Raw genomic sequence first — 57671 nt, forward strand, 5'->3', positions numbered from 1 at the left:
ATGTTCGACCCTGCGCTGGAGGGCTACTGGGGCAGCGCGGACCTCGACACCGCCACGGACACCTTCCTGAAGGTCATCTCGGAGCACCCGGACAAGGTCGACGGCATCAAGATCTCGCTCCTGGACGCCGAGCGCGAGATCGACGTACGGCGCCGGCTTCCCAGCGGGGTGCGCTGTTACACCGGCGACGACTTCAACTACCCGGAGCTGATCGCGGGCGACGACCGGGGCTTCAGTCACGCCCTGCTCGGCATCTTCGACCCGCTGGGGCCGCTCGCCGCCCACGCGGTGCGGGTCCTGGACACCGGGGACGTGCAGGGTTTCCGTGACCTGCTCGACCCCACGGTCGAGCTGTCGCGTCACCTCTTCAAGGCCCCCACACGCTTCTACAAGACGGGCGTGGTGTTCCTCGCCTGGCTGGCGGGCCACCAGGAGCACTTCACGATGGTCGGCGGCCTGCAGTCCGCCCGATCGCTCCCGCACCTGGCCAAGGCGTACGAACTGGCCGACCGACTGGGCCTGTTCCCGGACCCCGAGCTGGCCGAGGCCCGTATGCGCGCCCTGCTGACCGTCCACGGAGGAAGCCGATGACCGGCGAACTGTCCCGCCTCTCCATCAACCAGGAGACGGTCAGGCAGCTGTCCCTGCCGGAGCTCGTCGAGGGCTGCGCCAAGGCCGGCATCGGCAGCGTCGGGTTGTGGCGTGCCCCGGTGCAGGAGTACGGCGTCGAGCGTGCCGGGCAGCTGATGAGGGAGGCGGGCCTCGCCGTCACCAGTCTCTGCCGCGGCGGTTTCCTCACGGCGGCCGACCCGGCAGGGCGCGCCCGCGCCCTGGACGACAACCGGGCCGCGGTCGACGAGGCGGCCGGCGTGAACACCGACACCCTCGTCCTGGTCTCCGGCGGTCTGCCCGAGGGCGACAAGGACCTGTACGGCGCGCGCGAGCGCATCGCGGACGCGCTGGCCGAGCTGGCCCCGTACGCCGCCGAGCGGGGCATCCGCCTGGCGATCGAGCCGCTGCACCCGATGTTCGCCTCGGACCGCTGCGTGGTCTCCACCCTGTCCCAGGCCCTGGACCTCGCGGAGCGCTTCCCGGCCGAACAGGTCGGCGTGGTCGTCGACGCTTACCACATCTGGTGGGACGACCAGGCGCCCGCGCAGATCGCCCGGGCGGGCGCGGGCGGGCGGATCCACTCCTTCCAGCTGGCCGACTGGATCACCCCGCTCCCGGCGGGAGTTCTGGTGGGACGGGGGCAACTGGGTGACGGCTGCGTGGACTTCCGTGCGATGCGCGCGCAGGTCGAGGCGACAGGCTTCGGCGGGCCGATCGAGGTCGAGATCTTCAACGAGGAACTCTGGGCCCGCGACGGGGCCGAAGTGATCGGTGAAGTCGCCGCCCGTTACCTGGAACATGCCTGCTGAGAGCCGTTCGACGGCGCAAGGGTAAAGAGATCGTCAAGGCGTGCAACCTTTGGGCACCTTGCCCGGTCGTACTTTGCGTCGGGACTTCCGGGGAGGCCGGGGGGACGGGAAGCCCGACGGAGGGGGAAAGCGAGGGGGGTCCGGCCTGTGGGCCGGGCCCCATTCCGCGTTCCGGGGCCGCGTCCGATTCGCGCTCCGGCGCCAGGTCCCCCTCCCGGCGGGCCCGACGTACCGGCGTCCCGCACGCACCCGGTCGAGAGGCTGGCGCCACACCCCCCACCACGGAACGCCCGGCCGTCGTCCGGCAGGATGTCCAGGATGCCGACCGAATCCTCGACGACCTACAGGCGCATCGGTGCGCTCCTCCACGAGACCGGCATGGTGTCGGAGGAGAAGATGCGCAGTGTTCTCCATCGCGCCGCCACCTACGCGGACGACGAACTGGACCAGTACGCGGCGGCCCAGGCGCTGGAGAGCTTCGGCGTGGCGGTCTCGGTCCACGCCGACGACATCGACTCCATCCACGACGGTTACGCGAGCCTTCTGGCGGACGCCGCCGAGGCCGCCGGCGGCAGAGTCACCATTTCCGGCGTCCGGGTCGTCGAGGGCGAAGGCGGTTTCGAGGGCGGCCGCTTCGACGCCCTCGAGTTCGAGAGGGACGGCGAGCCGGTGTCCATCTCGGCCGAGCACTTCGCAGTGGACTACTACGACCACGAGGCGGCCTGCCGGGCCATCGCCGAAACCGCACACGGCGATGACCCGCGCTCATGGCGGAACGTCGGCTTCGCGCGCGAGCCGGGCGCCGGCTACGACAGCATCATGGTCCTCGCCACACCCGGGCAGAGGGAAGCGCTCCACCGGCATCTCGGTCTGACGTTTCCCTGAGCGGCGGGTGACCGGGTCCCGGGGCGGGCAGCTCTCGGAACCTTCGTGCGCCCGTCCGTGACCTCAGTCGCCGTCGAAGCCGCTCCTGGCCGCCTCGATGTGGCCGATGTGCCGGTGGGTCCACTCGCACATCACGTCGACCGTCCTCCGCAGCCCCTGCCCCGGTCCGGTCAGGGTGTACTCGACCTTCGGCGGGACCGTGGGATACACGGTGCGCTCGACCAGACCGTTGCGCTCCAGCATGCGCAGGTTCTGGGTGAGCATCTTGTGGCTGATCCCCTCCACCGCGCTCCGCAGCTCGCTGAAGCGCAGGGTGCCGTCACCCAGGGCCTCGATGATCAGGAGCGCCCACTTGTTGGCGACGTCCGAGAAGATCTCCCGCGCCAGCGAATCCGCGCGCCTGAGGTCGGCCTGTTCCTCGGGCGAGCCGCTGAGCTGCTTGGTCACCATGAGGTTCCCCTGTCACTTAAAAGTGCGTTCTTCCATGTCAGAGGCCACTCTCCTACGGTTCCCGAGTAACCACAAGAGAGCACGCGTGGCCCCTCAGGGCTCCGCGGCAAGGAGGAGAACAGCATGGCCGTCACCATGACCAACCCCACGGGACTCCCGGAGATCGATGTCTACCGGCAGGTCTCGGTCTCGACCGGTTCGAAGCTGGTCTTCGTCGCCGGACAGGTCGCCTGGGACGCCGACGGCGTCACGGTCGGCGAAGGCGACCTCGCGGCCCAGGTCGAGCAGTGCTACGTGAACGTCGGCACCGCGCTGAAGAGTGTCGGCGCCTCCTTCGACGACGTGGCGAAGCTGAACGTCCACGTCGTCGACTGGACCCCCGACAAGATGCCCCTGCTCCTGGAGGGAATCTCCCGGGGGGCCGCACGGCTCGGGACCACCTCGGCACCGCCGGCCACGATGCTGGGCGTCGCCGCCCTGGACATCCCGGAGCACCTGGTCGAGATCGAGGTCACGGCCGTGCTCGCGTAGGCGTAGGCCTGCTCCTACGGCAGGTGGGGCGCGGCCCGGCGCGCCAGGAGCCTCAGCTCGCCGGTTCCGCCGACGGCCACGGGGTCCAGGCGAGCGCGTCCCGCCAGCCCGGACGTCCGAAGGCCCAGTCGTTGACCACCGCCGCGATGGGCTCCACACAGAACGGACTGTGATCGGACGGCACATGGGCCTGGAAGTGCCTGTCCGGGCCGCCTTCACGATGTTCGACCTGGTAGCTCAGGTCGTCGTTGAGATGGACCTGCATGTAGTGCTGACCGGCGGGTTCGGCGTCCAGCCGTTCGACGATGACGAATCGCCAGGTCAGATTCATGTCGGCCAGCAGATCGTGCAGCTTTTCCTCGGACGGGTCGTCCCACTGCGTCCCGTCCCATTCGATCGCCCGCAGCGCCGGAGTTCCCATGAGGAGGACCTTACCGGCCGGACCTGCGAGGACTGCTCCCGCAGGGAGCGCGTACGTGAGGAGCCGACCGGCGCGGCGCTGCAACGCGCATACGCGGATGTCGTTCGCCACCGGCCGGGGGAGTCACACGGGCGACGGCCGCCCTCGCGTGACCTCGACGGCCAGATGCGGCCAGGCAGCGGACAGCAGGTCGAGGTCGCCGGGCGAGGGGTCCGCCGGGAGCAGGCGTGCGGCGGGGCGGAAGTGGACGGTCGTCCCGGTCGTACCGTCGTCCGCCAGGCGCTCCAAGTCCGATACCGGTGAGCCGTGTTCGTAGAGCTGGGTCCAGGATCCGTTGGCGCGGCGGTTGGTGTGCGCCAGCCGTTCGCTGAGCGCGGCGACGACGGACATGCCCCTGCGCGGGTGGCCGTCGGGCAGGGTCTGCGCCCCGGGGACGTCGAAGAACCGCAGGTCCTTCGTCGCCATCACCGGCTTCCTGACCACCTGGCCGTGCTCGTCGAAGCGGGTGTCGGTGCCCCGCCCGTCATCCGTCACCGAGACGGAACCATCAGGGTGGAGCGCGACGACGCAGTGTCCTCCACCGCCGCACTCCGCCTCGTCGGCCGCGTACGCGACGACCTCCAGGACGAGGTGCCAGGTGCCACCGGGGGCGAACGCGGCTGGATCCCGCCTGATGCCCGCCAGGTGATCGAGGTCCACGGTGCCGGCCCAGTCGTGGGTCGTGTTGCGCCAGGAAGTTCTTGATGTGTCCACTGGAGAATCTCCGCCCAGGCAGGGGTTCGCCGCACCGGCGGCCCGTGGAGAACGGGGCCCTGCGATCGCCGTCGAAAGAGGCACCGCCCGTCCGGGCGTCCTCACCAGGTCAGAATGTAGTCCTGTGGGCCACGCGAGCCCCAGGCCCGGGAGGACGCACGTACGCGGGGACAGGGGGCCCAGGAGGGCAGGCGGCGGTTCCGCAACTTCCACATGCGCTTCGACATCGGCCGGCGCGGCTGACCGTGGCCTGCCTCTCCTGGTGCCGGACGCCGGATCCCTGAGCTGGTCGAGCCGGTCACCTGCTGACGTCCCCGTGATCGGGTGCCTGGACGGCAGCCCTGCGCCGCTCGACCCGGACACGATCGAGACCGGGGGACAGTGCGCACCGGGAGAACACGCTGCCCGTCGGTGAGGTGGTCTCCGCGGTTCGCGGCCTGGAGCAGGCGTGGTGACGGGGCGGCGTCCGTTCGAGGGCCCGGCTCCCTCTGTCGGAGCCGCCCGGTACCGTCGGCACCATGTCCAACACGGCCGTGCTCGAAGGCGTCCTGGAGCGCATCACCTACGCCAACGAGGAGAACGGGTACACCGTCGCCCGCGTCGACACCGGACGAGGGGCGGGGGACCTGCTCACCGTCGTCGGTTCGCTGCTCGGCGCTCAGCCCGGTGAGTCCCTGCGGATGGAGGGGCGTTGGGCCTCGCACCCGCAGTTCGGCAAGCAGTTCCAGGTCGACAACTACACGACGGTCCTCCCCGCCACGATCCAGGGCATCCGCAGATACCTCGGCTCCGGCCTGATCAAGGGCATCGGGCCCGTCATGGCCGACCGCATCACCACCCACTTCGGCGTCGACACCCTGGACATCATCGAGCAGCACCCGAAGCGTCTGGTCGAGGTCCCTGGGCTCGGTCCGAAGCGGACGAAGATGATCGCCGCGGCCTGGGAGGAGCAGAAGGCGATCAAGGAGGTCATGGTCTTCCTCCAGACCGTCGGCGTCTCCACCTCCATCGCCGTCCGCATCTACAAGAAGTACGGGGACGCGTCGATCTCGGTCGTGAAGAACCAGCCCTACCGGCTGGCAGCCGACGTCTGGGGCATCGGCTTCCTCACCGCCGACCGCATCGCCCAAGCCGTCGGCATCCCGCACGACAGCCCGGAGCGGGTCAAGGCGGGACTCCAGTACGCCCTGTCGCAGTCCACGGATCAGGGGCACTGCTTCCTCCCCGAGGAGCGGCTGATCGCCGACGGGGTGAAGCTGCTCCAGGTCGACACCGGGCTGGTCATCGACTGCCTGGCGGAGCTTGCGGAGGACCCGGAGGGCGTCGTACGGGAGAAGGTCCCCGGGCCCGAGGACGGTCAGCCGGTCACCGCCGTGTACCTGGTCCCCTTCCACCGCGCCGAGATCTCCCTCGCTGCCCAGGTGCAGCGCCTGCTGCGTACGCCGGAGGACCGGATGCCGGCCTTCCAGGACGTCGAGTGGGACAAGGCGCTGGCCTGGCTCGCGCGGCGTACGGGGGCGAAGCTGGCCCCCGAGCAGGAGGCGGCCGTCCGGCTCGCCCTCACCCGCAAGGTGGCAGTGCTGACGGGCGGCCCGGGGTGCGGGAAGTCGTTCACCGTCCGGTCCGTGGTCGAGCTGGCCCGTGCGCGTGGCGCCGAGGTGGTGCTGGCCGCTCCCACCGGCCGGGCCGCCAAGCGGCTCTCGGAGCTGACGGGCGCCGAGGCGTCCACCGTGCACCGGCTGCTGGAGCTGAAGCCCGGCGGGGACGCCGCGTACGACCGGGACCGGCCGCTGGACGCCGATCTGGTCGTCGTCGACGAGGCGTCGATGCTCGATCTGCTGCTCGCCAACAAGCTGATCAAGGCGGTGGCACCCGGTGCCCATCTCCTGCTGGTCGGCGATGTGGACCAGCTGCCCTCGGTCGGCGCGGGGGAGGTGCTGCGGGATCTGCTCGCCGAGCGCGGTCCGGTCCCGGCGGTCCGGCTGACCACCATCTTCCGCCAGGCCCAGAAGTCCGGCGTCGTCACCAACGCCCACCGCATCAACTCCGGGGTGCCCCCGCTGACCCAGGGGCTGGACGACTTCTTCCTGTTCGTGGAGGACGAGACCGAGGACGCCGGGGTGCTCGCCGTGGACGTGGCGGCCCGGCGCATCCCCGCCAAGTTCGGCCTGAACCCCCGCCGTGACGTGCAGGTCCTCGCGCCGATGCACCGAGGCCCCGCGGGCGCCGGCCATCTCAACGGCCTGCTCCAGCAGGCCATCACGCCGGGCCGCCCAGGGCTGCCCGAGAAGCGCTTCGGCGGGCGGGTCTTCCGGGTCGGCGACAAGGTCACCCAGATCCGCAACAACTACGAGAAGGGTGAGAACGGGGTCTTCAACGGCACGGTCGGAGTCGTCACGGCCCTCGACGCGGACGAGCAGAAGCTGACGGTCCTCACTGACGAGGACGAGGAGATCGTCTACGACTTCGACGAGCTGGACGAGCTGGCCCACGCCTACGCGATGACCATCCACCGCTCCCAGGGCAGCGAGTACCCGGCGGTCGTCATCCCCGTCACGACCAGCGCCTGGATGATGCTCCAGCGGAACCTGCTGTACACCGCTGTGACCAGGGCCAAGAAGCTGGTCGTGCTGGTCGGTTCACGCAAGGCCATCGGCCAGGCCGTCCGCACTGTTTCCGCAGGCAGACGCTGTACGGCGCTGGATTTCCGGCTGCGGGGCGGAACGGTCGAAGACTCCTCCGAAAAAATGATCGATCAAAACGGTGGGAAACATCACTGAGCCCTTCCGGAACCGGATCCCAGGGGGCAGGATGAGAAAGTTGACGGCACTCAGTGCCGCCAGTAGGTCCAATGGACGACCCCGAGTGCACTCTCCTGAGCCAAATGGGGGAGGGTGGAGACAGTCAGGGCACCTCGAAGAAGAGGCACTACGTCGGTGAGGGATGACGTGAGCGAGAGCGACAACTCTGTAGTACTGCGGTACGGCGATGACGAGTACACCTACCCGGTGATCGACAGCACCGTCGGCGACAAGGGCTTCGATATCGGGAAGCTCCGGGCCAATACGGGCCTGGTCACGCTGGACAGCGGATACGGCAACACGGCCGCGTACAAATCCGCCATCACCTACCTCGACGGCGAGCAGGGCATCCTGCGGTACCGCGGCTACCCGATCGAGCAGCTCGCCGAGAGCTCGACGTTCCTCGAGGTCGCCTACACGCTGATCAACGGTGACCTTCCGAAGGTCGACGAGCTGTCGGCCTTCAAGAACGAGATCACCCAGCACACGCTGCTGCACGAGGACGTCAAGCGCTTCTTCGACGGCTTCCCGCGCGACGCCCATCCGATGGCCATGCTCTCCTCGGTCGTCAGCGCGCTGTCCACCTTCTACCAGGACAGCCACAACCCGTTCGACGAGGAGCAGCGTCACCTCTCGACGATCCGGCTGCTGGCCAAGCTTCCGACGATCGCGGCGTACGCGTACAAGAAGTCGATCGGTCACCCGTTCGTCTACCCGCGCAACGACCTCGGCTACGTCGAGAACTTCCTGCGCATGACCTTCTCCGTCCCGGCCCAGGAGTACGTGCCGGACCCGGTCGTCGTCTCGGCGCTGGAGAAGCTGCTCATCCTGCACGCGGACCACGAGCAGAACTGTTCCACCTCGACCGTGCGCCTGGTCGGCTCCTCGCAGGCGAACATGTTCGCCTCGATCTCCGCCGGCATCTCCGCCCTGTGGGGCCCGCTGCACGGCGGCGCCAACCAGTCGGTGCTGGAGATGCTCGAAGGCATCCAGGCCAACGGCGGCGACGTCGACTCCTTCATCCAGAAGGTGAAGAACAAGGAGGACGGCGTCCGCCTGATGGGCTTCGGCCACCGGGTGTACAAGTCCTTCGACCCGCGCGCCAAGATCATCAAGGCCGCCGCCCACGACGTGCTGTCGTCGCTCGGCAAGTCCGACGAGCTGCTCGACATCGCGCTCCAGCTGGAGGAGCACGCGCTCTCCGACGAGTACTTCGTCTCGCGCAACCTCTACCCCAACGTGGACTTCTACACCGGCCTGATCTACCGGGCCATGGGCTTCCCGACCGAGATGTTCACCGTGCTCTTCGCGCTCGGCCGGCTCCCGGGCTGGATCGCCCAGTGGCACGAGATGATCAAGGAGCCGGGATCGCGCATCGGCCGCCCGCGCCAGATCTATACCGGCGAGGTCCTGCGCGACTTCGTCCCGGCCGAGGGCCGCTGAAGCCTCCAGGGCCGCTGCCCACTGCTCCACCCCGGCCGCTCGCTGCCGGCATCCTTCGCCCCGCGTACCGCGCTCGCACAGTTCAGAGCGCGGTGTCCGGGGCGATTCGGCGTTCCGGGGCCTCGGGATCTCCCGGGCCCGCGAGACGGTTACGCCCGTACGGCCGCCCGGACGTCCGCTGTACAAGCGAGAAACGCCCCGCCGTCGATCCCCCCACGGGTCGACGGACGGGGCGCTTCCCATATCCCGGAGCGGATTCCCCCCACGGGATCCGGCCGGGCGTCTGAAGGGAGCCTGAACTCCCGTTGTTTTTCGGTGGTGCCTATTCAGTTCGGTCCTGCTGTGCGACTGCCGGGGTACGTACGCACGGGAGGGCCGCTCAAAGCTCCCCGGTGCACGTGCCCCGGCCACGCTTGCCAGGAGCGTCCCCCAAGACACTCCGTCGGACGTCCCCCAAGACATCCTTGGCATCGCACTCTTAGACTCACCAACCCATCAGATGGTTACCCTCAAATCGGTGTGATCTAAGTCTCTTTGTAGAAATTATGTGAAGGAGCGCAACCTCAGGCTGTTGCTCACCACGAAGACCGACGAGAACGCCATTGCCGCACCCGCGATCATGGGGCTGAGCAGCCCGAACGCAGCCAAAGGCAGTGCGGCCACGTTGTAGCCGAAGGCCCAGAAGAGGTTGCTTCTGATGGTCGACAGCGTACGCCTAGACAGGCGGATGGCGTCAGCGGCCACCTTGAGATCTCCACGAACGAGCGTGAGATCGCCCGCCTCGATCGCCGCGTCCGTCCCCGTCCCCATCGACAGGCCGAGATCGGCCACCGCGAGAGCGGCCGCGTCGTTGACGCCGTCACCTGCCATGGCGACGGACCTGCCCTCGGCCTGGAGGCGCCGGACCACCTGCACCTTCTCCTCCGGCAACACCTCCGCGTGGACCTCGTCGATCCCGACGGCGCGGGCCACGGCATCCGCCACGGCCTGGTTGTCGCCGGTCAGCAGAATGGGCCTGAGGCCCAGCGCGCGCAGCTCCGCGACGGCCTCCGCGCTGCTCTCCTTCACCGCGTCGGCCACTTCGATCACCCCCCTGGCGGCGTCGTCCCAGGCGACGGCGACCGCCGTACGGCCCTGAGCCGCCGCATCCGCCAGGGCGGAGGCCAGGGGGCCCGGCAGGGTGATCCCGGCATCGGCGAGGAGCTGCGGCCTGCCCACCAGCGCGCGGTGCCCTTCCACGGTGCCGCGCACCCCCAGCCCGGGGACGTCCGTGAAGTCCGCCGGGGCGGGCAGCGTGGCTCCGGCGCGGACAGCCGCCCCGGCGGCCACCGCACGCGCCACGGGGTGGTTCGAGGCGCTCTCGAGGGCGCCGGCGAGCCGGAGTACATCGTCCTCGGACGTACCGGGCGCCGTGTGCACCTGGCCGAGACTCATGCGCCCCGTGGTGACCGTGCCCGTCTTGTCGAGGACGATCGTGTCGATCCTGCGTGCGGTCTCCAGGACCTCGGGGCCCTTGATGAGAATGCCCAGCTGGGCGCCTCTGCCTGTGCCCGCCATGAGGGCGGTGGGCGTCGCGAGACCCAGGGCGCACGGACAGGCGATGATCAGGACGGCCACGGCGGCCGTGAACGAGCCCGTGATGTCGTCGGTGGCGAGCAGGTGCGCGACGAGGGTCCCGAGGGCGATCAGGAGGACCACGGGGACGAAGACCGCGGAGATCCGGTCCGCGAGGCGCTGGGCGGCGGCCTTGCCGTTCTGGGCGTCCTCGACGAGCCGGGACATCCGGGCGAACTGGGTGTCGGCGCCGACGCGGGTCGCCTCGACGACCAGGCGCCCGGACATGTTCAGGGTGGCGCCGGTGACGGTGTCACCCGGGACGGTGTCCTCCGGCAGCGACTCGCCGGTGAGCATCGAGGTGTCGACGGCGGATGAACCTTCGACGACGGTGCCGTCGGTGGCGATCTTCTCGCCGGGGCGGACGACGAAGCGGTCGCCGACGGAGAGCCGCCCGACGGGGACACGTACCTCCATGGTTCCGTCCTCCGGCCGTGCGGCGGGGCGGAGGACGGCGACGTCCTTCGCGCCGAGACGCAGCAGCGCGCGCAGGGCGGCGCCGGCCTTCCGCTTGGACCGCGCCTCCAGGTGGCGGCCCAGCAGGATGAAAACGGTTACTCCTGCCGCGACCTCCAGGTAGATGGTGGAGGAGGGGTCGGAGCGGGAGGCGGAGACGTCGAAGCCGTGTCGCATCTCCGGCATGCCCGCGTCCCCGAGGAACAGCGCCCCCACCGACCAGCAGAAGGCCGCCAGGGTGCCGATGGACACCAGGGTGTCCATCGTCGCCGCGCCGTGCCGCAGGTTGGTCCAGGCGGCACGGTGGAAAGGCAGGCCGCCCCAGACGACGACGGGGGCGGCGAGGGTGAGGGAGAGCCACTGCCAGTTGTCGAACTGGAGGGCGGGGACCATGGCCATCAGGACCACGGGGGCGGCGAGGGCCGCCGTGACCAGGAGGCGCTGCCGGAGCGCGGCGAGGCCGGCATCCCCGTCGGCGTCGCGGGCGGGGTCCGTGTCCGCGTCCGCGAGTGCGCCTGTGGGGGCGTCCGTGGTGGTGCTGCGGCCCGTGTCGGTGCGGCGGGCCGTGCCGGTGCCGGGGTCGGCTTCCGCGGTGGTGCGGCTCTCGGCCTCCGCGGTGGTGCGGCTCTCGGCCTCCGCTGGGGCGGCGCCTGCGTCGGCCTGGGCTGTTGTCGTTGGCAGCGGCGGCGAGGCAGGTGCGGGCGGGGCCGGGGGATGCGGTGCGGCGGCGGCGCGTACGACCGGCCGTGCCGTGTATCCCGTCTTCTCGACCGTGGCGACGAGGTCGTCCAGCGCGGTCCCGGGCCCGAAGCGGACGCGGGCCTTCTCCGTCGCGTAGTTGACGGTTGCGACGACCCCGTCCATCCGGTTGAGCTTCTTCTCGACGCGGGCCGCGCACGAGGCGCAGGTCATTCCGCCGATGAAGAGCTCGGCCTCGGAAGTCTGCGCAGCCGGGACCTCGGCTGCCGTGGTGCTGGCCATGTGTGCGGGCTCCTGGGTCGAGCAGTCGGGCCGTTTCCCCACCAGTATCTGCTTCCTCCGGTGGCGATCCGGCCCGGCGGAGGTGCGGGGTGGCACGCAAGCAGCCGGTGGACCGTGCGCCGCCGGGAGGTGTGGGCGGTGCGGGCCGTCGATGATGCGAGCCCACCGGAGTGCGTCGGCCCAGTGGGAGTGCCTCGGCCCGCGCGGCCGGGTGTGCGCACTCCGGTGGGCCGGAGCGCGGCCCGGACGGGGCGGGCGGGCGGGCCGGTTTCAGGCGCGGCCCACGAGCTCGTAGCCCGCCTCGTCGACGGCCTCGCGTACGGCGTCCTCGGCCAGCGGTGCGGAGGAGGTGACCGTCACCCTGCCGGTGGCGGCCTCCGCCTTCACGGAGGTGACGCCCGCGAGCGCGGAGATCTCCTCGGACACGGCCCCTTCGCAGTGGCCGCAGGTCATGCCCTTCACCTCGTACACCTCGGTGACGCTGCCCACCTGCACGTCGGCCGAGCCGCCGTTGTGGCCACCGCCGGACGAGCAGCAGGATCCGGTGGTTCGGGGAGTATCGGTTTCGGCCGTCATGTCGTTCTCCTCTACGCAGGCACACATGGATGTGGCGGGTGTGGCACGGAGGGCGCCAGGAAGCCCGGTGCGCCCACCCGTGTTCCACTATACCCCTAGGGGGTATCTGTGGGCTCCGATGCCTCCCTGTCGGGTGTGTCACATGTCAGAGGTTCGAGGTAGCGGTACATCACGGACTTCAGCTCGGTGATGTACGCGTCACGTTCCGCCCCCTCGTGGGACATGATCAGGTCGAGTCCGGCCTTGAAGAGGACGAAGGACATGGCGGCGATGCGGGCGGTCCGGCCGGCCGGGAGCTCCGGCAGATAGGTGCTCAGGAGCTGCTCGGTCCTGCTCAGCATCGTGGCGTGCAGGATGTCGTGCTCCCGGCTGATCACGCCCGGGATCTCGGAGCCGTGGGTGAGGACGGCGAAGGCCGGGTTCTCGCAGTTGAAGGCGATCAGCGGGTCGAGGACGGCGTCCAGCATCCGGTCGAGCGGCAGTTCCAGGTGGCTGACGACGAACGCGGCCCCGTAGGTCTCCCGCCAGCGGTGCATGAGCTGGTCGCCGAGCTCGACGGCGATGGCTTCCTTGTTGGGGAAGAACTGGTAGAGCGTGCCCGGGGAGACGCCCGCCTCGCGGGCGATGGCGTTGGTGCTGGCGCCGTTGTAGCCGTTGGCGCTGAAGACGCCGGCGGCCGCTTCGAGCAGCTGGGCGATACGGGCTTCCCCGCGTGCCTGACGGCGGCGCGGCCGGTCGGCGCCCGTACCCGAGGCCTCCCCGGCGCCCCGGCCGCCGGGGGCGTCCGGGCTGCGCCTGCCCGTACGCCCTGTCGCTCCCTGCCGCTCCCTCGGGTTCTTCTGCTCCCCGTGTGCGGGCTCGGCGGCTTCTCCGGCTCTGGCCTCCGGCACGGTTCATCCCCAGCTCTCAAGACGCGGTTGACAAATGCGAGAGGTTGCTCGCATTCTGAAAAAACACGAGCGAGGACTCGTGTTTGCCAGTGTACGTGGCAATGACCGACCCATGCTGCCCTGTGCTGCCCGGGTCCCGGTGAAGGGGACACCGCACCATGCCCGAAGTCGACAGCCCGGAGCGCGTCGGGCGCTGGACCCGCCTCGTCACCGCACGGCCACGGCTCGCCCTGCTGGCTGCTCTGGTGATCACGGCACTGGCCGTGTTCGCGGGCGGCGGGGTGGCCGACCGTATGAGCAGCGGCGGCTGGGAGGCACCCGACGCCGAGTCGACCTACACCACCCAGGTGCTGGAAAGGGAGTTCCCGGCCTCCCAGCCCAATCTGCTCCTGCTGATCGGCAGCGGCGGGGCCTCCGTCGACGATCCGGCGGTGGCCGCCGAAGCCGCCCGGATCACCGAGCGTCTGTCGGCCGAGCCGGGCGTCGGGGGTGTCGGTTCGTACTGGCAGACGAAGTCCCCCGCCCTGCGCTCCGAGGACGGGCGAGAAGCGATAGTCGCTGCCCGGATAGCGGGTGACGAGAAGGCCGCAGGAGAGATCCTCGACCGCATAGCTCCTGCCTACCGGGGCACACACGGTCCGGTGGAGGTCTCCGTCGGCGGACCCCTCGCCGTGCGGCACGAGATGCAGACCACCATCCAGGAGGATCTCCTGCGGGCCGAGCTCATCGCGCTGCCGGTGACGCTGGTGCTGCTGGTCGTGGTCTTCGGCAGTGCGATCGCCGCCCTGCTGCCCCTCGGCGTCGGCATCGTCGCGATCCTCGGCACCAACGCGGTGCTGCGCGGCATCACCGAGCTCACCGACGTCTCGGTCTTCGCCCAGAACCTCACCACGGCGCTGGGGCTCGGACTCGCCATCGACTACGCCCTGTTCATCGTCCGCCGCTTCCGCGAAGAGCTGGCCGCGGGGGCGGACACGCGTACGGCGATCGGCATCACCCTGCGCACGGCGGGACGCACGGTGCTCTTCTCCGCTCTGACGGTGGCGGTGTCGCTGGCCGCGATGATGGTCTTCCCGCAGTACTTCCTGCGTTCCTTCGCCTACGCCGGCATCGCCGTGGTGCTCCTGGCCGCCGCCGCTGCCCTGATCCTGCTGCCTGCGGCACTGATGCTGCTCGGGCCGCGGGTCAACTCCCTGGACCTGCGCCGGCTGCTGCGTCGCGGGAGGACTCCGGGCGTGGCCGAGGACTCGGGCAGGGGGTGGGCCCGCTTCTCGGTGCTCGTGATGCGCAGGGCACCGGTCTTCGCCCTCCTCACCACGGTCACGCTGGTGCTCCTGGGACTCCCCTTCCTCGGGGTGAAGTTCGGCACGGCGGACGACCGCCAGCTGCCCGCCACGGCCGAGTCCCGTGTGGTCCAGGACCACATACGGGACGGCTTCCCGGGGAGTCCGGGCGGTGGCCTCGACGTGCTCGCCGAGGGCCCGGCGAGCCCCGGCCAGTACGCCGACTTCCGGGACAGGCTCCGCGCGCTCCCCGGGGTGCAGCGGGTCGACGGACCCGTCACGGGCGACGGCTTCGCCTACTACGAGGTGCTGCCGGCCGGTGAGCCCGTCGGCCAGAGGGCCCAGGACCTGGTGCAGGACCTCCGGGCCGAGCCCGCGCCGTTCGACACCTCGGTGACCGGTGCCGCAGCCGTTCTGGTCGACTCCAAGGCCGCCATAGCGGACCGGCTGCCCTGGGCGGTGGGCATCATCGTCGTCGTGACGCTGCTGCTGGTCTTCCTGCTGACCGGCAGCGTCCTGATACCGCTCCAGGCGGTCGTGCTCAACGCCCTCAGTCTGACAGCCATGTTCGGGGCGGTGGTGTGGGTCTTCCAGGACGGGAACCTGTCCGGCCTCCTCGCCTTCACCAGCACCGGTGACATCGAGACGACTCTGCCCGTCCTGATGTTCTGCGTCGCCTTCGGCCTCTCCATGGACTACGGCGTGTTCCTGATCTCCCGGATCAAGGAGGAGTACGACCGCTCAGGCGACCACGAGCACTCCGTGACGTACGGCCTGCGCCACACCGGGGGGCTGATCACCGCCGCCGCCGTCATCCTCGCCGTGGTGATGGTCGCCATCGGTACCTCGCGAGTCACCAACACCAAGATGCTCGGGCTCGGGATCGCGCTGGCCGTGCTGATGGACGCCATGGTGGTACGCAGTCTGCTCGTGCCGGCCGTCATGAAGCTGATGGGCCGGGTCACCTGGTGGGCGCCCGCACCGCTGCGCGCGTTCCACCAGCGGTTCGGACTGAGCGAGGGGGAGGCCGTTCCGGCCGGGGGCCGGGACGCCGAGAAGACACCCGGAGCCGGCGGCCGGGACAGGGACCGGGACAAGATCGCGGCAGGAGCGTAGATTCGCCGGATCCAGGAGCCGGTATCAGCGCCAGGAGGCGTGAACGCCGGTATCAGAGCCGGGCGGCGTGAGCCGGGACACGGGAGGCGGGGACCCATGCGGGCAGTGGTGTTCGAGGAGTTCGGGCAGGAGGCCCGCGTACGGGACGTGCCGGACCCGACAGCCCCGGCCGGGGGAGTGGTGGTGCGGGTCGCAGCCACAGGGCTCTGCCGCAGCGACTGGCACGGCTGGGCGGGGCATGACCCGGACATCGTGCTGCCGCACGTACCGGGGCACGAACTCGCCGGGGTGGTCCAGGAGGTGGGCGCCGGGGTGCACAACTGGCGTCCCGGCGACCGGGTCACCGTGCCCTTCGTCTGCGCCTGCGGCCGGTGCGCCGCCTGCGCGGCGGGGGCCCAGCAGGTCTGTGAGCGGCAGACCCAGCCGGGGTTCACCCACTGGGGGTCCTTCGCCGAGTACGTCGCGCTGGAACAGGCCGACGTGAATCTGGTCGCGGTACCCGAAGGGCTCTCGTTCGCCACCGCCGCGGGGCTCGGGTGCCGGTTCGCCACCGCGTTCCGGGCGGTGGTCGGTCAGGGCCGGGTGGCGCCCGGGGAGTGGGTCGCCGTGCACGGCTGCGGCGGAGTCGGCCTGTCGGCCGTGATGATCGCCGTGGCGTGCGGGGCCAGGGTCGTCGCGGTCGACGTCTCGCCGCACGCGCTCGAGCTGGCGCGGGCGTTCGGGGCGTCGGAGTGCGTGGACGCCTCCGCGCACCCGGCCGGCGCGGACGAGGCCGTGCGCGAACTGACCGGTGGCGGTGCGCATCTGTCCCTCGACGCCCTTGGCTCCCCGCTCACCTGCGCCGCGTCCGTGCGGAGTCTGCGCAGGCAGGGCCGTCATGTCCAGGTCGGCCTGCTGCCCCCGGCGGCCGGGGACCCGGTCCTGCCCATGGCGCGGGTGATCGGGCTGGAGCTGGAGATCCTGGGAAGTCACGGCATGGCCGCCCACGATTACCCGCCGATGATGGACATGGTCCTGGCCGGGACCCTGCGTCCCGACCTCCTGGTGACCTCCACCATTCCGCTGGACGCCGCCCCGGCGGCGCTCGCCGCGATGGGCACAGCCCCCGGAGCGGGTGTGACCATCATCGAACCCGGCAAGGAGGCCGCCTGAGCACTGCCGGGCCCGGCTTCCACGAACCCTCAGCGTTTCCGGTTGCTGGGCCGGGACGCGACGGTGCCTCAGCGTTTCCGGTTGCTGGGCCGGGACGCGATCCACGCGAGCACGGTGTCCACGTACCAGTAGGGCTTCCCGTGCTGGACCTCGTCAGGAGGAGGCAGCAGCCCGTGCTTGCGGTACGAACGGATGGTGTCCGGCTGGACCTGGATGTGCGCGGCGATGTCCTTGTACGACCAGAGCGTTCTGTCCGCCATGAATGCCACCTCTCTGTACCTGCTGTACGTGCACGCAGCTCTCGCCCGGCGAACGAGCAGTCCCGGAGCCGAGGCAGGGGGCGTCGCGAGCTCGTGACACAAGACCTGCTGAACGCGGACATACGTGACGCGGAAGAGAGGAGGCGGAAGGGACGGCCGGGAGGCCGGCTCATTCAGGCCGACGGTCGTGCGGGCCCGCAGATGCGGAGGAACTCACGGGTGCGCCGGGCGATCGGGAGCGGCTTGTCGGGCGGGCAGGGGTACATGTCCTGTTCGACGATGGCGAACAGATCCCTCCCGAGGGCGCGCGCGGCGTCCAGCACGGGTTCCAGGGCGGGCACTCCGCCCGGGGGCTCGCACATCACCCCGCGCGCGACGGCGGGGCCGAACGGCACCTCGTTCCGTACGACATCGGCGAGGATCACCGGATCGACCTGCTTGAGGTGCAGGTAGCCGATCCTCTCTCCGTAGGTCCGGATGAGCTTCACGCTGTCCCCGCCGCAGTAGGCGTAATGGCCGGTGTCGAGGCACAGGGAGACCAGGCCGGGATCGGTGGCGTCGAGGAAACGGTTGACGTTCTCCTCGCTGTCGACATGCGTGTCGGCGTGCGGGTGCACCACGATCCGCAGTCCGTACCGGTCTCCCACCTCGCGGGCCAGCCGTTCCGTCTGGGTGGTGAGGTCACGCCACTGGGCGGCGGTGAGGCTGCGGTCCTCCAGCACCTCGCCCGTCTTGTCGTCCCGCCAGAAAGACGGGATGACGACCAGATGTTCGGCGCCCATCGCCCGGGTGAGTGCCGCGATGCCCGCGACATGCTCCCAGGTCCGGTCCCAGACCTGCGGGCCGTGGTGCAATCCGGTGAAGACGGTGCCCGCGGCCACCCCGAGACCGCGGCGGGCCGTCTCGTCCGTGAGCCGGGCGGGATCGGTCGGCAGATAGCCGTACGGTCCGAGTTCGATCCAGTCGTAGCCCGCCTCCGAGACCTCGTCGAGGAATCGCTCCCACGGCACCTGCTGTGGGTCGTCGGGGAACCACACCCCCCAGGAATCGGGTGCCGAGCCGATACGGATACGGGCCGGAGAAGGTACGGAGGAGGTCATATCGCCCACCCTCCAAGTCGCGGAGGGGCGTGTCAAGGGCTCGTCCGAATGTCCGGACATAGTGTTGACACGGTTCCTGACGAGGGCTAGACCTGGGAGCGACCGCCCGGCCGGGGCCGGCTCCCGGGGCCCGGACCTGCCCGTACGGAGCGCCGGGCCGAACTGGCGGACCGAACAGGACGAGCCGCCGGAACGAGCCGCGGAACGACCCGCCGGAACGCGCCGCCGGCTCGGGGCCCGGGGGGCGAAGACGGGTCGAAGGGATGCGTATGCCTGAGCCGTACGACGTGATCACCATGGGGCGGATCGGTGTGGACCTCTACCCGCTCCAGACCGGTGTGCCGCTTTCCAGGGTCGAGACCTTCGGGAAGTTCCTCGGTGGCTCGCCCTCCAACGTCGCGGTGGCCGCAGCCCGGCTGGGCCGGCGCACCGCTGTGATCACCCGGACGGGTCAGGACCCCTTCGGCGACTATCTCCACCAGGCGCTCGGGGAGTTCGGGGTGGACGACCGGTGGGTGAGCGCCGTGGCGGACCTCCCCACCCCGGTCACCTTCTGCGAGATCTTCCCGCCGGACGACTTCCCGCTCTACTTCTACCGTCGGCCCCAGGCGCCCGATCTGGAGATCCACGCCGAGGAGGTCGACCTGGACGCCGTGCGGGACGCCCGGGTCTTCTGGATGACCGGCACCGGCCTGTGCGCAGAACCCAGTTTCTCCGCCACCCTCACCGCGCTCCGGGCACGCGGCGCCGCTGTGGCGGAGGCACCGCAAGCACCGGACGCGTCCGGCGGTTCCAGGCACATCACCGTCTTCGACCTCGACTGGCGCCCCATGTTCTGGGACGGCGGGGACCACAGCGCGGTCGCCCCCGCCCGATACCGCGAGGCACTGGCCCATGCCACGGTCGCCGTCGGAAATCGCGACGAGTGCGAGATCGCCACCGGCGAACGCGAACCGCACAAGGCAGCCCGCGCCCTGCTCGCCGCCGGGGTCGAACTCGCGGTCGTCAAGCAGGGACCGGCGGGCGTCCTGGCCGCCCACCGCGACGGCACCACCGCCGAGATCCCGCCGCTGCCCGTCGACGTCGTCAACGGGCTGGGCGCGGGAGACGCGTTCGGCGGTGCCCTCTGTCACGGCCTCCTCGCCGGCTGGGACACGGAACGCGTCATGCGCTACGCCAACGCGGCGGGGGCGATCGTCGCCTCCCGCCTCGCCTGCTCTTCCGCCATGCCGTTCCCGCACGAGGTCGAAAAGGCCCTCGCCGAGGGCAGGGTCGAACAGGCCCTCGCCGAGGGCAAGCTGAAGCGCGGCCCCGGCGCGGCCCCGGACCCCGCAAGCCCCCCCGAACCCACGGGTGCCGGCGGACCCACGAGGAACGCGGACCCCGCAAGCACCCCCGAACCCACTCGCACCCCCGGACCCACGAGCGCCATGGATCCCACAAGCGCCAGCGGGCCCACGAGTACCCCGGGGGCCGCCCCATGACCCCATCGGCCGCCGCCGGGCTCGCCGATCTCGTCCGGCTACGCGCCCAGCACCCCGAAGCCGTGGCCGAGGCGGCGGCCGCGCGCGGCAGACGCCCCCTCATCGGCCCCTCCGGGCGACTGATGATCATCGCGGCGGACCATCCGGCCCGCGGTGCCCTCGCCGTCGGCGACGACGACCTGGCCATGGCCGACCGCTTCGACCTGCTGGAACGTCTCTGCCTCGCCCTGTCCCGGCCCGGTGTCGACGGGGTGCTGGCCGGTGCCGACGTCCTGGAGGACCTGCTTCTCCTCGGGGCGCTCGACCGCAAGGTCGTCATCGGTTCCATGAACCGCGGCGGGCTCGCCGGAGCCGCCTTCGAGCTCGACGACCGCTTCACCGGCCACCGCCCCGCCGACCTCTCCCGCCACGGCTTCGACGCCGGGAAGCTCCTGCTGAGGATCGACCACGACGACCCCGGCTCCCTGGACACCCTGCACAGCGCCGCCCGGGCGGTGGACGAGATGGCCGCCCACCGACTGCCCGTCTTCATCGAGCCGTTCCTCTGCCACCGCACCCGCGAGGGACTCCGCACCGACCTGAGTGCCGCCGCCGTCACCACCTCCATCGCCATCGCCTCGGGACTGGGCGGCACATCCGCGTACACCTGGCTCAAGGTCCCCGTCACCGACGACCCCGACGACATGGCCCGGGTGATGCGCACCTCCACCCTCCCCGCCGTCCTGCTCGGCGGGGAGGTCGCGGGTGATCCGGACGAGGCGTACGAGCGATGGCGCGGCGCCCTGCGGTTGCCGACCGTCCAGGGCCTGGTCGTCGGGCGTTCGCTGCTCTACCCCGCCGACGGGGATGTGGCGGGCGCGGTCGACACGGCCGTAGGACTCCTGTGAACCGGCGGGACCACGGGTAGGGATGGAGCCATGACGATCCCCGACGAGCAGCCGACCCACCACCCGGGGGCGGGTAGCCACCCGCAGCCGGGCCACCTCCCGCAGCCGGGCCACCACCTGCGGGCGGGCCACGCGGCGCGTGCGCCCTACGCCCTGGACATCGACCCGGAGCGGGCCGGATGGGAGCGTTCGAGCCTGCGGGTGCTGGAGCTCGAGCCCGGTGGTGTTCATACGCTCGTCACCGGGGAGAGCGAATGGATCGTTCTGCCGTTGTCCGGCGGCTGTACGGTGCGGGCAGCAGATGAGATCTTTGAACTGCTGGGCAGGAAGAACGTGTTCAGCGCTGTGACCGACTTCGCCTACGTCCCACGTGACGCCCGCGTCCAGATCGCCTCCGGCGCAGGAGGCCGCTTCGCCCTGGCAGGAGCGAAGTGCGAGCGACGACTCCCCGCTCGCTACGGCCCCGCGCCGGAGGTACCGGTCGAGCTCCGCGGCGCGGGCACCTGCTCGCGTCAGGTCAACAACTTCGCCGCCGCCGACACGTTCGACTGCGACCGGCTCATCGCCGTCGAGGTCCTCACCCCCGGGGGCAACTGGTCCTCGTACCCTCCGCACAAGCACGACGAGCACCACCCCGGCACCGAGTCCGTGCTGGAGGAGATCTACTACTTCGAGGTCGAGGGTGACGGCCTCGGCTATCACCGGGTCTCCCCCTCCCGCCCCGGTGGCACGGACGTCCTCGCCGAGGTCGCCTCCGGCGACGCCGTCCTCATCCCGGACGGCTGGCACGGACCTTCCATCGCCCCGCCCGGCCGCACCCTGTACTACCTCAACGTGATGGCGGGCCCGGGTGAACAGCGTGAGTGGCTGATCCGCGACCACCCCGGCCACCGGTGGATCCGCGACACCTGGCCCACCCAGCCCGTCGATCCCCGGCTCCCGCTGTACACCCCGGAGGCCCGCCGATGACAGCCCCCCGCCCCACCACCCGCAGGCTCACCACCGCGCAGGCCCTGATCGCCTTCCTCGCCCGCCAGTACACCGAGCGCGACGGCAGACGGCACAGGCTCGTCGAGGCCACCTGGGGCATCTTCGGACACGGCAACGTCGCGGGCATCGGCCAGGCGCTCGTCGAGGCGGGCCCCGTGATGCCCTACCTCCAGGGACGCAGCGAACAGGCCATGGTGCATGCCGCCGTCGGATACGCACGCCAGTCCGGGCGGCTCTCCGCGCACGCCGTCACCACGTCCATCGGACCCGGAGCCACCAACCTCGTCACCGGGGCCGCGCTCGCCACCGTCAACCACCTCCCGGTGCTGCTCCTGCCCGGCGACACCTTCGCGACCCGCCCCGCCGACCCCGTGCTCCAGCAGCTCGAAGTGCCGCACACGGGCGACGTGTCGGTCAACGACTGCCTGCGCCCCGTCTCCCGGTACTTCGACCGGATCACCCGCCCCGAGGCCCTGATCCCGGCCGCGCTCCAGGCCATGCGGACCCTCTCCGACCCGGCGGACACGGGCGCCGTGACCCTCGCCCTGCCGCAGGACGTGCAGGCCGAGGCGTACGACTGGCCGGCGGAGTTCTTCGCGACGCGCGTCTGGCACGTACGCAGGGCGGGGCCCGACGCCCACGAGCTCGAACGGGCCGTCCGCGCCGTGCGCACCGCCCGCCGTCCCCTGATCGTCGCGGGCGGCGGCGTCCACCACAGCGCCGCGGAGGAGACCCTCGCCGCGTTCGCCGCATCCACCCGTATCCCCGTCGCGTCCACCCAGGCCGGCAAGGGCTCCCTGCGCCACGACCACCCCGCGGACGTCGGCGGCATCGGCCACACCGGAACGGCCACCGCCGACGCGCTGGCGCGTGAGGCCGACCTGGTGATCGGGATCGGCACCCGCTACACCGACTTCACGACCGCCTCCGGCACCCTCTTCGCCGACCCGGCCGTCCGCTTCCTCAACCTCAACATCACCGGCTTCGACGCACACAAGCTCGCGGCGCTGCCGCTCGTCGCGGACGCCCGCACGGCTCTCGAAGCGCTCGGTGAAGCCCTCGCCGCCCGGGGACACCGCGTCGACGCCGCCTACGAGAGCGAGTACACCGACGCCAAGGCCCAGTGGGAGCGGCGCGTCGACGCCGCGTTCGCCACCGGCGACCCGGACGCCCGTCCCACCCAGGCCCAGGTACTCGGACTGCTCGACGAACTGGTCACCGAGGACGACATCCTGATCAACGCGGCGGGCTCCCTCCCCGGCGACCTCCACAAGCTGTGGCGGGCCCGGTCCCCGCACCAGTACCACGTCGAATACGGCTACTCCTGCATGGGATACGAGATCCCCGCAGCCCTCGGAGTCCAGCTGGCGGCGGCGGACCGGCCCGTGTGGGCGCTCGTCGGCGACGGCACGTACCTCATGAACCCCACCGAGATCGTCACCGCCGTGCAGGAGAACCTGCCCGTCAAGCTCGTCATCCTCCAGAACCACGGTTACGCGTCGATCGGCGGCCTGTCCGAGTCCGTCGGCTCCGAGCGGTTCGGCACCGCCTACCGTCAGCGCGGCGCGGACGGGGCGTTCACCGGCGCCCCCCTCCCCGTCGACCTCGCGGCCAACGCGGCCTCGCTCGGCATGCGGGTCCTGCGCGCCGGTTCGGTGGCGGAGCTGCGCCAGGCACTCACCGAGGCGCGCGCCGCCGACCGTCCCACTTGTGTCTACGTCGAGACCGAAACGGCAGACACAGTGTCGGGGCCTCCGCCGGCGCAGGCGTGGTGGGATGTTCCCGTGGCCGAGACCGCGACCCGCCCGTCGGCGGTCGAGGCCAGGAAAGAGTACGACCGGCAGATCGCAGCCCGGCGCCGCCACCTGTGAAGGAGACCCCCGTCATGAAGACCGTCAACCACTGGATCGGTGGCAAGACCGTCGAAGGCACGTCGGGCAACCACGGGCCGGTCACCGATCCGGCGACCGGCGCCGTCACCACCCGGGTCGCGCTCGCCTCCGTCGAGGAGGTCGACGCCGCCGTCGCCGCCGCGAAGACCGCGTACGAGACCTGGGGCACCTCCTCGCTCTCCGCCCGCACCGCCGTCCTCTTCCGTTACCGGGCCCTGCTCGACGCCCACCGTGACGAGATCGCCGCGCTGATCACCGCCGAGCACGGCAAGGTGCACTCCGACGCGCTGGGCGAGGTCGCCCGGGGCCTGGAGATCGTGGAGCTGGCCTGCGGCATCACCACACAGCTCAAGGGCGAGCTGTCGACCCAGGTCTCCAGCCGTGTCGACGTCTCCTCGATCCGCCAGCCGCTCGGCGTCGTCGCGGGCATCACGCCCTTCAACTTCCCGGCCATGGTGCCGATGTGGATGTTCCCGCTGGCGGTCGCGTGCGGGAACACCTTCGTCCTGAAGCCCAGCGAGAAGGACCCGTCGGCCGCCAACCTGCTCGCGGAGCTCGCCGCCGAGGCCGGGCTGCCCGACGGCGTGCTGAACGTCCTGCACGGTGACAAGGTCGCCGTGGACGGGCTCCTCGCCCATCCCGACGTCGCCGCCGTCTCCTTCGTCGGCTCCACTCCCATCGCCCGGTACATCCACGCCACCGCCTCCGCGAACGGCAAGCGTGTCCAGGCACTCGGCGGCGCGAAGAACCACATGCTGGTCCTCCCCGACGCCGACCTGGACGCCGCGGCCGACGCCGCCGTCTCCGCCGCGTACGGCTCCGCCGGTGAGCGATGCATGGCCATCTCCGCTGTCGTCGCCGTGCGTTCCGTCGCGGACGAGCTGGTCGCGAAGATCCGCGAGCGCGCCGAGAAGATCAAGATCGGGCCTGGCACCGACCCCACCTCCGAGATGGGCCCGCTGATCACCGCAGCCCACCGCGACAAGGTCGCCTCCTACGTGACCGGGGCAGCCGCGCAGGGCGCCGACGTCGTCCTCGACGGCACCGGCCACACGGTCGAGGGCTTCGAGGACGGCCACTGGATCGGACTGTCCCTCCTGGACAACGTCTCCACGGACTCCGACGCCTACCGCGACGAGATCTTCGGCCCCGTCCTGTGCGTCCTGCGCGTCGACACGTACGAGGACGGCGTCGCCCTCATGAACGCCTCGCCCTTCGGTAACGGCACCGCGATCTTCACGCGTGACGGCGGCGCGGCGCGGCGCTTCCAGCTGGAGATCGAGGCCGGAATGGTCGGCGTCAACGTCCCGATCCCTGTGCCGGTCGGCTACCACTCCTTCGGTGGCTGGAAGGACTCCCTCTTCGGCGACCACCACATCTACGGCAACGACGGCGTGCACTTCTACACCCGGGGCAAGGTCGTCACCACCCGCTGGCCCGACCCGGCCGACGCCCCGGCGGGCGTGGACCTCGGCTTCCCCCGCAACCACTGACCCACCCCCGGCGCCCCCCCCGCGCCCTCGAAAAGGGCCGGGGCGCCGGGGTCCGGAATGGAACACTGGCCGCATGGAGACGGCGTCGCACCTTCCGTTCGGCGAGGCACTCAGGGCCCGGCTGGGTCCGCCCGCACGCCCGTCCCCGCTGGAGAGCAGCCCTCGCTCACGGGTCTGGCGCATCGAGCTGGCCGGGCGCCCCGCCGTGCTGAAACAACTGGTGGAAGCCCCCGAGGCAGACGAGCGGTACGCGCGCGAGGTGGCCTCCCTGCGCATCGCCGCCCGTGCCGCATCCCCGGTCGCGCCCGAACTCCTCGGCACCGACCCCGCCGAGCGGGTGCTCGTCCTCGAACACCTCGACCACCGGCGGCCCGCCGCCGACTGGATCGTCGCCTACGCGGCGGCCCTCGCGCGGCTGCACAGCACCGCGGGCCCCGGGGACGCCGGGGCCCTGCCCCGGTGGCAGGGCCCGACCACGGCCGACGTCGGCTCGTTCCTCACCCTGGCCGGCACCCTCGGGGTCCCCGAAGAGCCAGCGGTACGGGACGAACTCCTCGCACTCGTGGAGCGCCTCGGCCGGGCGGAAGGGACCGCCCTGCTCCACGGAGACCCCTGCCCGGGCAACGACCTGCACACCCCGGACGGCGTCAGGTTCATCGACTTCGAGCAGGCCTCCCTGGGCAGCGGCCTCATGGAACTCGCCTACCTCCGCGTCGGCTTCCCGACCTGCTGGTGCGTCACCCGATCCTCCGGACTCCTGCTGGAGCGCGCCGAGGCCGCCTACCGCACGGCCTGGCACGCCGAGACCGGCACCGCGCTCCCCGACACAGGTCTCGCCGACGCCTGCGCGGGCTGGCTGATCCGGGGCGACGCCTTGGTCCAGCGCGCCCACCGCGACGGCACCGACCACCTCGCCCGCCTCCCGGACGAGGACTGGACCTGGGGCACGGCGACCGCCCGCCAACGTCTCGTCCACCGGCTCGCCGTGGTGGCCGACGCGACCGCCGGCCAGGAAGGGCTGCGGAGCCTGAGCACCCTGGCGGCGCGGCTGCGACGCGCCCTCCTCGACCGGTGGCCGACGCTGCGACCGGTGCCGGAGCCGCGCCCTTGACGCCGGTCACCCGTCCGGAACATTGCCGGTGCCGCGCCACGAACCAGGTGCGAGGAAAACCAGGTGCCATGGGGTGCGGGGGCCCCGCATCCTGGGGCGTATGAACGACCAGAGCGGTCCGCCCCGTTATGAGATCCGCGCGCAGCACACCGACTCCACCGTCACCGTGTACCAGGCCTACCGGCCCTCGCTCGGACTGCCCGCCGCCCGTGACGGGCGCTTCCCGCCCGCCTGGAAGCGCGACCGCATGACCTGGATCAAGCCGAGCTTCCTGTGGATGATGTACCGCTGCGGCTGGGCCGAGAAAGAGGGCCAGGAGACCGTGCTCGCCGTCGAGATCACCCGCGAGGGCTTCGCCTGGGCCCTGGAGAACGCCGAACTCTCGCACTACGTACGGGGAGTGCACCCCGATCGGGCCGCCTGGCAGCGCAGCCTGCGCCGCAGCCCCACCCGGGTGCAGTGGGACCCCGAACGCGACCTCCACCTGAATCCCCTCCCGTACCGGTCCCTCCAGCTCGGGCTGAGCGGGGAGGCCGCGCGGCGCTACGCGGACGAGTGGCTCGTCTCCGTCACCGACGTCACGCCGCTCGCCCACGAGATCCACGGCCTCCTGCGGGCGGGCGAGCCGGGCCGGGCGGCCGGGCTGCTCCCCGAGGAGACCCCGCTCACCGGCCTCGCCGCGCCCCTGCCCGTCGAGGCGGGCCGATGAGCGCCGGGAGCCGCCCGCTGGCCCTCGTCACGGGCGCGGGCCGGTCGGCGGGGATCGCCGCCTCCGTGGTGCTGGACCTTGCCCGGTCCGGCTGGGACGTGGCCTTCTCCTACTGGACCCCGTACGACGCGCGCATGGCGTGGGGGGCGGAGCCCGGCGCGCCGGCGGAGCTCCGGAGAGAGGCGGCGTCCCTCGGGGCGAGGGTGTTCGCCGTCGAGGCCGACCTGAGCGACCCGGACGTGCCGGCTCAGCTCTTCGAGAGTGTCGAACGCGAGCTGGGCAACGTCACCGCGCTGGTGCTCTGCCACTGCGAGTCGGTCGGCTCCGGGCTGCTGGACACCACAGTGGAGAGCTTCGACCGGCACTTCGCCGTCAACGCGCGGGCGACCTGGCTCCTGATCCGGGAGCACGGACTGCGGTTCCGCGGCCCGCACGGGAGTGGACGGATCGTCAGTCTGACCAGCGACCACACCGCCGGCAACCTGCCCTACGGGGCGAGCAAGGGGGCGATGGACCGGATCACCCTGGCCGCCGCCCGCGAGCTGGCGCAGCTCGGTGTCACCTGCAACGCCGTCAACCCCGGCCCGACCGACACCGGGTGGATGACCGAGGAGCAGAAGACGGACATGGCAGGCTGGACGCCCCTCAGCAGGCTCGGTGTGCCCCAGGACTGCGCGAACCTGGTCACGTTCCTGTGCTCGGCGAAGGGCGGATGGATCAACGGCCAGCTGCTCCACAGCAACGGCGGGCTGGGATAGCGGGCACAGCAACGGCGGCCCGGGACAGCCGGCACAGCAATGACAGCCCGGACAGCCGAGCGGCGCGCGACGGCGGGGGACCACCCGAGGGCGGGGGCCCACCCGCGCTCATCGAACGGTGCCGAACTCCCAGGTCAGCGTCGTGAACACCCCGTCGTCCGCAGCACCCGCCGAGCGGTAGGTGGCGAGCGCGGCCTCGTTGTCGCGCTCCACCCCCACCCACATGTCGTAACAGCCGCGATCCCGCGCCCGCGCCGCCAGGGCCTCGGTGAGCGCACGCCCGACGCCCCGGCGGCGGTACCGCTCGTCGACGGAGAGTTCGTACAGGCACATCTCCGTGCCCTTGTCCGGGTGCAGCATCTCGACGCCCGAGACGAAGCCCACGGGAGCGTCCCCCCTGTACGCGATCAGCATCAGATGCCCGTCCGCCGCAAGGAAACGGGCCGCCCACTCGGGGCGGGGCGCGGTGTCGTAGAGGTGCGGGGCGGCGAGTAGCTCCGCCGCGGTCGTGGCCGGACGGATCCGGATGTCCATGAATGGGGCCTTTCGTGCGGGCGGCGTACCGCATGCGGAGTACGGCGGGTGGCCGCCGTACCTCCCAGGGATACCGTGCACTTCCCCCCGGGGGCACCCAGGGCGGCCGACCACTCCGCTTAGGGTCGAGTCATGGAGAAACCGACTTCCCGGTGGCGGCACCGGCTGCCCCGTACCCCAGGCCGGTGGGCCGCGGTCGTCGCCGCCCTCGCCGTACTCGCGGGGGCGGGCACGTGGAGCGCCGTCGCCGACGACACTGTGCCGTCCGTCGAACGGCACGACCGGATGATGAAGATGAACGGGGTGTCGGTCGACACCTCGTACTTCACGTCCGGAGGTTCGCAGCGCCGGCCCGCCGTGCTCATCGGGCACGGTTTCGGCGGCAGCAAGGACGATGTGCGTGCCCAGGCCGAGAAGCTCGCCGCTGACGGTTACGCCGTCATGACCTGGTCCGCCCGCGGCTTCGGGAAGACCACCGGGGAGATCACGCTCAACGCCCCGGACGGCGAGGTCAAGGACGTGTCCGGGCTCATCGACTGGCTGGCGGACCGCCCCGAGGTCGAGCTCGACGCGAAGGGCGACCCGCGCGTCGGTGTCACCGGGGCCTCGTACGGTGGCGCCGTGTCGCTGCTGGCCGCCGGCCACGACGAGCGGGTCGACGCCGTCGCACCGGTGATCAGCTACTGGAACCTCGCCGACGCGCTCTTCCCCGACGGGGTGTTCAAGAAGCTCTGGGCAGGGATCTTCGTCACCTCCGGCGGCGGCTGCGAGAAGTTCCAGAAGCAGCTGTGCGAGATGTACGAGCGGGTCGCCGTCAGCGGCAAGCCGGACGCCGCCGCGCGCGCTCTCCTGGCGGAACGTTCCCCCGCTGCCGTGGCCGACAAGATCGACGTGCCCGCGCTCATCCTCCAGGGCCAGAGCGACTCGCTCTTCCCGCTCGGTCAGGCCGACGCCATGGCCAAGGCCGTCAAGGCCAACGGCGCGCCGGTCTCCGTCGACTGGATCTCCGGCGGGCACGACGGCGGGGACGACGAGGGCGACCGCGTCGCGGCCCGCGTCGGTGCCTGGTTCGACCGGTATCTGAAGGAGGACGAGGGCGTCGACACCGGGCCCGGATTCCGCGTCACCCGGACCGGCGGCGTCGACTCCACCGACGGCCAGGCCCTGAAGCGCGGAGCGAGCAGCGCCACGTACCCCGGCCTCACCAGCGGGGGCAGGAAGATCACCCTGACCGGCGGGGGGCAGCAGCCCGCCAAGGGCGGGGGACAGGGCTCCGCCAAGGAGGGGGAGGGCCCCGGCGGGCAGGGCGCCGCCCCGGGCGGCACGACCCAGACCTTCCGTAACCCCGCCGGAGCGAACCCGCCCTCCATCTCCGCCCTCCCCGGCGTCGGCGGCGGCCTCTCCCAGCTGTCCTCGCTCGGTGTCGGGTTCTCGCTCGACTTCCCCGGGCAGTACGCACGCTTCGAGTCCGCCCCGCTGGACAGCGCGGTCCACGTCACCGGATCCCCCACGGTCCGCGTGAACGTGAAGGCGGACCAGGGCGACGCGGTGCTGTTCGGCAAGGTCTACGACGTCTCGCCGGACGGCGCGCAGCAGGTGCTGCCCAACCAGCTCGTCGCCCCGTACCGGATCACCGCCGACGAGCAGGGGAAGCCGGTCGAGCTGACCCTGCCCGCCGTCGACCACGAGGTCGAGGCAGGGCACCGGCTCCGCCTCGTCCTCTCCGCGACGGACCTCGGCTACGCCTCGCCCGCCGAGCCCGCGACCTACACCGTCTCCCTCGCCGGACCGCTCACCGTGCCCACCGCACCCGGGGTGAGGACCGCCGCGGCGGCCCTGCCCTGGTGGACCTGGGGGCTCCCGGCAGCCGCCGTGGTCATCGCGGCGGCCCTCCTGCTCACCGCACGGCGGCGCACCGTGACTCCGGCGCCGGACCCGGCACTGGCCGGCGTACCGCTCCAGATCACGGGCCTGTCCAAGAAGTACGCCAAGTCCGCCGACCTTCCCCGAGCTCTCAACTCCGTTCGAGCAGGGGAGACCCCATTCGCGGTGCGCGACCTCGGCTTCCGCGTCGAGAAGGGGCAGGTGCTCGGCCTCCTCGGGCCCAACGGTGCGGGCAAGACCACCACCCTGCGCATGCTGATGGGCCTGATCACCCCCGACGCGGGCGAGATCCGCGTCTTCGGGCACGCGATCCGCCCCGGGGCGCCCGTGCTGTCCCGGGTCGGTTCCTTCGTCGAGGGCGCCGGCTTCCTGCCGCACCTCTCCGGCCGCTCCAACCTGGAGCTGTACTGGCAGGCCACCGGACGGCCCGCCGAGGACGCCCGCATCGACGAGGCCCTGGAGATCGCCGGACTCGGCGACGCCCTGGCCCGAGCCGTGCGCACCTACTCGCAGGGCATGCGGCAGCGCCTCGCCATCGCCCAGGCCATGCTGGGCATGCCGGACCTGCTCATCCTCGACGAACCGACCAACGGCCTGGACCCGCCCCAGATCCGCGAGATGCGGGACGTGATGATCCGTTACGCCGCCGGGGGCCGGACCGTGATCGTCTCCAGTCACCTCCTCTCCGAGGTGGAACAGTCCTGCACCCATCTCGTGGTCATGGACCGGGGCCGACTCGTCCAGGCCGGACCGGTCGCCGAGATCACGGGCTCCGGCGACATGCTGCTCGTCACGACCGCGGGCGAGGTCGCCGAACCGCTCGTGGACAAGGTGGCCGCCCTCCCGGGCATCGGCTCCGCCGTCCGCGTGGACGACGGCCACGGGCTGCTCGTCCGTCTCGACGGTGCCACCGCGGCGCAGCTGGTCGCCGAGCTGGTGCGTCTCGACGTGCCGGTGACGGGTGTCGGGCCGCACCGCCGCCTGGAGGACGCGTTCCTCACCCTCATCTCCCAAGGAACCGCATGAGCTCCACAACAGAGGTCCAGGCCCTGGCCGAAGCCCCCGGCTACCACGCCCGCCGCACGCTCCCGCTGCGTGTGGAGGCGATGAGACAGCTGCGCAGGCGACGCACCCTGCTCATGGGCGGGGTGCTGGCCGCCCTGCCGTTCATCCTGATCATCGCCTTCGCGATCGGCGGCACCCCGGGCGGCGGTGACGGAGGTGACGGGGGCGGCGGAGGCGGCTCGCGGATCAACCTCATGGACGTCGCGACGGAGTCCGCGGCGAACTTCGCGGCCACCTGCCTGTTCGTCTCCGCCGGTTTCCTGCTCGTGGTGCCGGTGGCCCTCTTCTGCGGCGACACCGTCGCCTCCGAGGCGAGCTGGTCCTCCCTGCGCTACCTGCTGGCGGCTCCGGTACCCCGGGCCAGGCTGCTGTGGAGCAAGCTCGTCGTGGCACTCGGCTTCAGCCTGGCCGCGATGGTGCTGCTGCCGGTCGTCGCGCTGGCCGCGGGAGCCGCCGCGTACGGCTGGGGGCCGCTGGAGCTGCCCACCGGAGGTGCCCTCGCCGCCTCGGACACCGTGCCGCGCCTCGCGCTCGTGGTCGCCTTCATCTTCCTGTCGCAGCTCGTCACCGCGGGCCTGGCGTTCTGGCTGTCGACGAAGACGGACGCCCCGCTCGGCGCGGTGGGCGGCGCGGTGGGGCTGACCATCGTCGGCAACGTCCTGGACGCCGTGACCGCACTCGGCACCTGGCGTGAGTTCCTGCCCGCGCACTGGCAGTTCGCCTGGGCGGACGCACTCCAGCCGGATCTCGAATGGGGCGGGATGCTCAAGGGCGCTGCCGTGTCGGTGACCTACGCGCTGATTCTCTTCGCCCTCGCCTTCCGGGGGTTCAGCCGTAAGGACATCGTGTCCTGAGGGCGACGCTCCCCCCGGCCCACCCGTCGCTGTTGCCGCTTCGAGACGGTTCCGCAACGCTACCGACGACTCCGCCCGGCCGTCCCGGACGTCACATTGACAGATGTCCACGACATGGGGGGTACGTATGGAACACAGGGCGAGGACGTATCGAGGGGCCGTGGCACTGCTCCTGGCGGGTGGGATCCTGCTCACCGGCTGCGGTGCGTCGGACACGGACGAGCGCGCCACCTCCGACCGTGCCGCGGGCACCGGTGGCCCCGCCGGGGGCAGGCAGCCCGCCCCGGCGCAGCAGGAGGACGGGGCGAGCGTGGTGGAGGACGGCGACGCCCGGGAGAGCGAGGTGCCCGAGCCCGACTACCTGTCGACCTTCGCGCTCGACGTCGACACCGCGAGCTACGGATACGCGCGCCGCACGCTCGGTGACGGGCAGCTGCCCGCGCCGGACACCGTCCGCCCGGAGGAGTTCGTCAACAGCTTCCGCCAGGGCTACAAGTCACCCGAGGGCAACGGCTTCTCGGTCTCCGTCGACGGCGCCGAGTCCGGCGCCGGGGCGGCGGACTGGTCGCTCGTACGCGTCGGGCTGGCCACCAGGCCCGCATCGGACGCCGGTGAACGCCCGCCCGCCGCACTGACCTTCGTCGTCGACATCTCCGGATCGATGTCCGAGCCGGGCCGTCTCGACCTGGCGAAGACGTCGCTGGGCATCCTCGCCGACGAACTGCGCGACGACGACTCGGTCTCGCTGGTCACCTTCAGCGGGGAGGCCGAGACCCGGCTGCCGATGACCCGCCTGCGGGGCAACCGCACCAAGGTCCGGGACGCCATCGAGGAGCTGGAGCCGGCCGACTCGACGAACGTGGCGGCGGGCGTCCAGCAGGGGTACGACGAGGCGGTCGAAGGCCACCGCAAGGGCGCGACCAACCGGGTCGTCCTGCTCTCCGACGCGCTCGCCAACACCGGCGAGACCGAGGCCGACGCGATCCTCGAGCGGATCGGCGAGGCCCGCAAGGAGTACGGCATCACGCTGTTCGGCGTCGGCGTGGGCAGCGACTACGGCGACGACCTGATGGAACAGCTCACCAACAAGGGCGACGGCAACACCACGTACATCGCCGACGAGACCCAGGCCAGGAAGGTCTTCGTCGACCAGTTGCCCGCCCACGTCGAGCTGCGTGCCCGCGACGCCAAGGCCCAGGTGGCGTTCGACCGCGAGACCGTGGCGCAGTTCGAGCTCATCGGATACGAGAACCGCAAGGTCGCCGACGACGACTTCCGCGACGACAGCGTCGACGGAGGAGAGGTCGGCCCCGGCCACACGGTGACAGCGCTCTACGCCGTACGGCTCCGCGAGGGGGCGTCCGGCCATGTGGCGACGGCGACGGTGCGCTGGCTGGACCCGAAGACGCGGAAGGCGCACGAGGAGACCGGGTCGGTGGAGACCGGCGCGATCGACGGCAAGCTCTGGGGCGGCGACAGCGCACGGCTCCAGGTGGCGGCGGTGGCCGCGTACTTCGCGGACACGCTGCGGGGCGGCGACCTGGCCGGGACCCCTTCGCTCGGCGAACTCGCCGACCGCGCAAGCGCGTTGGCATCCTCCACCGAGGACAGCTCGGTCGCCAAGCTCGCCACGGCGATCGAGCAGGCGGACCGCATCAAGAACGGCGGCGGCGACGAACCCCCGGGCGGTGAGGGCGAGGGCGAGGTCGGCTGAGCCGGCCCGGGGCCCGGCGGGGGACCACCTCCGCCGGGCCCCGTGCTGTCGGTGGCGGCGCTGGCCCACGGTCCCCGTCGTCCACGGGCACGCTCGGCGACGAGGGCGCGCAGGCGCTGCTGGACGGGCAGCCGCTGGCCGCGAGGCCGGCGGGCCTCGGACACAGGCGTGCCGACGAGGTGGAGTACCCGGACGTACACGGCGCTCTCGCCGCGTCCTGACGGGCGCCGCCCCGGCTTTCGGTGACAGCCGGGGCCGACTGCCCGGGCCGCTCGTCAGGCCAGGTGGAACACCTCGGTCAGCGGGACCATGGCCTCGTCCGCCGCCTCCTCCTGCTCGAAGAATTCGGCCATCTCCCGCTGCCACCGGGCGTTGACCTCCGTCGCGGCCATCGCCTCGCGGGCCGCGTCGAAGTCCTCCGTCTCCAGATAGCCGACCAGCAGACCGTCCTCGCGCAGGAAGAGCGAGTAGTTGTGCCAGCCCGCCTCCGACAGCGCGGCGAGCATGTCGGGCCACACCGCCGCATGACGCTCGCGGTATTCGTCCTTGCGGTCCTCGCGGACCTTCAGCAGAAAGCAGACGCGCTGCATGAAGCCGTTCCCCCCGCTCAGAAGTTGAAGGTGTCGATGTTCTCGGAGCCGAACACGGTGGGCTCGCCGAGGATGACCTCGCCGTCCTTGCCTACGGTGTACTCGCCGAGCTTGCCCGCCTCGAACTTCTCGCCCTCGGCGCCCGTGATCTGTCCCGACGCCAGCGCGGCAGCCGCGTACGAGCCGAGGTAGCCGAGCTCCTCCGGGTTCCAGAGCGAGAACTGCTCGACGGTGCCGTCCTTGACGTACTTGCGCATCTGGTTCGGCGTGCCGAGCCCGTTGAGCACGACCTTGCCCTTGTACGAGGAGTCGCTCAGGTAGCGTGCGGCGGCCGCGATGCCCACCGTGGTGGGGGAGATGATGCCCTTGAGGTCCGGGTAGGCCTGCAGGAGCCCCTGGGTCTGCTGGAAGGACTTCTGGTCCGCGTCGTCGCCGTACGCGACCTTGACCAGCTCCATGTCCTTGTACGCGGGGAGCTTCAGCTCCTCCTTCATGTACTCGATCCAGGTGTTCTGGTTGGTCGCGTTCTGGGTGGCCGACAGGATCGCGATCTTGCCCTTGTGGCCGATCTGCTTCCCGAGGTGCTGGACCAGGCTGCGGCCGATCTCCTCGGAGCTGGCCTGGTTGATGAAGAGCTGGCGGCAGTCCTTCGCCGTGTCGGAGTCGTAGGCGACGACCTTGATGTCCTTCTTCATGGCCTGCTTGAGCGGACCGCAGACCGCGTTCGGGTCGTTGGCCGCGATGAGGATCGCGTCCTGGCGCTGCTGGATCAAGGTGTTGATGTAGGAGACCTGCGAGGAGGCGTTCGCGTCGGACGGACCCACCTCCTTGCCGGTGCCGCCGAACTCCTTCGCCGCCGCGATGCCCGCCTCGTCGACGATCTTCTCGTACGGGTTGTTGATCTGCTTGGGCAGGAATCCGAGCTTCAGTCCCTTCTTCAGCGGGGCGTCCGGGTCGGCCTTCGCGTTGCTCGCCGCCTTTGCCCCACCGGTGTCCTTGCTGTCCTTCGTGGTGCCGGAACAGGCGGTCAGGGCGAGTGCGAGCGAGACGGCGGTGGCGGCGGTCGCGACGGCGCGGCGCCCAGCGGCATTGCGGAGCATCATGGCGGCGTGTGCCTTTCGAGGAGGGAGGAAGGGATTCACTGCTGGGTCACGGGGGCGTTCGCGGCCCGTCTGTGCCGTCGCTCGACGACGGTGGCGATGACGCGTGGGGTCAGGACGGACGCCACGAGCAGCAGCCCGGTCACGATGACCTGCACCTCGTTGGCGATGTCGTTGAGGGTGAGCAGGTTCTTCAGGACGCCGATCAGCAGCACACCGGCCACCGCCCCGAAGAGCGTGCCCTTGCCGCCGTCGAAGTCGATGCCGCCCAGCAGGACGGACGCGATGACGAGCATCTCGAAGCCGAGTCCGTTGTCCGCGCGGGCACTTCCGTAGCGCAGGGTGAAGACGACACCCGCGAAGGCGGAGAACAGCCCGGTCAGGACGAAGAGCAGCAGCTTGATCCGCTTGACCCTGATCCCGGCGAAGTACGCCGCCTCCTCCTGGGCGCCGATCGCGAAGAGCGAGCGGCCCAGGCCGGTGGCGTGCAGCACCACCGCCGTGACGACGGCCAGGACGAGGAAGAGCAGCACCGGATAGGTGAGGAAGGTGCCGGGGACGGTCGTGGTGTCGACGGCCCAGTCCGCGTACACCTGCGGGAAGTCCGTCACCGCGTCGCTGCCGAGCGCCACCGAGGCCAGACCACGGTAGAGCGCCAGGGTGCCGATGGTGACGGCGAGGGACGGCAGGCCCACCCTGGTGACCAGCCATCCGTTGAGGAGTCCGCCGGCGACGCCCACCAGGAGCACCACCGGCACGATCATCTCGAAGGCCCAGCCCGCCTCCCACAGCGCACCGGTCAGCGCACTGCCCAGGCCCAGCATGGAGGCCACCGAGAGGTCCACCTGGCCGGCGACGACCAGGAGGGTCATCGGCAGCGCGATGAGCGCGACCTCGGCGATGTCGTTGAAGGCGAAGGCGAGGTTCTCGCTCGAACCGAAGCCCTCCGTGCTCCCCAGACCGACAGCCAGCACGGCCACCAGCAGGACGCCGACCGCGGTGTCCCAGCGCAGCGCCAGGCCCCGCACGAGAGAACCCCGGGACGTGGAAGCCGTCTGCTTGTCAGGCGCCGTGGTCATGGCGGGCGCTCCTCTTCCTCAGTGCGGCGGTCATCCGCAGGTTCACGATCCGGTCGACGCTGATGGCCAGCAGGAGGAGCGCACCGGTGATGGCGCCCTGCCAGAAGGAATCCACCTTCAGGACCACCAGGACGCTGCCGATGGTGGTGAGCAGCAGTGCGCCGAGCGCGGCGCCCCAGACGGTGCCGGTGCCACCGGTGATGGCGACACCGCCGACGACCACGGCGCTGACGACGGTCAGCTCCCAGCCGTGCGCGTTGTCCGCGACGACGGTGCCGAACCGGGCCAGCCACAGGGCCCCGGCGAAGCCGGCGACAGCCCCCGAGAAGGCGTACGCGGCGAGCACACGGCGGCGGATCGGGATGCCCGCGAGACGCGCGGCCTCGGGGCTGGACCCGATGGCGTACAGCTCACGGCCCGAGCGGTAACCGCGCAGGAAGTACGCCGTCGCCGCGAGCAGGACGACCGCGATCAGCGGCAGGTAGGGGACGCCCAGCACGCTCCCGCTGCCGAGGCCCAGGACGGCCTCCGGCACGTCGGAGGCGCTGATCTGTTCGCCCTGCGCCCACCAGTAGTCGACGCCCTGGATGATGTAGAGCATCCCCAGGGTCACGACGAGCGCCGGGACCTTGCCGAAGCTGACGAGTGCGCCCGAGACGAGGCCGCAGACCACGCCGATGGCGATGCCGAGCAGCATCACGGTCAGCACGCCGTGGTCGCTCCCGGCGACGAACTTGCCGCAGGCGAAGGCGGACAGGCCGACGACGGAGCCGACGGACAGGTCGATGTTGCGGGTGATCACCACGGCGGACTGCCCGACGGCGAGCAGTACCAGGATCGACGCGTTGAGCAGCAGGTCCTTGACGCCCTGGTCCGAGAGGAAGCGCGGGTTGGCCAGAGAGGTACCCACGATCAGCAGGGCCAGCGCCGCGGCGATCGAGATCTCGCGGGCCCGGAAGACGGCGTCCACGAGCGAGGAGGCACTCCGTTCCGGAGCCTTCGCGGTGTCCGGGGGGCTCTCCATGGTGGTGGTCATGCCGCTGCCCTCTCGTTGCGTCCGGTGGCCGCCGCCATGACCGATTCCTCGGTGGCCCTGTCGCGCGGGATCTCGGCGACGAGCCGGCCCTCGTGCATCACGAGCACCCGGTCGGCCATGCCGATGACCTCCGGCAGATCGGAGGAGATCATCAGGACGGCGAGGCCGTCCGCCGCGAGCGAGGACAGCAGCCGGTGGACCTCCGCCTTGGTGCCGACATCGATCCCCCGTGTCGGCTCGTCGACGATCAGGACGGCGGGTCCGGTCGCCAGCCATTTGGCCAGCACGACCTTCTGCTGGTTGCCCCCGGACAGCACGCCCACGGCGTCGCCCAGCCGGTTGTACTTGAGCTGGAGCCGCACCGCCCAGTCCGCGGCCCGGTCGTACTCCAGGGCGCGGCTGACCAGCCCGCGCCTACGGACCTCGCCCAGGCCGGTCAGGCCGATGTTGCGCTCGATCGACATATCCATGACCAGCCCGCGCTGACGCCGGTCCTCGGGCACGAGCGCGAGCCCGGCGTCCATCGCGGCGGTCGGCGAATTGGGGCGAAGCACCGCGCCCGCCACCTTCACCTCGCCCGCGTCGGCACGGTCCACGCCGAACACGGCCTGGGCGACCTCCGTGCGGCCGGCGCCGACGAGTCCGGCGAGCGCGACGATCTCACCGCGCCGGACGTCGAACGACACGTCACGGAAGACACCCTCACGGGTCAGCCGGTGCACGGACAGCGCGACTTCACCGACCTCGGCGTCCTGCTTGGGGTAGAGGTCGCCGAGGTCACGGCCGACCATCCTGCGCACCAGGTCGTCCTCGGTGAGCCCGGCCAGCGGCTCGGAGGAGATCCACCGGCCGTCGCGCAGGGTGGTGACGCGCTGGCACAGCTCGAAGATCTCGTCGAGGCGGTGGGAGATGAACAGGACGGCAGCGCCCTCGGAGCGGAGCGTCCGTACGACGGAGAAGAGCCGGGCCGTCTCACTGCCCGTCAGGGCGGCCGTCGGCTCGTCCATGATCAGGACCCGGGCGTCGAAGGAGAGCGCCTTGGCGATCTCGACGATCTGCTGGTCGGCGATCGACAGCCCACGGGCCGGCCGGTCCGGGGCCAGATCGACCCCGAGTCTGCGCATCAGCCCGGCGGTGGTCCCGTGCACCGCCCTGCGGTCGATGCGGCCGAGGGAGCGCCGGGGCTGACGGCCCATGAAGATGTTCTCGGCGATGGACAGATCGGGGAAGAGCGTCGGCTCCTGGTAGATGACCGCGATCCCCGCGTTGCGTGCGTCGGCCGGGCCGTGGAACACGACGGGCTCGCCGTCGAGGAGCACCTCGCCACCGTCCGGTCGGTGCACTCCGGCCAGGGCCTTGATCAGGGTCGACTTCCCCGCTCCGTTCTCACCCGCGAGGGCGTGGGCCTCACCGGGGAACAGCTGCAAGGACACGTCCTGAAGGGCCCGTACGGCACCGAAGGACTTGCTCACGCCCTTGAGGGCCAGGACCGGGGCAGGGTCCGGGGCGGACTGGTTCATGAGAACTCCTCAACGGTGGGGCCGGGTCGCTCCACCCGCCGTGAAAGGTTTCAATGAGGTTGCTCGGAAGCTAAACGGGGATTGCGAGCGCAGTCAATGGGTTGATTCCGGGAAGTTCAGCGGGGAGGGCGATGTGGCACCTGAATAAGGGGATTGGGTGGGTGCCCCTTGACAGCCTTCGGGTGGCCCGCTATCGTCCTCCGCTCTTGAATCGATTCATATAACGGGCGTGCATCGCTCGACTCACAAGTCCGCAGCGGGTGTTTCGATCAGGGCCGGCGGGCGAGGCCGGCCGCCGCCGGATGGCGGGGGCCGAGGAGGACCACGAGCCCCGCCCTGCCGGGTACCGCCACGGGCACCTGGTGCCATCCCGCGCGCCGGTAGAAGCGCAGCGTCGCCTCCGCCCGCAGGGAGGTCAGCAGCCAGCAACGCCCGTCGGGCGCCCCCTCGCCGACCGCCGCCAGCAGGGCCGCGCCCAGCCCGGTGCCGCGTGCGGTGGGGGCGACGGCGAGCTCGTCGACCTCCAGGGCGCCGCACAGCCACGCCGTGACCCGCTCGGAGCCGAGCGCCTGTGCGATGTGCCCGTAACTGCGGTCGGTGGGGAAGGTGCCGGGCGTGGTCCAGGCGGTGGCGAATCCGCGGACCACCGTGTCCGAGGCGAGCGCCAACGCTGCGGTGAAGCCGGGACGTTCGGCGTCCGCGGCAAGGCGGTCCACGTACGCCGAAGCAGCTGCGGGGTCCTCGTTCCACGGCGGTGCCGAGAACACGTCGGCGTACACCCGCCGAATCCCGTCGGCGTGCACCCGAAGGCTCGCGCCGTCCACCAGCCTCACCCGCACGAGTGCTCACCCCTGTCGCCGGACCGCTCCGGACAGGGTAGGCCGCGTCCGTGGGCCGGGAAACAGCCTCACGGCCTCCGCCCGGAGTTCACGGCCTCCGCCCGGAGTTCACGGCCTCCGCCCGCAGCTCGCGGCCTCCGGGGGGCGCGGCGGTTGTCACGGAAGGAGATGAGCGGTGAACCAGTCCCGGGCCAGTTCCGCCACCCGGTCCAGCGCGCCGGGTTCCTCGAACAGGTGCGTGGCACCCGGAATGATCTCCAGCCGGTTCTCGCAGCGCAGCGCTGCCTGGGCCTGGCGGTTGAGATCGATGACCGTGGTGTCGTCGCCACCCACGATCAGCAGGGTGGGCGCCCGTACCCCGGAGAGGTCGGCTCCGGCCAGATCGGGACGACCGCCGCGGGACACCACGGCGCCCACCCCGGGGTCCGGAGCGGCAGCGGCCCGCAACGCCGCCGCCGCCCCCGTACTCGCCCCGAAGGTGCCGACGGTGAGGGACACCCGGTCCCTCACCCAGCGGGTGGTGTCCGTGAGCCGCCCGGCCAGCAGGTCGATGTCGAAGACATTGGCGCGGTAGACCTCCTCACCGGGGGTGAGCAGGTCGAAGAGCAGGGTGCCCAGACCGGCCCGGTTCAGCGCCGTGGCCACGGAGCGGTTGCGCGGACTGTGGCGGCTGCTGCCCGAGCCGTGGGCGAACACCACCAGCGCACCCGCGTCCCCGGGGAGAGTGAGGTCCCCGGCGAGAGGGACCCCTCCGGCGTCCACCTCGACGTCCTCGGTGCCCACGTGGCCGGCGGGGGCTCGCGCCAGCAGGGCGACGACCTCCTCGTCGGAGGTCTGGGAGAAGTCGCGGTACCACTCACCCACGGCGGAGAAGAGGTTCGGAGTCGAGAGGCACACGACCTCGTCCACGTCCTCGCGGAGCCGGACGACCGCATCGGGCGAAGCGACCGGCACCGCCAGGACGACATGGGCGGCGCCCTGCGCCCGCACCACCTGGCAGGCCGCTCTGGCGGTGGCGCCGGTGGCGACCCCGTCGTCCACCACGACCACCGCGCGGTCCTTCAGCGAGAGCCGCGGCCGGCCCTCCCTGTACGCCCCCGCCCTCCGTACGAGCTCCGTCTCCTCGGCGCGCTCGACGGAGAGGAGGTCCTTCTCCCGGACCCCGGCGTGGCGCACGATCTCGTCGCTGATGACCCGCACCCCACCCTCACCTATGGCGCCGAAACCCAGCTCCGGGTGGTGCGGCACGCCCAGTTTGCGGACCACGATCACATCGAGCGGAGCGTCGAGAGCCTGCGCCACCTCGTACGCCACCGGGACCCCGCCACGTGGCAGCCCCAGGACGAGGGGATCGCGCACCTTCAGATGCCGCAGTGCCGAGGCCAGTCGCCGCCCGGCGTCCGTGCGGTCGGTGAACAGCACGGTGGTTCACCTCCAACAGAGGGGAGGAGCGGAAGCACACGCGCGCACCCCACCTTCGAAACAACCCCATTTGCACTGATCGGGCAACTCGGGGACGGTCGGTGGCATGGAACGAATCGGCGCGGTACTGATCGACATCGACGGCGTACTCACGGTGTCGTGGGAGCCGCTGCCCGGCGCCGTACGGGCCATGGAGCGGCTGCGCGCGGACGGTGTACCCCTGGCGCTCGTCACCAACACCACCTCACGCACGCGCGCACGGATCGCGGAGCGGCTGGCCGGATCGGGCTTCCCCGTGGGCGCCGACGACATCCTCACCGCGCCCGCCGTCACGGCGGCCCATCTGCGGGAGCACCACCCGGACGCCCGCTGTCTGCTGATCAACTCCGGTGACGTACGGGCCGACCTGTCCGGGGTGACCCTCGTGGAGCAGGAGGACGCGGACGGCGCGGTGCCCGATGTGGTCGTGCTCGGCGGCGCGGGCGACGCGTTCACCTACGCGGCTCTCGACCGCGCCTTCCGTCTCGTCCAGCAGGGCGCCGCTCTCGTGGCCATGCACCGCAACCTGTACTGGCGCACCGCCGACGGGCTCGCCCTCGACACGGGGGCGTTCCTCCTCGGCCTGGAGCGGGCGGCGCGCACCGAGGCCGTCATCACGGGCAAGCCGTCCGGTGCCTTCTTCGCCGCCGCCCTGGCCCACCTCGGCGCCTCCCCCGAGGAGGCGCTGATGGTGGGCGACGACATCGAGTCGGACGTGCTGGGCGCCCAGCGCCACGGCATCACCGGCGCGTTGGTGAGGACGGGCAAGTACCGCGCAGAGACCCTGGAGGCGGCCGAAGGCGCCCCCGACCACGTACTGGACTCCTTCGCGGACGTGCCCGCGCTGCTGGAACGGCTCGGACGCTGACTGACCGCTACCGCTGCCCGCTGCCCGCTGCCCGTGTGCGGTTCCGTGTCAGGTGACCGATGCACGCACCAGGGCGATCGCCGGCGGATCGCGCCGCGGGCGTCTACGAAGGCGTGGGCGCGGGGGCCAGGCCTGCCGCGACGAGACCGGTGAGGACGGCTTCCCCGAGGGCGTGCACGGCCGACTGCGGGCGGACCATGACGGTGATTTCCTTGATCAGCCCGTCGTCGTCGAAGTGCAGCAGGTCGATGCCGTGGATCTCCTTGCCGCCGGCCTCGGCGCGGAAGACGAGAACCGCGGACGGTGCGGTGCCGCCGTCGCCGCTGGTCTGTGCGGAGCCGGTGTGGTGGCCGATGTAGCGGAAGTCCTCGAAGGTGCGCAGAAGGACCCCGAGGAGCCCCATCACCATCGGCTTGCCCTCGAAGGGCGTGAACTTGACGGGGCTGAAGAGGCGGATGTCATCGGTGAGCAGGCCGTCCAGGGCATCGAGGTCCCGGTTGTCGACGGCTGTGCGGAAGAGGTCTGCGGCGTCCACGGATCATCTCCATACTCAAGAATCTGACTAATCATTTTCATGAGTATCACGGTCGACCGGTGCGGCGACAGAGGTGCGCGAGGAGCGGTTTCGGGGGCAGGGCGGTTCCCCGGCCGCGCGGGAGCGGCCGAGGCGAACACCGGATGGCAAACCGCGTGCGGCGGCGGGGCGAAGGGGCCGTGCCGGATGAAGCCGCATGTCCGGGGTATCCGCCGGACATGCTCGCCTTGACCGCCTACCGCTCGTACCACGGCGCAACGACCGTATGGGCCTTCGTGGTTGCCGTACTCATCGTGCTCGTGGCGGCTTGGTACGTCCGGCGCCGGAGGTAGGCGAGCCGGGGTGGCGTGGACCCGCCCCGCCGTGACCTGTGAACGGTCGGTGCTTACACGTTCGCTACGCGGCCCTCGCTACCGTGCGGTGACCTGCGAAAAAGGCCCTCCCGGCGGGAGGGCCTGACGTGCTGCGCGATGAGCGCCCCCGGCAGGACTCGAACCTGCGGCCAAGCGCTTAGAAGGCGCCTGCTCTATCCACTGAGCTACGGGGGCCGGGTGTCGGCCTGGTGCCCCGGAAGGCGCTCGTTCAAGCCATCCGCGACCGTGCCGGGACAAGGATAGGGCTCAGATCGCCTCGTCCCGGTTGCTTCACCTGCGTGGCACGATGTGGAGGTTCGGTGAAGCGAACCGATAATCGCAGGTAGGTGCGATTCATGCATCGCTTTTGGCGCCTCGCGCCCCGGGTGTTGTGCACTCGTTATGCCTGCGCCCCACTCGTCCCCTCTGTCCCCCGGGAGAGTTCCGCCGCGCAGGGGGGCCTATACGCTTCAAAAAGACGTCAAAATTGGGCATTCTTCACATGTGGTAACCATGGATGTACGGCCCCAGCTCATCGACGCACTTTCCGCCCTGCGCGACCGTGTCGCTGCCGTGCGTCTCCCACTCCCGCTGCCGGGGGCGCCGCGCGCCCGGCAGACGCGGACCGAACTGCTCGCCCAGCTCGACGACTACCTCCTGCCCCGGCTCAAGGACCCCGAGGCACCGCTGCTCGCGGTGATCGGGGGATCCACCGGCGCCGGCAAGTCGACGCTGGTCAACTCCCTGGTGGGGTGCCGGGTCAGTGAGGCCGGGGTGCTCCGCCCGACCACGAGGACCCCGGTGCTCGTCTGCCACCCGGACGACCACCACTGGTTCGCGGGCGTGCGGGTGCTGCCGCAGCTGACCCGGGTGTGGCTGCCCCCGGGGCAGGTCCCCGACCCCGACGGGCTCGACCACCTCGGGGGCGACGGGGACCGCGACGAGACCGTGCTGAGGGTGGAGACCGCCGCGACCCTGCCCAGGGGCCTCGCGCTCCTTGACGCACCCGACATCGACTCGCTCGTCGTGGGGAACAGGGTCCTCGCCGCCGAACTCATCTGCGCCGCCGACGTCTGGATCATGGTGACCACGGCGTCCCGGTACGCCGACGCGGTGCCGTGGCATCTCCTGCGTACCGCGAAGGAGTACGACGCCTCCCTGGTCACCGTCCTGGACCGAGTCCCGCACCAGGTGATCGCCGAGGTCTCGCGGCAGTACGCCGCCCTGCTCACCCGGGCCGGTCTGGGGCACGTGCCCCGCTTCACCATCCCCGAGCTGCCCGAGTCCGCGGGCGGGGGCAGCGGGCTGCTTCCCACCACCGCGGTCGCCCCCCTCCGGTCCTGGCTGACGCACCGCGTGCAGGACCCGGCGGCCCGTCAGCAGGCCGTAGGACGCACGGCGTCGGGGGTCATCGACTCGCTGAACGTGCGCATGCCCGAGCTGGCCGCCGCGGTGGCCGCGCAGTACGCGGCGGCCGTGCGGCTGACCGGCGTGGTCGAGGAGGCGTACGGGAAGGAGCTGGCGCGCGTGCGCAAGCGGCTCCAGAACGGCTCCGTGCTCGCCGGCGGCGCCCGTACCCGGTGGCGCGGCTATCCGCTCTACAGCACGGCGGGAGAGCTGCTGGACTCCCTCGTGGAGAGCCTGGCGGCCCTGTTGCAGTGCGCGGTCGCAGCCGCCGACGAGCAGATCCGCACGACCTGGCAGCGCGAACCCGCAGCCGGGGGCTTCCGCTTCGAGGACGCGGGCCGGGAGGCGGGCGGATGGGGGCCCGCCGAGGACGTACAGGGCCGGATCGGGATGGCCGTACGGCGCTGGCGTCGGGTCCTGGAGGAACTGGCCGAGGAAGAGGCCCGGCTCCTCGAACGCAATGCCGCGCCGGACGCGGAGACGGTGGCCGCGCTGCTGGCGGCGGCGCTTCTCGGCGGGCGACGCGCGCGGGGCGCCGGTGAGCAGCTCGCCGAACGCATCGGGGCGCAGGGAGCGCTGAGGCTCCGCGACAAGGGGGGCGCACTCCTCACCACCTGCCTGGACCAGGTCCTGAACGGCGAGCGTGACCGGCGGCTCGCGCCCCTGGACGCGCTCGAGGTCGCCCCGGATCCGCAGGCCGAACTCATTGCCGCGCTGTCCGTACTGCAGAAGGAGAGGTGGCAGCGATGACTGCCGTCACTGACCAGGGCCGGGACCACGGGCAGGGGCCGGAGGGCGGGAAGGCCGGGGAACCGGACGCGGGCGACGGCCGGCGCTGGGACGACGGGCTCATCGCGCGCCGCGCCGCAGAGGCCGCCCAGGAGAAAGCGGAAGGGCCGAAGCCGCCCCCGGAGGAGGCCGGGCCCGAGGTCGAGGCGTACGGGCTGCCCGGCAGCCCACTGCGGCCGAGGCTCGACGCGCTGCGCGAACTGGTCGGGCTCTCCCGCGCGCGGCTCGACGGGGACACCCTCGCCGAGGCGGGGCGGGTGCTCGACGAGGCGTCGGCACGCCAGCGGCTCTCCTCCCGGCACACGGTCGTCGCGATCGCGGGGGCCACGGGCAGCGGGAAGTCCACCCTCTTCAACGCGCTGGCGGGCGTACAGATCTCCGACACCGGGCTGCGCAGGCCGACCACCTCCGCGCCGATCGCCTGCAGCTGGACCGACGGCGCCGCGGGGCTGCTCGACCGGCTCGCGATTCCCGGCCGGCTGCGGCGAAGGCCTGTGCAGGGAGGCACCGCCACCGACGAGGCTCTGCAGGGGCTCGTCCTGGTCGACCTGCCCGACCACGACTCGGCGGCGACCGGTCACCGGGCCCAGGTGGACCGGGTGCTCGCCCTGGTCGACGCGGTGATCTGGGTCGTCGACCCGGAGAAGTACGCCGACGCGGCCCTGCACGAGCGCTATCTGCGACCGCTCGCCGGACACGCCGAGATCTCCTTCGTCGTCCTCAACCAGATCGACCGCCTTCCGGGCGAGGCCGCCGACCTGGTGCTGGACGATCTGCGCCGCCTGCTCGACGAGGACGGCATGGCGGTGGGGGAGCACGGCGAGCCGGGCGCCACGGTCATGTCGCTGTCCGCGCTCACCGGCGAAGGAGTCGGCGAGCTGCGCGAGTTGCTCGGCAGGTTCGTCCAGGACCGGACGGCCGCGGCCCGCAGGCTCTCCGCGGATGTGGACGCCGCGGCGGCCAGGCTGCGGCCGGTGTACGTCGCCGAGGGCCGGCCCGGGCTGGGGGAGCGCGCCCGCGAGGAGTTCACGGACCGGCTCGCGGAGGCCGTCGGTGCCGCGGCGGCGGGGCAGGCGGCGGAGCGGGAGTGGCGCAGGAACGCGGGACGGGCCTGTGGGACGCCCTGGCTACGGCTGTGGCGCTGGTACGAGTCCACCCGGCAGCTCGGCGGGCTGGACCTGATGGCGCAGGCGCTCGCTCCCCCGGAGGAGGAGCTCACCGCCCGGCAGCGGGTGGAGCAGGCCGTACGGAAGCTGGCGGACGACGCGGTCGACGGACTGCCCGCGCCCTGGGCGCAGGCCGTCCGTGAGGCGGCCGTGGGCGGGGCGAAAGGGCTGCCGGAGGCGCTGGACGAGCTGTCCCGGGCCGCGCAGACGGGTGCGGGAGGCCGGGGCGGCCGTTCGGGCCGTGACACCGCTTCGACCGGTACGGGACGGGGCACGGTCAAGCCGGTGCCGGGCCCGGTGGGCCGCGGGGCCGCTCCGGCCGGCCGGGCCGGCGCTCCCCTCGTAGGGTCGGCGGGCGTCCGTGCCGCCAGGCCGCCGCGCCCCGCGTGGTGGCCCGCGGCTGTGCTGGCGCAGGCCTCGATGACGCTGCTTCAGCTCTTCGGCGGTCTGTGGCTGCTCGGCCAGATCGTGGGGGTGCTGGAGCCCGGGCTGGTCGTCCCCGCCCTGCTCATGCTGGCCGGCGTGATCGGGGGGCCGCTCGTCGAGTGGTCGTGCGCCGCCGCTGCCCGCGGGCCCGCGCGCAGGTACGGGCAGGAGGCGGAACGACGGCTCCGCGAGGCCGCGGCCGGCTGCGGCAGGGCCAGGGTCCTGGACCCGGTCGCGGCGGAACTGGCGCGCTACCGCGAGGTGCGGGAGCGGTATGTGGCGGTGACGGAGTTTTCCACAACCGGCCGGTAATCCACAGGCTTCCGCGGGATTCCCCATTTCCGTCCAGCATGGTGACAACGCAACGCAACGCAACGGAACCAACGCATCGGACGGACACACCTGGAACGCATGCCGGGGTAACGCCTGCCCGCGGAACCCATACCGGCAGACGGCGAAGAGTGCCGGCGGCCGAGCGGGACCGCGCGGACCGCGTGGGGCCGAAGCGCGTCGCGCGTCTTCGCGACGCATCGGTGCAGGCCGGACAGCGGGACGGAAAGCGGACGGAATGCGGCAGGGAAGCAGCGATAAACGAAACGGGGACGGAAAATGAACGAGACCTTGGTGACGCTGGTGGGGAACGCCGCCACGCCGGTGGACTTCCGGGAGACGGCGGCGGGGTCGACGGCACGCTTCCGGATGGCGGTGACGCCCCGGCGGTGGGACCGGGAACAGCAGGTCTGGTCGGACGGCCGCACGAGCTTCTACACGGTGTGGGCACGGCGGACGCTCGCGGTGAACCTGTCCGGTTCGGTGTCGGTGGGGGAGCCGCTCGTCGTGCACGGCCGTCTGAAGGTGCGCGAGGAGGAGCGGGACGGGGTGTGGAAGACCTCCGTGGACGTCGAGGCGGTGGCGGTGGGACACGACCTGACGAGGGGGACGGCCGCGTTCCGGCGGGTGGTCAGAGCCGACCCCGCCCTTACGGCGCCTACGCATCGTCAGAAACCGGCCACGGAAATGGTATCGATGTCCTGAACAAGGGGGGCGCGCCGAAGAGAGCTGTAACGATTGCGATTCGGAATGCTTATCTGACGCTATGACGGGGGACTGTCACCCGCTCGCTCCTTACGATTCCCCAGTACTCATGCGGCACTTGAGTTTGCTGGCGAGACACCTCCCACACGCGCATCACACGCGCATCATCCGTGAAGGTCTCGCCCGGAGGGGAATTCTGTGTTTTCTGTGTCTTCAGCATCCACTTCGTCGCCGACAGCGGCGACGGAGGGCTCCATAGGGAGCCGGAGCGGGAGCAGGCGATACGGCCAGGAGCCGGCCGGGACCGGGCGGGGCCGCGGTCTCGTCAAGGCGGCAGCGGCTGTACTGGCCGCCGGGCTGGTCGCAGCGGGCACCCTCGTGGGTGCGAGCGCGGCGACGGCGGCTCCGGCCGACGAGACGGGCCAGCACCAGGGCGGCGCGACCGCCGTACTGGACGGGCTGAAGACCTACGACAGCGCCCTGCTGCGTACGGCCGGTGAGAACGGCGAGAAGGCCACCACCCAGGAGCTCCCCGCCGGCCTCTTCGAGCTGGACGTCGACGGTGGCGGCCAGCTGAAGACGTACTGCATCGACATCCACAACCCCACGCAGGACCGCGCGAAGTACCTGGAGACCCCCTGGGCCCAGACCTCGCTGGGTGCCAACGAGAACGCGGGGAAGATCCGCTGGATCCTCCAGCACTCCTACCCGCAGGTCGACGACCTCTCGGCCCTCGCCGGAGAGGCCGGCACCGGCCCGCTCACCGCGAAGACGGCCGCCGCGGGCACCCAGGTCGCCATCTGGCGCTTCTCCGACAAGGCTGACGTCGAGGCCAAGGACGAGCACGCGGAGAAGCTCGCGGACTGGCTGGAGAAGAAGGCCGAGAGCCTCGCGGAGCCCAAGGCCTCCGTGGCGCTGGAGCCCGCCGCCGTCTCCGGCAAGGCCGGTGAGCGGGTCGGTCCCGTCACCGTCCGCACCGACGCCGGACAGGTCTCCGTGACCCCGCCCGCCGACGCCGCCGCGGGCGGCGTCACGGTCACCGACAAGGACGGCAAGCCCGTCACACAGGCCGCCGACGGCACCGGTCTCTACTTCGACATCCCCGAGGGCGCCGCCGACGGTTCCGCCGCGCTGACGGTCCAGGCCACCACCTCCGTGCCGGTGGGCCGGGTGTTCGCCGGGCTGACCAAGAGCCAGACCATGATCCTCGCGGGCTCCAGCCAGTCCACGGTCACGGCCACGGCGACCGCCACCTGGGCCGAGAAGGGTGCGGTTCCCGCGCTCACCGCGCAGAAGAACTGCGCCAAGGGCGGCGTGGACATCACCGCGAGCAACAAGGGCGACGAGCCGTTCACCTTCGCGCTCGCCGGTGCGGAGCACACCATCGCGGCGGGCGAGACCCGCACGGTGACGATCCCGGTCGCCGAGGACCAGGCGTACGACTTCACGATCACCGGCCCCGGCGGGTTCAGCAAGAACTTCAAGGGCGTCCTGGACTGCGAGACCGCAGGCACCCCCACCCCGGACGACGGCGTCGGCACCCAGAGCGGCTCCGAGCCGGTGCCCGCCCAGACCGGCACCAGCTCCACCGGTGCCGAGGGTGACCTCGCCGCGACCGGCGGTTCCAGCGCCACCCCCGTCATCGCGGGTGTCGCCATCGCCCTGGTCGTGCTCGGCGGCGGCGCGGTCTTCTTCCTCCGCCGGAAGAAGCCGCAGAGCAACGGTGAGTGACTGAACGCTGAGCGCTGAGCCACGGGCGCAGCGCGGGAACGCGCCGGTGAGGGCCCGGTACGGACATCCGTACCGGGCCCTCGCGTACCCCGGGTGCGCCCTCACGGACGCACCCGGTACGCCCCCACGGGTGTACCGGGGACCGGACGGGTTTCCGTCCGGGCGCGGACGTCAGGCAAGATGGGTGTATCTGCCCACACCTCTATTGCTGCCGGACGGTTTCTCTTGGCTGAGTACATCTACACCATGCGCAAGACGCGCAAAGCGCACGGCGACAAGGTGATTCTCGATGATGTCAACCTGAACTTCCTGCCCGGCGCGAAGATCGGTGTCGTGGGGCCCAACGGTGCCGGCAAGTCCACGGTGCTGAAGATCATGGCGGGCCTGGAGCAGCCGTCCAACGGCGACGCCTTCATCTCGCCCGGCTTCAGCGTCGGCATCCTCATGCAGGAGCCGGAGCTCGACGAGAGCAAGACCGTCCTGGAGAACGTCCAGGACGGCGCCGCCGAGACCATGGGCAAGCTCAAGCGCTTCAACGAGGTCGCCGAGCTCATGGCGACGGACTACTCCGACGCGCTCATGGACGAGATGGGCAAGCTCCAGGAGGACCTGGACCACGCCAACGCGTGGGACCTCGACGCCCAGCTGGAGCAGGCCATGGACGCCCTGGGCTGCCCGCCCGGCGACTGGCCCGTCGTCAACCTCTCCGGTGGCGAGAAGCGCCGTGTGGCGCTCTGCAAGCTCCTCATCGAGGCCCCGGACCTGCTCCTCCTCGACGAGCCCACCAACCACCTCGACGCCGAGTCGGTGAACTGGCTGGAGCAGCACCTCTCGAAGTACGCGGGCGCCGTCGTCGCCGTCACGCACGACCGGTACTTCCTGAACAACGTCGCCGAGTGGATCCTCGAGCTCGACCGAGGCCGCGCCCTGCCCTACGAGGGCAACTACTCCACGTACCTCGACAAGAAGGCCGCCCGCCTCAAGGTCGAGGGCCGCAAGGACGAGAAGCGCGCCAAGCGGCTCAAGGAAGAGCTGGAGTGGGTCCGCTCCAACGCCAAGGGCCGGCAGACCAAGTCCAAGGCCCGTCTCGCCCGTTACGAGGAGATGGCGGCCGAGGCGGACAAGATGCGGAAGCTGGACTTCGAGGAGATCCAGATCCCGCCGGGCCCGCGTCTCGGTTCCATCGTCGTCGAGGTCGAGAACCTCTCGAAGGCCTTCGGCGACAAGGTCCTCATCGACGACCTGTCGTTCACGCTGCCGCGCAACGGCATCGTCGGCGTCATCGGTCCGAACGGCGCGGGCAAGACCACGCTGTTCAAGATGATCCAGGGCCTGGAGACGCCGGACTCCGGCGCCATCAAGGTCGGCGACACGGTCAAGATCTCCTACGTCGACCAGTCCCGCGCCAACATCGACCCGAAGAAGACCCTCTGGGCCGTCGTCTCGGACGAGCTGGACTACATCAACGTGGGCCAGGTCGAGATGCCGTCGCGCGCCTACGTCTCCGCGTTCGGCTTCAAGGGCCCGGACCAGCAGAAGCCGGCCGGCGTACTCTCCGGTGGTGAGCGCAACCGCCTGAACCTGGCGCTGACGCTCAAGGAGGGCGGCAACCTGCTGCTCCTCGACGAGCCGACCAACGACCTCGACGTCGAGACCCTGTCCTCGCTCGAGAACGCGCTGCTGGAGTTCCCCGGTGCGGCGGTGGTCATCTCCCACGACCGCTGGTTCCTGGACCGCGTCGCCACGCACATCCTGGCGTACGAGGGCGACTCCAAGTGGTACTGGTTCGAGGGCAACTTCGAGTCGTACGAGAAGAACAAGGTCGAGCGTCTCGGCGCGGACGCGGCCCGCCCGCACCGTGCCACCTACAAGAAGCTCACGCGAGGCTGATCGACTTGGCCCGTCACATCTACAGCTGCCCGCTGCGCTGGTCGGACATGGATGCCTTCGGCCACGTGAACAACGTGGTCTTCCTCCGCTATCTGGAGGAGGCGCGCATCGACTTCATGTTCCGGCTGGCGCCGGGGGACGGTTCGCCGTCCTTCTCAGGCGGCTCCGTCGTGGCCCGGCACGAGATCGACTACGTGCGCCCGCTGGTCCACCGGCACGCCCCGGTGACCGTCGAGTCCTGGGTCACGAAGATAGCCGCGGCGTCGCTGACGATCGCGTACGAGATCAAGGACCCCGAGCAGGTCTACGTACGCGCCTCGACGGTCGTCGTGCCGTACGACCTGGCGGCGGAGCGGCCCCGGCGGATCACCGCCGAGGAGAAGCTCTTCCTCCAGGAGTACCTCGACCAGGAGCCCGCCGTCGCATGACAGTGCCTGTACGGTCGCTGCGGTTCGCCGACGCGAGGGAGGCGGCCGATCTCGCCGCCTTCCTCGGCAGGCTGCTGCACTACGACCGGGCCGCCGCCGTCCGCCTCCAGGCGGGCGGCGGCGCGCTGGCGGTGTTCGGCCGCCCGCCGTCGTTCGAGGTCCTCGCGATCCGCACGGTCCGGCTGCCGGAGGCCCACGACTTCGACCTGACCGTCTCGGCCGGTGAACTCCTCGAAGCGCTCGACACCGACGGGGCGGACGGCCCCGCGGGCGTGGGTGCTCTGCCGCAGCCCGTCACCGGCCCCCCGTGGGCAGGGCTGCTGCCGCCGCGCGGCGGCTGGCAGGAGCGCCCCGGCCTGCCGGACCCGGCCGACCTGCGCACCGCGCTCGCCGACGCCGTGGCCGAGTTCCGGGCCCGCGACGCGGCCCTGCCCGAGGAGCGGCGTAACCGGGCGGAACGCGATCTGATCGGCCGCGACATCTGGTCCCGTAAGGTCGGGCACACGGAGCTGCCGCTGCGCGCGGTGCACGCCGCCCAGTCGCTCGGCTTCCTGCGCGCCGCGCCCGGCTTCCCCGTCGCCCTGATGGCGTCCGGTGCCTGGCTGCGGCTGCGTACCCCGTTCGGCTCGATCGCGCTGCGCGGTGCGGGCGGAGGCCTCGGCACACTCGCCGTGACGGTCGGGACGGCCTGAGCACTCGGGCCCTGCTGCACCTGCCGGTGAGCCCCCGGCTCACCGCGCGGGCCCTGCGGGACCCACCGGCAGGTCCCGGCTCACCGCACGGGCGCGCCGGGGCTCGCCGTACGGGGGTCCGGGACCCCGCGGCTCACTTCCCGGCGGCGTCCGGCCACACCCCGATGTGGTCCTGCTCCAGCTCCAGCAACACCCGGTGCTCCATCCCCAGCGCCTCGGTGTAGTCGGCGGGCAGTTGGAGCCGGCCGGCCCGGTCGAGCATCGCGTACTCCCGTGCCACCTGAGACTCCTGTCCCGTCGCCGCGTCCACCTCGGTGCGCCGCAGCACCTCGGACGACGTACGGCCGTCGCGGATGGCGACCGTGCGGCGCACCTCGTTCGCCACCGCCTGGTCGTGCGTGACGATGACGATCGTCGTACCGAGTTCCTCGTTGGCCCGGCGGAACGCGGCGAACACCTGCTCGCCGGTGGCGGAGTCCAGCTCGCCCGTCGGCTCGTCGGCGAGCAGCACCGAGGGGTTGTTGGCCAGCGCCACCGCGATCGCCACCCGCTGCTGCTGGCCGCCGGACATCTGGGCGGGGCGGCGGTCACGGCAGTCCGCGACCTCCAGCATGTCCAGCAACGACTCGGCGCGCGCCGCCCGTTCGCGGTTGCGGCCACGGCCGCGCAGCTGCATCGGCAGCGTGACGTTCTGGACGGCGGTCAGATACGACAGCAGATTGCGTGAGGTCTGCTGCCAGACGAAACCGACGACGTCGCGGCGGTAGCGCAGCCGCTCCTTCTGGCCCATGGCCAGCAGGTCGCAGCCCGCCACCTTCGCCGACCCCGCCGTGGGCACGTCCAGGCCGGCCAGGATGTTCATCAGCGTGGACTTCCCGCTGCCCGAAGCGCCGACCAGGGCCATCAACTCGCCCTCGGTGACGAGCAGGTCGAGGCCCTGGAGCGCCTGCACCTCCACCCCGTCCGTGGAGAAGATGCGCACCAGCCGGTCGCACGCGATCAGGGCGTCGTGCCCGTACGACGGCCGGTCCCGACGCGCGGCGGCCCGCTGTTCGAGTTCCGCCAGGGTGGTCTCTGTCGATGACGTCACCGGGTGTCTCCTGCCCTGAGTTCCTTGATCGATCCGCGGCGGCTCGACCACCACGCCTGGACGCCGGCCACGGTGGCGGCGAGGAGAACCACGCCGAGTGCCGGCAGGGCCAGCGACCACGCGTCGGTCCGCAGCGTGGCGGTGTGCGGGGCCGACGGGGCGCCGCCGGCCAGCGCCAGCGCCTCCAGGTCGATCCCCGGTGCCAGCAGGGCGATGGTCGCCCAGCCCACGAGGAGCCCGCCGAACGCGGCCAGCAGCGCCTGCGGCATCGCCTCGAAGGCGAGCAGCCGCCGGCCCTGCCGGGTGGTGAGCCCCATCGTCCGCAGCCGGGCCAGGAGCGTGGTGCGCTCCGGGGCGGTCTGCAGCAGCGACAGACCCACGGCGAGCAGCGCGTAGCCCGCTCCCGCCGCGACGGCCGCCGCGTAGATCCGTTCCGCGCCGGACTGCATCGGGGTGTCGGTGAACGCCCCGCGCTCGGCCGACCGCAGCCGCAGCTGGTAGTCCGGCCCCGCATCGCGCGCGACGGCCCGCAGCCGCTCGGCGTCGAGCGAGACCCCGGTGACCAGGAGCGTCGTGGGATCGCCCAGGGCGAGGCCCCGCGCGTCGACGATCAGGAAGTCGGAGTCGTCCACCGCCGAGGTGCGGGTCAGGACGGCGGCCACCCGCACCTCGATGTCCCCGTGCTGCGACCGGATGGTGAGCGGCCGGTCGCCGAGCCGCTCGGCGAGCGCCGGCGAGGCGACGGCCGGTAGTGCGCCGCCCTTCCCGCCCGCGCCCTTCAGCGCCGCTGCGGGGAAGGCGGGCAGCCCGGTCCCGCGCGCCAGCCGGGTGTACGAGCCGGGGTCGACACCCAGCAGGGTCGCGCGCTCGGTGTCCGATCTGACGTCCCGGGAAGCCGCCAGCGGGGTGCCGTACTCGATGCGTACGGCCGCGACGTCCTCGACGCCGTCCACCGCGCGGACCTGACGTACGGCGCCCTGGGAGAACGGGGCCGGCCCGCCCTCCCCGCTGATCCGGGCGTCCGCGCCGACGGCCCGCAGCGCCGCCTCGTCCCGCGCGTCCGCGATCCCCGCGAGCACCGAGCCTCCGAACGCCGCCGTGGTCAGCGCGATCAGCAGGGCCAGCAGCGGCAGCGTGCCGCTGGACGAGGCCCGGCCCGCGCGGGCCAGCGCCAGGAAGCCGACCGCTCCGCGCAGCCTCGCCACGGGCCTGGCCGCCAGCCGCAGCGGCAGCGGGTAGAGCCGCACGAGGACGAGCGCGGCGATCAGCCCCACCAGCACGGGGGCCGCGCTCACCAGCAGATCGGCTCCCGAACCCGTCGACGTGCCGCGACGGCGCAGTGCGGCGACCGCGCCCACCGCGAGGACGAGCACGGTGAGTTCGGCGACCGTACGCCGGCGGCTCGGCCGCGTGGCCGTCATGTCCTCGCGGGCGCCGTGCAGCAGCGGCCTGCGGTGGAGCAGCGCCGTGCGCAGCGGCAGCACCGCGCAGACCAGTACGGCGACACCGGCAGCGGCCGTCGCCGCGGGCAGGAACCGCGCCTCGCGGACGAGCAGGACCGCCGCCAGCAGCCCGAGCGCCGCCGCGGGCAGCACGGCCACCGCCGTCTCGGCCAGCAGCCGTCCGCCGATGCCCCGCAGCGAGCCGCCGCGCGAGCGCAGCAGCGCCAGCTCGTGGTGGCGTCGCGCACCGATCAGCCCGCCGGTCATCAGCAGGACGACCGCACCCACCACCCCGATGCCCACCGCCGCGACCGTGACGACGGGACCGATCGCGGAACGCATCGAGGCGTAGGCGTCGAGGATCGCGTCCAGGTCGGTGGTGAGCGTCGTGTTCGGCCCCGCGATGTCGCGCAGCGTCAGGAGTTCGGGGCCGTTCTCCATGGCGGCGACGGCCTTGCTCAGCCGGGGCGCGTCCGCGGAGGTGAGGCCCGTGGCGTCGGGCGCGAGACGCCAGTACAGCTCCGGGTCGCCGCTGGTGGCCAGCAGCGCCGGGGCGGCGTCCGTGGGCAGCAGGAGGGCCGCCGCCCAGTAGAAGGTGGGGACGGGTGACCGCGGGTCCCTGACCAGGGAGGGGGCGCGGTACAGCGGATCGACCGCCCAGTAGCCGCTCTCCGGGCGCAGCGGTGTGACGACGCCGGTGATCCGTACGCTCAGCGTCTGCCCGTTCTGGGTGGGCACCGCGATCGTCGAGCCCGGCTTCATCTTCAGCTCCGCCGCGGTCTCCTCGGTGACCGCCGCCTCCACCTCACGGGTGGCGAGGGTCACCTCGCCCCGCACCGCCGGCCAGCGCCCCGCCCGCAGCGAGCTGTGCTCGGAGAGCGCCGCGGGGGCGGCGTAGGTGAGCTGCGGCGGGAGCGCGTTCGGCCGGGGCAGCCAGGGCTCGGTCGCGACGAGGGGCGTCGTCGTGTGCGCCCCGTACGAGGAGTTCGCCGGATCGGCCCGCAGCGGATCGGCGAGCGCCGCCGTCAGCGCGTCGTCGGCCTCGGACAGGGCCTTCTGCCGCATCGCCGACTCCCGGACAGACGGTGCCTGCCCGAGTGCGGGCGGAGGCGTCGTCACCTCCAGCACGCTCTGGCCCGGCGCCGCCGTCGTCAGGTCGTGGCGCAGCGCCTTCGATTCGTACGCGTCCACCGCCCGGGGAAAGACGGCGGCGAGGAACGCGGTCAGGAACACGAGGACCGCCAGGGCGGCCGAGATGCCGGGAGCGGTACGCAGCCTCGTACGCACCCAGGGGGCGCAGGCGGCCGTCGTCTTGGCGGCGTTCATGTCAGTTGTCCCCCTGGTGGCGCAGCGATACCGCGGGATCGGCGCGGCGCAGTGTGATCGCGGCGACGATCAGCAGCGGCAGCGCGGCGACCGAGGCCAGCAGCACCGCGACCTGCCCGGCCGGGAGGAGCACCAGGACGTCCGGCACCGGACGCGCGGCCTGCCCGGTCAGCACGACGAGCGGCACCACGGCCCTGGTCAGCACCGCCCCGAGGGCGAGCCCGATCAGCAGGGCGAGAGCGATCAGTACGCCCTGCTCGGCGGCCAGCATCCGGGCCAGCCGCCGACGGGGCGCCCCCAGCGCCCGCAACACGGCGAACTCGGCTGCCCGTTCGCGCTGCGATCCCACGAGGCCGACGCCGAAACCGACCGCGGCCAGGGCGGCGGCCACCACCGCGACCGCCAGCAGCGCGGACTGCGGACCCGCGCCCAGCGGATCGTCCGCCAGCTCCCGGGCCACCTCGTCCCGCACCCGCGCCTGAGCGGGATCGGTACCCGGCAGCGCACGCAGGTGCGCCGCCACCTCGGCACCATCCCCGGGCGCGGTGCTCAGCCACCACTCGGTGGGCGCCAGGGTGGCCCCCGACCGGTGCGCGAGCACCTCGGACACGGCCCGCAGGTCCAGCAGCAGGCTGCCGCCCGGTTTCGTGGACGACTCGGCGCCGGAACCGGCCGGGCCGGCCGCCTCGGGGGAGCCCGTTCCGGCCGCCCCGGTGCCGGTGGTCGGCAGCTGCCGCACCGCCTTCACCAGCTTCACCCGGACCGTGTGGCCCGCCAGCGTGAGATCGATCTCCTGGCCGGGCTTCGCCCCCGCATACGTCAGGTACGCGTCGGTGGCCACCGCCTTCAGCGCGGGCGCCGCCGGACGGGCCGCCGTGATCCGTAGGGTGCTGACGGGCTCGGTACCGAAGAAGGACTCGTCCGGCAGGGCCGCTCCGGTGCCGTAGCGGAAGGAGGGCGCCGCACCCGAGCCGGTCACCGCCCGTACGCTGTCGGCAGGGTGTGTCTCGCCCGCCTCGGTCACCGTCGCCCCGGCCTGCCAGCGCACCCCCTCGGACGCCGGTGCGGGCTGCTCACCGCCGCCGGAAGTGAGCGCCCGGAGTCCCGTCACGGACACCTGCCGTTTCTCGGAACGCCCCTCGGGCACCTCGCCGTCCACTTCGAAGCCGGTCACGGCCAGGCCGCCCGACGCGGAGACGGGGAAGGACAGGGTGTGCGCGCCGCCGTCCACGGGCACGGTCCCGGCGCCGACCCGGTACCCGATGCCGTAACGGTCCTCCAGCAGCACACTGATCAGCGTTGCCGCACCCGACGGTGACTTTCCGCCCGGGGCCGAGGTGTCGCGGATCCGGAGGTCGAA

Annotated in this window: 47 protein-coding genes and 1 tRNA gene (2 of these 48 cut by a window edge); 27 read left to right on the plus strand and 21 right to left on the minus strand. The window is 71.7% G+C overall.

Annotated elements, in window-relative coordinates; translation table 11 throughout:
* The 3 genes from ABZY45_RS01500 to ABZY45_RS01510 form a co-directional block, all read left to right on the plus strand.
* Positions 1-591: the 3' portion of a dihydrodipicolinate synthase family protein gene (locus ABZY45_RS01500; RefSeq protein WP_356734941.1), read on the plus strand. 552 nt of this gene lie to the left of the window's left edge; the window shows 591 of its 1143 coding nt (coding positions 553-1143); its start codon lies beyond the left edge, outside the window; it ends in the stop codon at positions 589-591.
* The gene (locus tag ABZY45_RS01505) at positions 588-1421 is read left to right on the plus strand and encodes a sugar phosphate isomerase/epimerase family protein (protein ID WP_356734943.1); all 834 of its coding nucleotides are present in this window, start codon (positions 588-590) and stop codon (positions 1419-1421) included. The genes ABZY45_RS01500 and ABZY45_RS01505 overlap by 4 nt, the downstream gene beginning before the upstream one ends.
* A gap of 318 nt (positions 1422-1739) precedes the next feature.
* The gene (locus ABZY45_RS01510) at positions 1740-2306 is read left to right on the plus strand and encodes a hypothetical protein (protein WP_356734945.1); all 567 of its coding nucleotides are present in this window, start codon (positions 1740-1742) and stop codon (positions 2304-2306) included.
* Positions 2307-2369: 63 nt separating this feature from the next.
* On the opposite strand, the gene ABZY45_RS01515 is transcribed toward ABZY45_RS01510, so the two are convergent.
* Entirely contained in the window at positions 2370-2756 is a 387-nt protein-coding gene (locus ABZY45_RS01515; RefSeq protein ID WP_356734947.1) for a helix-turn-helix domain-containing protein, read from the minus strand.
* Positions 2757-2879: 123 nt separating this feature from the next.
* Here ABZY45_RS01515 and ABZY45_RS01520 point away from each other — a divergent pair, with 123 nt between their 5' ends.
* Entirely contained in the window at positions 2880-3287 is a 408-nt protein-coding gene (locus tag ABZY45_RS01520; protein WP_356734949.1) for a RidA family protein, read from the plus strand.
* Positions 3288-3339: 52 nt separating this feature from the next.
* Here the strand turns inward: ABZY45_RS01520 and ABZY45_RS01525 are convergent, their stop codons facing one another.
* Together ABZY45_RS01525 and ABZY45_RS01530 are read right to left on the minus strand one after the other, a co-directional pair.
* Entirely contained in the window at positions 3340-3708 is a 369-nt protein-coding gene (locus tag ABZY45_RS01525; RefSeq protein ID WP_356734951.1) for a hypothetical protein, read from the minus strand.
* Positions 3709-3831: 123 nt separating this feature from the next.
* On the minus strand, positions 3832-4461 hold the full coding sequence (locus ABZY45_RS01530) for an ATP-binding protein (protein ID WP_356734953.1): 630 nt from the start codon (positions 4459-4461) through the stop codon (positions 3832-3834).
* Positions 4462-4979: 518 nt separating this feature from the next.
* Between ABZY45_RS01530 and ABZY45_RS01535 the strand changes: the two genes are divergently transcribed.
* Together ABZY45_RS01535 and ABZY45_RS01540 are read left to right on the plus strand one after the other, a co-directional pair.
* Positions 4980-7241, plus strand: a complete 2262-nt coding sequence (locus ABZY45_RS01535; RefSeq protein WP_356734955.1) for an ATP-dependent RecD-like DNA helicase — start codon at positions 4980-4982, stop codon at positions 7239-7241.
* A 168-nt stretch (positions 7242-7409) separates the two neighbouring features.
* On the plus strand, positions 7410-8705 hold the full coding sequence (locus ABZY45_RS01540; RefSeq protein WP_356734957.1) for a citrate synthase: 1296 nt from the start codon (positions 7410-7412) through the stop codon (positions 8703-8705).
* Between the two features lie 543 nt (positions 8706-9248).
* Here the strand turns inward: ABZY45_RS01540 and ABZY45_RS01545 are convergent.
* From ABZY45_RS01545 to ABZY45_RS01555, 3 genes are all read right to left on the minus strand, one after another.
* On the minus strand, positions 9249-11756 hold the full coding sequence (locus ABZY45_RS01545; protein WP_356734959.1) for a heavy metal translocating P-type ATPase: 2508 nt from the start codon (positions 11754-11756) through the stop codon (positions 9249-9251).
* Positions 11757-12026: 270 nt separating this feature from the next.
* Positions 12027-12332 (minus strand): heavy-metal-associated domain-containing protein, encoded by a 306-nt coding sequence (locus ABZY45_RS01550; protein ID WP_356734961.1) that lies wholly within the window; start codon positions 12330-12332, stop codon positions 12027-12029.
* A gap of 95 nt (positions 12333-12427) precedes the next feature.
* Entirely contained in the window at positions 12428-13222 is a 795-nt protein-coding gene (locus ABZY45_RS01555) for a TetR/AcrR family transcriptional regulator (protein WP_356734963.1), read from the minus strand.
* 158 nt (positions 13223-13380) lie between these two features.
* Between ABZY45_RS01555 and ABZY45_RS01560 the strand changes: the two genes are divergently transcribed.
* Together ABZY45_RS01560 and ABZY45_RS01565 are read left to right on the plus strand one after the other, a co-directional pair.
* Positions 13381-15621, plus strand: coding sequence for an MMPL family transporter (locus tag ABZY45_RS01560; protein ID WP_356734965.1), 2241 nt, complete (start codon positions 13381-13383; stop codon positions 15619-15621).
* Positions 15622-15717: 96 nt separating this feature from the next.
* Positions 15718-16773, plus strand: a complete 1056-nt coding sequence (locus tag ABZY45_RS01565) for a zinc-dependent alcohol dehydrogenase family protein (protein WP_356734967.1) — start codon at positions 15718-15720, stop codon at positions 16771-16773.
* A gap of 68 nt (positions 16774-16841) precedes the next feature.
* Here ABZY45_RS01565 and ABZY45_RS01570 read toward each other — a convergent pair whose 3' ends face one another.
* Together ABZY45_RS01570 and ABZY45_RS01575 are read right to left on the minus strand one after the other, a co-directional pair.
* Positions 16842-17033, minus strand: a complete 192-nt coding sequence (locus ABZY45_RS01570) for a MerR family transcriptional regulator (RefSeq protein WP_356734969.1) — start codon at positions 17031-17033, stop codon at positions 16842-16844.
* 173 nt (positions 17034-17206) lie between these two features.
* The gene (locus ABZY45_RS01575; protein WP_356734971.1) at positions 17207-18133 is read right to left on the minus strand and encodes a sugar phosphate isomerase/epimerase; all 927 of its coding nucleotides are present in this window, start codon (positions 18131-18133) and stop codon (positions 17207-17209) included.
* 269 nt (positions 18134-18402) lie between these two features.
* Between ABZY45_RS01575 and iolC the strand changes: the two genes are divergently transcribed.
* The 8 genes from iolC (at position 18403) to ABZY45_RS01615 (ending at position 27457) form a co-directional block, all read left to right on the plus strand.
* Entirely contained in the window at positions 18403-19617 is a 1215-nt protein-coding gene (gene iolC, locus ABZY45_RS01580; RefSeq protein ID WP_356734973.1) for a 5-dehydro-2-deoxygluconokinase, read from the plus strand.
* Positions 19614-20504, plus strand: a complete 891-nt coding sequence (locus tag ABZY45_RS01585; protein ID WP_356734975.1) for a deoxyribose-phosphate aldolase — start codon at positions 19614-19616, stop codon at positions 20502-20504. Before iolC ends, ABZY45_RS01585 begins: the two co-directional genes overlap by 4 nt.
* A 30-nt stretch (positions 20505-20534) precedes the next feature.
* Positions 20535-21473 carry a 5-deoxy-glucuronate isomerase gene (iolB, locus tag ABZY45_RS01590; protein ID WP_356734977.1) on the plus strand — a complete coding sequence of 313 codons (939 nt, stop codon included), beginning with the start codon at positions 20535-20537 and terminating at the stop codon, positions 21471-21473.
* Positions 21470-23365 carry a 3D-(3,5/4)-trihydroxycyclohexane-1,2-dione acylhydrolase (decyclizing) gene (iolD, locus tag ABZY45_RS01595; protein WP_356734979.1) on the plus strand — a complete coding sequence of 632 codons (1896 nt, stop codon included), beginning with the start codon at positions 21470-21472 and terminating at the stop codon, positions 23363-23365. The genes iolB and iolD overlap by 4 nt, the downstream gene beginning before the upstream one ends.
* A gap of 14 nt (positions 23366-23379) precedes the next feature.
* On the plus strand, positions 23380-24879 hold the full coding sequence (gene mmsA / locus ABZY45_RS01600) for a CoA-acylating methylmalonate-semialdehyde dehydrogenase (RefSeq protein ID WP_356734981.1): 1500 nt from the start codon (positions 23380-23382) through the stop codon (positions 24877-24879).
* Between the two features lie 73 nt (positions 24880-24952).
* Positions 24953-25990, plus strand: a complete 1038-nt coding sequence (locus ABZY45_RS01605) for an aminoglycoside phosphotransferase family protein (protein WP_356734983.1) — start codon at positions 24953-24955, stop codon at positions 25988-25990.
* A 100-nt stretch (positions 25991-26090) separates the two neighbouring features.
* Positions 26091-26699 (plus strand): DUF4291 domain-containing protein, encoded by a 609-nt coding sequence (locus ABZY45_RS01610; RefSeq protein WP_356734985.1) that lies wholly within the window; start codon positions 26091-26093, stop codon positions 26697-26699.
* A complete protein-coding gene (locus ABZY45_RS01615; protein ID WP_356734987.1) occupies positions 26696-27457 on the plus strand; it encodes an SDR family oxidoreductase in 762 nt (253 codons plus the stop codon). The genes ABZY45_RS01610 and ABZY45_RS01615 overlap by 4 nt, the downstream gene beginning before the upstream one ends.
* A gap of 108 nt (positions 27458-27565) precedes the next feature.
* Here ABZY45_RS01615 and ABZY45_RS01620 read toward each other — a convergent pair whose 3' ends face one another.
* Positions 27566-27985, minus strand: a complete 420-nt coding sequence (locus ABZY45_RS01620) for a GNAT family N-acetyltransferase (protein WP_356736540.1) — start codon at positions 27983-27985, stop codon at positions 27566-27568.
* A gap of 138 nt (positions 27986-28123) precedes the next feature.
* On the opposite strand from ABZY45_RS01620, the gene ABZY45_RS01625 reads away from it, so the two are divergent.
* From ABZY45_RS01625 to ABZY45_RS01635, 3 genes are all read left to right on the plus strand, one after another.
* The gene (locus tag ABZY45_RS01625) at positions 28124-30901 is read left to right on the plus strand and encodes an alpha/beta fold hydrolase (RefSeq protein ID WP_356734989.1); all 2778 of its coding nucleotides are present in this window, start codon (positions 28124-28126) and stop codon (positions 30899-30901) included.
* Positions 30898-31794 carry an ABC transporter permease gene (locus tag ABZY45_RS01630; protein WP_356734991.1) on the plus strand — a complete coding sequence of 299 codons (897 nt, stop codon included), beginning with the start codon at positions 30898-30900 and terminating at the stop codon, positions 31792-31794. The genes ABZY45_RS01625 and ABZY45_RS01630 overlap by 4 nt, the downstream gene beginning before the upstream one ends.
* Positions 31795-31921: 127 nt before the next feature.
* Complete coding sequence (locus ABZY45_RS01635; RefSeq protein WP_356734993.1) at positions 31922-33508, plus strand: von Willebrand factor type A domain-containing protein; 1587 nt, start codon at positions 31922-31924, stop codon at positions 33506-33508.
* Positions 33509-33783: 275 nt separating this feature from the next.
* Here ABZY45_RS01635 and ABZY45_RS01640 read toward each other — a convergent pair whose 3' ends face one another.
* The 7 genes from ABZY45_RS01640 to ABZY45_RS01670 form a co-directional block, all read right to left on the minus strand.
* A complete protein-coding gene (locus ABZY45_RS01640) occupies positions 33784-34098 on the minus strand; it encodes an L-rhamnose mutarotase (RefSeq protein ID WP_356734995.1) in 315 nt (104 codons plus the stop codon).
* Between the two features lie 17 nt (positions 34099-34115).
* Positions 34116-35201, minus strand: a complete 1086-nt coding sequence (gene rhaS, locus ABZY45_RS01645) for a rhamnose ABC transporter substrate-binding protein (protein WP_356734997.1) — start codon at positions 35199-35201, stop codon at positions 34116-34118.
* 35 nt (positions 35202-35236) lie between these two features.
* The gene (locus ABZY45_RS01650) at positions 35237-36277 is read right to left on the minus strand and encodes an ABC transporter permease (protein WP_356734999.1); all 1041 of its coding nucleotides are present in this window, start codon (positions 36275-36277) and stop codon (positions 35237-35239) included.
* Complete coding sequence (locus ABZY45_RS01655) at positions 36261-37313, minus strand: ABC transporter permease (RefSeq protein ID WP_356735001.1); 1053 nt, start codon at positions 37311-37313, stop codon at positions 36261-36263. The genes ABZY45_RS01650 and ABZY45_RS01655 overlap by 17 nt, the downstream gene beginning before the upstream one ends.
* On the minus strand, positions 37310-38833 hold the full coding sequence (locus ABZY45_RS01660) for a sugar ABC transporter ATP-binding protein (RefSeq protein ID WP_356735003.1): 1524 nt from the start codon (positions 38831-38833) through the stop codon (positions 37310-37312). The genes ABZY45_RS01655 and ABZY45_RS01660 overlap by 4 nt, the downstream gene beginning before the upstream one ends.
* Positions 38834-39102: 269 nt before the next feature.
* On the minus strand, positions 39103-39672 hold the full coding sequence (locus ABZY45_RS01665) for a GNAT family N-acetyltransferase (protein WP_356735005.1): 570 nt from the start codon (positions 39670-39672) through the stop codon (positions 39103-39105).
* A gap of 156 nt (positions 39673-39828) precedes the next feature.
* Positions 39829-41094, minus strand: coding sequence for a phosphoribosyltransferase family protein (locus ABZY45_RS01670; protein ID WP_356735007.1), 1266 nt, complete (start codon positions 41092-41094; stop codon positions 39829-39831).
* 106 nt (positions 41095-41200) lie between these two features.
* Between ABZY45_RS01670 and ABZY45_RS01675 the strand changes: the two genes are divergently transcribed.
* Positions 41201-42001, plus strand: a complete 801-nt coding sequence (locus ABZY45_RS01675) for a TIGR01458 family HAD-type hydrolase (protein ID WP_356735009.1) — start codon at positions 41201-41203, stop codon at positions 41999-42001.
* A 103-nt stretch (positions 42002-42104) separates the two neighbouring features.
* On the opposite strand, the gene ABZY45_RS01680 is transcribed toward ABZY45_RS01675, so the two are convergent.
* Both ABZY45_RS01680 and ABZY45_RS01685 read right to left on the minus strand, forming a co-directional pair.
* Complete coding sequence (locus tag ABZY45_RS01680) at positions 42105-42536, minus strand: nuclear transport factor 2 family protein (protein ID WP_356735011.1); 432 nt, start codon at positions 42534-42536, stop codon at positions 42105-42107.
* A gap of 475 nt (positions 42537-43011) precedes the next feature.
* Positions 43012-43084, minus strand: a tRNA-Arg gene (locus ABZY45_RS01685).
* Positions 43085-43402: 318 nt separating this feature from the next.
* Between ABZY45_RS01685 and ABZY45_RS01690 the strand changes: the two genes are divergently transcribed.
* From ABZY45_RS01690 to ABZY45_RS01720, 7 genes are all read left to right on the plus strand, one after another.
* A complete protein-coding gene (locus ABZY45_RS01690) occupies positions 43403-45046 on the plus strand; it encodes a dynamin family protein (RefSeq protein WP_356735013.1) in 1644 nt (547 codons plus the stop codon).
* Positions 45043-46989 carry a GTPase gene (locus ABZY45_RS01695; RefSeq protein WP_356735015.1) on the plus strand — a complete coding sequence of 649 codons (1947 nt, stop codon included), beginning with the start codon at positions 45043-45045 and terminating at the stop codon, positions 46987-46989. Before ABZY45_RS01690 ends, ABZY45_RS01695 begins: the two co-directional genes overlap by 4 nt.
* A gap of 297 nt (positions 46990-47286) precedes the next feature.
* Positions 47287-47712, plus strand: coding sequence for a single-stranded DNA-binding protein (locus ABZY45_RS01700; RefSeq protein WP_356735017.1), 426 nt, complete (start codon positions 47287-47289; stop codon positions 47710-47712).
* 255 nt (positions 47713-47967) lie between these two features.
* Positions 47968-49443 carry a Cys-Gln thioester bond-forming surface protein gene (locus ABZY45_RS01705; protein ID WP_356736542.1) on the plus strand — a complete coding sequence of 492 codons (1476 nt, stop codon included), beginning with the start codon at positions 47968-47970 and terminating at the stop codon, positions 49441-49443.
* A gap of 225 nt (positions 49444-49668) precedes the next feature.
* On the plus strand, positions 49669-51333 hold the full coding sequence (ettA, locus tag ABZY45_RS01710) for an energy-dependent translational throttle protein EttA (RefSeq protein WP_356735019.1): 1665 nt from the start codon (positions 49669-49671) through the stop codon (positions 51331-51333).
* Positions 51334-51338: 5 nt separating this feature from the next.
* Positions 51339-51761, plus strand: coding sequence for a thioesterase family protein (locus ABZY45_RS01715; protein WP_356735021.1), 423 nt, complete (start codon positions 51339-51341; stop codon positions 51759-51761).
* Positions 51758-52453, plus strand: a complete 696-nt coding sequence (locus tag ABZY45_RS01720) for a hypothetical protein (protein WP_356735023.1) — start codon at positions 51758-51760, stop codon at positions 52451-52453. Before ABZY45_RS01715 ends, ABZY45_RS01720 begins: the two co-directional genes overlap by 4 nt.
* 133 nt (positions 52454-52586) lie before the next feature.
* On the opposite strand, the gene ABZY45_RS01725 is transcribed toward ABZY45_RS01720, so the two are convergent.
* The 3 genes in view from ABZY45_RS01725 to ABZY45_RS01735 are tightly spaced (at most 1 nt apart) and all read right to left on the minus strand, a layout consistent with a single transcriptional unit that may run on beyond the window.
* On the minus strand, positions 52587-53543 hold the full coding sequence (locus ABZY45_RS01725; protein ID WP_356735025.1) for an ABC transporter ATP-binding protein: 957 nt from the start codon (positions 53541-53543) through the stop codon (positions 52587-52589).
* Entirely contained in the window at positions 53540-56311 is a 2772-nt protein-coding gene (locus tag ABZY45_RS01730; protein ID WP_356735027.1) for an FtsX-like permease family protein, read from the minus strand. Before ABZY45_RS01730 ends, ABZY45_RS01725 begins: the two co-directional genes overlap by 4 nt.
* Before the next feature lies 1 nt (position 56312).
* Positions 56313-57671, minus strand: partial view of an FtsX-like permease family protein gene (locus ABZY45_RS01735; protein ID WP_356735029.1) — the end only. The gene runs 1989 nt beyond the window's last position; 1359 of the gene's 3348 nt are visible here — the last part of the coding sequence; its start codon lies off the right edge, out of view — the gene reads right to left on this strand; it ends in the stop codon at positions 56313-56315.

This window comes from Streptomyces sp. NPDC006516 (assembly GCF_040611875.1).
GTDB lineage: Bacteria > Actinomycetota > Actinomycetes > Streptomycetales > Streptomycetaceae > Streptomyces.

Coding starts and splice junctions, on each gene's coding strand:
- ABZY45_RS01525 (WP_356734951.1), bottom strand. CDS start 3,708: ATGGGAACTCCGGCGCTGCGGGCGATCGAATGGGACGGGACGCAGTGG.
- ABZY45_RS01625 (WP_356734989.1), top strand. CDS start 28,124: ATGGAGAAACCGACTTCCCGGTGGCGGCACCGGCTGCCCCGTACCCCA.
- ABZY45_RS01635 (WP_356734993.1), top strand. CDS start 31,922: ATGGAACACAGGGCGAGGACGTATCGAGGGGCCGTGGCACTGCTCCTG.
- ABZY45_RS01505 (WP_356734943.1), top strand. CDS start 588: ATGACCGGCGAACTGTCCCGCCTCTCCATCAACCAGGAGACGGTCAGG.
- ABZY45_RS01655 (WP_356735001.1), bottom strand. CDS start 37,313: ATGACCACCACCATGGAGAGCCCCCCGGACACCGCGAAGGCTCCGGAA.
- ABZY45_RS01560 (WP_356734965.1), top strand. CDS start 13,381: ATGCCCGAAGTCGACAGCCCGGAGCGCGTCGGGCGCTGGACCCGCCTC.
- mmsA (WP_356734981.1), top strand. CDS start 23,380: ATGAAGACCGTCAACCACTGGATCGGTGGCAAGACCGTCGAAGGCACG.
- ABZY45_RS01605 (WP_356734983.1), top strand. CDS start 24,953: ATGGAGACGGCGTCGCACCTTCCGTTCGGCGAGGCACTCAGGGCCCGG.
- ABZY45_RS01650 (WP_356734999.1), bottom strand. CDS start 36,277: ATGACCACGGCGCCTGACAAGCAGACGGCTTCCACGTCCCGGGGTTCT.
- iolB (WP_356734977.1), top strand. CDS start 20,535: ATGACGATCCCCGACGAGCAGCCGACCCACCACCCGGGGGCGGGTAGC.
- ABZY45_RS01545 (WP_356734959.1), bottom strand. CDS start 11,756: ATGGCCAGCACCACGGCAGCCGAGGTCCCGGCTGCGCAGACTTCCGAG.
- ABZY45_RS01695 (WP_356735015.1), top strand. CDS start 45,043: ATGACTGCCGTCACTGACCAGGGCCGGGACCACGGGCAGGGGCCGGAG.
- ABZY45_RS01720 (WP_356735023.1), top strand. CDS start 51,758: ATGACAGTGCCTGTACGGTCGCTGCGGTTCGCCGACGCGAGGGAGGCG.
- ABZY45_RS01510 (WP_356734945.1), top strand. CDS start 1,740: ATGCCGACCGAATCCTCGACGACCTACAGGCGCATCGGTGCGCTCCTC.
- ABZY45_RS01610 (WP_356734985.1), top strand. CDS start 26,091: ATGAACGACCAGAGCGGTCCGCCCCGTTATGAGATCCGCGCGCAGCAC.
- rhaS (WP_356734997.1), bottom strand. CDS start 35,201: ATGATGCTCCGCAATGCCGCTGGGCGCCGCGCCGTCGCGACCGCCGCC.
- ABZY45_RS01630 (WP_356734991.1), top strand. CDS start 30,898: ATGAGCTCCACAACAGAGGTCCAGGCCCTGGCCGAAGCCCCCGGCTAC.
- ABZY45_RS01515 (WP_356734947.1), bottom strand. CDS start 2,756: ATGGTGACCAAGCAGCTCAGCGGCTCGCCCGAGGAACAGGCCGACCTC.
- ABZY45_RS01730 (WP_356735027.1), bottom strand. CDS start 56,311: ATGAACGCCGCCAAGACGACGGCCGCCTGCGCCCCCTGGGTGCGTACG.
- ABZY45_RS01690 (WP_356735013.1), top strand. CDS start 43,403: ATGGATGTACGGCCCCAGCTCATCGACGCACTTTCCGCCCTGCGCGAC.
- ABZY45_RS01565 (WP_356734967.1), top strand. CDS start 15,718: ATGCGGGCAGTGGTGTTCGAGGAGTTCGGGCAGGAGGCCCGCGTACGG.
- ABZY45_RS01535 (WP_356734955.1), top strand. CDS start 4,980: ATGTCCAACACGGCCGTGCTCGAAGGCGTCCTGGAGCGCATCACCTAC.
- ABZY45_RS01520 (WP_356734949.1), top strand. CDS start 2,880: ATGGCCGTCACCATGACCAACCCCACGGGACTCCCGGAGATCGATGTC.
- ABZY45_RS01585 (WP_356734975.1), top strand. CDS start 19,614: ATGACCCCATCGGCCGCCGCCGGGCTCGCCGATCTCGTCCGGCTACGC.
- ABZY45_RS01570 (WP_356734969.1), bottom strand. CDS start 17,033: ATGGCGGACAGAACGCTCTGGTCGTACAAGGACATCGCCGCGCACATC.
- ABZY45_RS01700 (WP_356735017.1), top strand. CDS start 47,287: ATGAACGAGACCTTGGTGACGCTGGTGGGGAACGCCGCCACGCCGGTG.
- ABZY45_RS01575 (WP_356734971.1), bottom strand. CDS start 18,133: ATGACCTCCTCCGTACCTTCTCCGGCCCGTATCCGTATCGGCTCGGCA.
- ABZY45_RS01660 (WP_356735003.1), bottom strand. CDS start 38,833: ATGAACCAGTCCGCCCCGGACCCTGCCCCGGTCCTGGCCCTCAAGGGC.
- ABZY45_RS01550 (WP_356734961.1), bottom strand. CDS start 12,332: ATGACGGCCGAAACCGATACTCCCCGAACCACCGGATCCTGCTGCTCG.
- ABZY45_RS01675 (WP_356735009.1), top strand. CDS start 41,201: ATGGAACGAATCGGCGCGGTACTGATCGACATCGACGGCGTACTCACG.
- ABZY45_RS01640 (WP_356734995.1), bottom strand. CDS start 34,098: ATGCAGCGCGTCTGCTTTCTGCTGAAGGTCCGCGAGGACCGCAAGGAC.
- iolD (WP_356734979.1), top strand. CDS start 21,470: ATGACAGCCCCCCGCCCCACCACCCGCAGGCTCACCACCGCGCAGGCC.
- iolC (WP_356734973.1), top strand. CDS start 18,403: ATGCCTGAGCCGTACGACGTGATCACCATGGGGCGGATCGGTGTGGAC.
- ABZY45_RS01615 (WP_356734987.1), top strand. CDS start 26,696: ATGAGCGCCGGGAGCCGCCCGCTGGCCCTCGTCACGGGCGCGGGCCGG.